Origin of the sequence: Paraburkholderia sp. BCC1885 (assembly GCF_900996235.1) — a bacterium.
Classification (GTDB): domain Bacteria; phylum Pseudomonadota; class Gammaproteobacteria; order Burkholderiales; family Burkholderiaceae; genus Paraburkholderia.
The window spans coordinates 110432-166386 of sequence record NZ_CAAJGM010000066.1 but is presented as its reverse complement, the minus strand read 5'-3'; the positions used below and the strand labels follow the sequence as shown (position 1 = coordinate 166386).

Below are 55955 nucleotides of genomic sequence, written 5' to 3'. Positions count from 1 at the left end.
GTCGCGCCTAGTTGTCGAAGAGACGGGTTTCCGCGCGCACGGGCTGGCGGTCGACTGCTTGCAGACGCCAATAACCGGTGGCTGGTGCACGCGCCTTGACGGCGGTCCACGCCGCCGATCCCTCGGCCGAGCTCACGCGTTGCTTGCGGTCGACGTGCAGCCCACGCAAGGTGCATAGCGGCGCGTCGTTACTGGGCGCGCACAAGGTCGTGACGCCGTCGGTGTCGCGCAATTCGCCCCATGGGGGCAGATCGATCCCTTGATGTGCTTCTCTCGACCAGCGGCGCTCCTCCGTATCGAGCCAGAGCACAGCGTAATCGTGATTGACGGTGGGATCGGAACCGTTGATGAGAATCGTCAAACGCATGGCCGTTCCGTTACACAGAGTGCGAACTGTTGCACTATCAGTCTAGACGCAGGCTGTCGTTATGCAAGGTCGGCCGCTATCGGCGGCGTTGAAGAAATTCAATGGAGAACGGCGTCGCGCAGAGTGCCCACTTACCAAGTTTGTGCGCATAAACCGGGGTCCCGCCAGGCAGGCGGGACCTCCGTAATCTGTCGTCGGCCGATCTCAGGCGAGATTGAGCGTCGCCGTCAAATCACCCAGCGGGGTGAGGCCATTCTGCGCGAACGCCCGGTCCCGCGCCGCCACCCCTTCGAGCGGCGCCAAACCGTGCACGCGGCTGATAAAGCGCAGAATCGAGTTGGTGTCGTAGGCCGTATGGTCCACGTAGCCCTTTTTTGCCAACGGCGAAACGACCAGCGCCGGAATGCGCGAGCCCGGACCCCAGCGGTCGCCTTGCGGCGGCGATACCGGATCCCACCAGCCGCCGTTTTCGTCGACGGTGACGATCACCACTGTATTGGCCCAATGCGGACTGCGCTGCAAATGCTCGATCACCGTGGCGATATGACGGTCGCCCGATTCGACGTCCGCGTAGCCCGCGTGCATGTTCAGATTGCCTTGCGGCTTGTAAAACGTGACCGGGGGCAGTCGGCCGGCATCGATATCCGCGATCAGGCGATTGGTCGAGGCGTCGTCGCCGGTGCCCGCATCACGCAGATACTGGCGGCGCGCGTCCGTACCCGGTGCGAAGCTGACGAAGTAGTTGAATGGCTGATGGTGATACTGGAAGTCGGGCACGTTGCCGGTGTCCTGGTGATCGATGGCGTATTGCCACGCGCCGGCATACCAGGCCCAGTCCACGCCCTTGTCGGACAGGCGATCGCCGATCGTCGCGTAGTTTTGCGGCGGCAACACCCGCGGATTCGACGGATCGGCAAATGCCGGATTGCCGCCGACCGCCGGGCGCACGAAGCTCGGCTGATAGGGCGGCGCCATCGTGTTGACGGCGTAACCGTCGGGCGTGAACAGGCCGTCGTTGACGAACTTCGGCGGCCCTTCGAGCGCGGATGCCGGTGAATGCGCCGCCAGCTTGAGCCGCGTGCCGGTGGGGTCGTCGCCTTCGATCACGGACACGAACGGCTTGGCCGCGCCGCTGTTGACGTCCGGCACCAGCGGCGCCTGCGCGGAGATCAGGAAGATGTGATTCAGCCATGAGCCGCCGAAAGCCGCCATGAAGAAGTTGTCGCACAGGGTGTATTGCTGCGCGAGATTCCAGATCCGCAGGGTATCAGCGGAATTGCGGTAGTGGCCCATTACGAGGCCGCCGGAGTCGGCCCACGCGACAAACTGGTTGTTGCGGCCGGCATTGATCTGCATCTGGTTCTGATAGAAACGATGCACGAGATCGCGCGTGATCACGCCGGTCGGCAGGGGCGCGCCTTGCGCATCGGCGATCCGGAACGGCTTGTTGTGCAGATCGACAATCGCGTTCTCGCCGATCATGTAGCGCTTGCCGTCGACGTCCTGCTGCTGCGGCACGAGGCCGCCCCAGATTTTTGGCAACTGCGGCAGCGGTGTTTTGCCGTCGCGATCGAGCTGCACGTAACGCTCGGCCGGCACCGCATCGAGAGGATGCTGCACGCCGGGGAAATTGCCATAGAGATTCGCAAAGCTGCGGTTCTCGGCGTAAATCACCACGATGTTGCGCACCTGGTCGTGCAATGCGGCGTCGAGCCTGAGGTCGGCTGCACTCTTCGGCGTACCGGCGGCCTGTTCTTCCGTATTGCAGCCGGCGAGCGCAAGTCCGAAGCCGACCGCCGCGAAACCGGTAAGAAGCCGGCGGCGTTCGGGATTGTCGGGACTGTCGTCGCTGTCCGACTCGGGGTTAGCGTGCGGTACAGGTAAATCGTCGTCCTTCTGATTCATTGGGCTAGATCCTCAGGTCGGGGCCGCCTGACGCGCCGGTAGATCCGACGGCATGGCGGCGGGTATTCGGCGCTTCGCTGCCTGGCAGCGGGGCTACGGCGGTGGAATGTCTTCGATGACGGACGGCGCGGCGCGACCCGGACAACACACGCCGACGACCCGCCAATGATCGCGCGCCATATGTTCTTTTTGTGTGTCAGACGAAATTTGCCGGTTCGTCGTGCACGAGTCCGCGACGGTTGCGAAGGAATCGCATTTCAATCGCCTTGCGATTGTCGGCGAGCACGACTCAAACGGTCAAGGCGTCGCGTTCCGCGACCATCGGGTGCATCGGCTCGTAGCCGTCGAAAAAGCGCGCCCACGTCAGCAGCGTGATGTCGTGCGCCAGCGCGGTCTCGCCGGAGCGTCCCTAGAAGGCGTTATACGCATCCCAGAGCGGCAGCCAGGCGGGGAAATCGGAGGGGTTACGAGGCGGATCTGCGACGGATGCGCCACGGGCGGGCTCCAGGTTTGCGTGGCGCTGAGCGGCTGCGAGGTCGAGGGGCTGAGAGGTTAAGCGAGTCGCGCGCGAGGCCGGCACGGCCATGCCGTCAGCGTAGGAACTTGTGGCGGCAATGCCAGCCCACGATCCGACAGTGTTTGAAGCCGCGCGTTAGGGACCGTGACCCGCCCCGCTAGTTTTTGCGGTGCGGCGAATGCCTCAACGTGTCGCGCACCTTTTTTGCAACCAGCAACGGCATGTAATCGAACACGCGCGCGCCGGTTTTGTAGTCGGCCAAAGTGTCAGCGTAGATCTTCGAGACCGTTTCCGTGGGCGTATTCGTTTCCGCGGCAATGGCCTGTACAACTTCGTCAACGTTGGGCTGTGGCTGAGCCATGGGTTTCTCCGGGTTAAGAAGGCAAGCGGCGAAGGCAAGCGGCGGGCGACAACAATTTCATTACATGATGCAATCGCCCAGCTTGCCAATTGAATCGGCCTATGAGGTATCTGCTTCACACACTCTTTAGCTTGCAGTAGCGAAAGGGACCCATCGCAAGCCGCGATGCCTTGGTTCGTGCGAGTGGAGACGATGAATATCTGGGAAATACGCGTGTGAATGCGTGGCTGAAAATAACGCGCAAAAGGCCAGCAGGAGCGGTGTCAGTTGGTCACGAGCGCATCCACCCAGCCCCTCGCAACGTAATACCTCTATCGCCAACCACGTCCGAGGCCACCATGCGCCGTTTTGTCCATGCCGCCGCCGTGTTCCTGCTGTGTATGCTGAGTGGCTGTTCCGGCGATCCGCCCAATCCGAACCCGCGCGCCAGTGTGCCGCTGCAGAGCGTGCCGGTGGATCTGCCGCGTTATATGGGGCGCTGGTACATCATCGCCAATATTCCTTACTTTGCCGAGCGTGACTTCGTGGGCTCCTATGCGCAATGGGAATTGCGGCCGGATGGCAAGATCGACGACTCGTATTACGCCCATAAGGGCAGCTTCGACGCGCCGCTCAAGCACTATCAGTTTCTCGATACGCCGGTGCCGGGCAGCGGCGGCGGGCAGTGGAGCGTCCAGGTGTTCTGGCCGGTGCATTTCGCGCAACTGACGCTGTACGTCGATCCGGACTACCGCTACACGATCCTCGGTTATCCGGGCAAGAACCTCGGCTGGATCTTTTCGCGCGAGCCCGCGATGAGCGACGAGACCTATCACGCCATGCTCGCGAAGCTCGACCAGATGGGTTACGACACCTCTCGTTTCAAACGCGTGCCGCAACGGGTCGAGCAGATTGGCATGCCGGGTTTCGCATCGCCGGGGGACAAGGACTAGCCGCCGGCGCGCCGCATCCGTTGCCCATTTGCCTGCGTATAAGCAGCATCGCCATTGGATGAAGATGCCATGCCGCCTGTCGTCGCCGCCTTGATTGCCCTGGCCGGACTCGTGCTCGTGTTCACGGCCGTCTGGGCGTGGCAACTGAAATCGGAAAACGCCGGCATGGTCGACCCGGTCTGGGCGTATTCGCTGGGCGCCGTCGCGGTGCTGTATGCGGTGCTCGGCACCGGCGACCCCACCTCCCGCGCACTCGCCGCGCTCGGCGGCCTGGTTTGGGGCGCGCGCCTCGGCACGCATCTGTGGCGGCGCAATGTCGGCCAACCCGAAGACGCGCGCTATCACCGCTTCCGCGAAGAGTGGGGCGAGGCCGCGCCGCGCAAGATGTTCTGGTTTTTCCAGTTACAGGTCGTGATTTCGATGCTGCTCTCCGTCGCGTTTCTCATACCCGCGTATCGGACCGGCGAGCCGGCCACCGGATGGCTCCTGCTGGCGGTGGCGGTCTGGATCGTCTCGGTGGCCGGCGAAGGGCTGGCGGATCGCCAGTTGCGCCGTTTCAAGGACGATTCAGCGAACCACGGCAAGGTGTGTCGTGTGGGCCTATGGCGTTATTCGCGGCATCCGAATTATTTCTTCGAATGCGTGCACTGGTTGGCGTATCTCGTGCTGTCGATCGGCTCGCCGTGGATCTGGCTAACCGTGTTGCCGCCCGTTTTGATGGCCTGGCTCCTGCTGAAGCTCTCGGGCATCCCGTTGCTCGAAGCGAGTCTTGCGAAGACGCGAGCCGGTTACGCCGAGTACATGCGGACCACGAATGCCCTGATTCCCTGGCCGCCGCGTCGTGACACCAAAGGACCCCACTCATGAGCCTCTCGACCCTCGATCGCACCCTGCCGCCGCCCGCTCCCGCCACGCCCGGCGACGGCTGGCTGATCCGCTGCTGCGAACGCGGCTGGCTGCCCGATGCGCTAATCCGCCTTGGCATGCGTCAGCTGATGGGCCAACGTCTACGCGACGAGGCCATCCACGACGGCGAATTGCGCGCGCGACGGCTTGCTCGTCTGCTCGACGATCTGCGTTCGAGTCCGATCGCCATTGAAACCCAGGCGGCCAATACACAGCACTACGAAGTACCGGCGTCGTTCTTTCATGCGCATCTCGGGCCGCATCTGAAGTACTCGTGCTGTCTATACCCGGAAGGCAACGAGACGCTCGCGCAGGCCGAATCCGCGATGCTGGCACTTTATGCGGCCCGCGCCGAGCTGGCGAATGGACAGCGGGTGCTCGATCTCGGCTGCGGCTGGGGTTCGTTGTCGCTGTGGCTCGCGGCGCATTATCCGGATTCGCAGATCGTCGCGCTGTCGAACTCGCAGGGTCAGCGTGCATTTATCGAAGGGCAAGCCGCCGCGCGTGGCCTGACGAACCTCACGGTGGTGACCGGCAATATCGTCGATTTCGAATTCTCCGAAGCGCAGCTTGCGGGTGGCTTCGACCGTGTGGTGTCGATCGAAATGTTCGAGCATATGAAGAACTACGGTCTTCTGCTCGCGAAAATTGCACGCTGGATGCGCGATGACGCGAAGCTGTTCGTGCATATTTTCGCGCATCGCACGCTGGCGTATCACTTCCAGGTGGAAGACGGCAGCGACTGGATGTCGAAGTATTTTTTCACCGGCGGCACGATGCCGTCGGAGAATCTGCTGCTCAATTTCCAGGACGATTTACGCGTGGAGCGGCAGTGGTGGGTCAGTGGCACGCATTACGAACGCACCGCGAACCAGTGGCTCGCCGCGCTCGACGCCGCCAAAAGCCGCGTCATGCCAATGCTCGCGGACACCTACGGCACGCGCGATGCGGCGCTCTGGCTGCAGCGCTGGCGCATGTTCTACATGGCCGTGGCCGAACTGTTCGGCTATGCGCACGGCAACGAATGGGGCGTCGCGCACTATCGCTTCGAAAAGCGTTAATCCTGTTGCGCCCGCGCGAATTCGATCATGGTCTGCGCGAAACGCACAGCGGCCGGATTGCCGGCGTCGCGCCGCGTGACGAGATGCAGCGGGGCCGTGATGGCCTCGTCGCTATCGATCGGGCAATACATCACGCTTTCCTGCTGATAACGCTGCATCGAAGCGGGCACGATGGTCACGCCCGTTCCCGCCGCCACGAGGTTGATGGCGCTTAGCATGCGCGGCACTTCGGTGGCGACGCGCGGCGTGAAGCCTGCCGCTTCGCAGGCGTCGATGAAATCCGAGTACATGCCGCGCGCGCCCGGCCGGCGCACGAAGATGAAGGCTTCGTCCGCCAGCGCGTCGAGCGCGACCGGACGCAGGCGGCCGGATTTGCCGCGCCCGTGCAACAGACGGTGCCCCAACGGCAGCACCAGCACCATGCTTTCTTCCAGCAACAGATCGAAACGCAGTTCCTCGGGCGTGTCGCTCGGCTTGCGCAGAATCGCCGCGTCGACACGGCCGCTCACCATCCGTTCGATAATCTCGGCGGCGTTGATTTCGTTGAGGTCGATGGCGATGTCAGGACAGGCTTCGCGGAACGCGCGAATCGCGGCGGGCGCCAGCGGGTGAAAGGCCGACGAACTGGTCAGCGCGATCCGCACCGAGCCAATCTGGCCATCTGCGATACCCTTGCCCTTGGTGACCGCCTGGTCGAGCGCCTGCAGCACAGAGCGGGCATCGTCGGCGAACGAGGCGCCCGCCGAAGTCAGTTCGACGCCGCGCGCGACCCGCGTGAACAGCGTGAAGCCGATCTCGCTCTCCAGCGCCTGGATCTGCTGCGACAGCGGCGGTTGCTGGATATGTAGCCGCGCGGCGGCGCGCGTAAATTGCCGTTCGTCGGCGACCGCTAGGAAGTAACGCAGATGCCGCAGTTCCATCGCAATTCCTCATATATGCCAAACGTATGGCAAAGCCATTTGATCGGTATTTTACATTTACCGCGATCCTCCGTAGGCTTGCGGGATAAACAGTAAATGTTTGGAGACTTATGGACTCGATGCTATCCGCCGCGGCATCCGCTGCGCACCCCGCTCCCGCACCGGCGGCTTCGCAGGTGCGGCGTGCCGTGTTTGCCTCGGTGATCGGCAACGGCCTTGAGTGGTTCGATTTTCTGATCTACGGCTACTTCGCCAAGACGATCTCGCACGTGTTCTTTCCGGTCGGCAATGCATCCTTCTCGACGATGCTGACGCTCGCGACCTTCGCGATCGGCTTCATCGTCAGGCCGCTGGGCGGCATCGTGCTGGGCGCATACGCGGACCGCGTGGGGCGGCGCCGCACCTTATCCCTGCTGATCCTGCTGATGGCCGCCAGCACGCTTCTCATGGGTCTGACGCCGGGCTACAGCAGTATCGGCATGGCCGCGCCTTTGCTCGTGCTGCTCTCGCGCGTGTTGCAGGGATTGTCGGTGGGCGGTGAGTTCGCCACGGCTGCGGCGATGTTGTCGGAATACGCGCCGCGCGGCAAAAAAATGTTTTACGGCAGCTTTCAGATGACGTCGCAAGCCTTCGCGCTGCTGCTGTCGTCGGCGTGCGGCTATCTGCTGACCACGCATCTGGATCGCGCCGCGCTCGAAGCATGGGGATGGCGCGTGCCGTTCCTGCTCGGCGCGCTGATTGGGCCGATTGGTTTCTACATTCGGCACAAGGTCGCCGAATCGCCGGAATTCGTCGAAATGCGCGAGCGTCTCGGGCATGCGCCGAAGCAATCGATCCGGCAATTCCTGCGCGAACGCAGCGACGCGGTGTTGTGCGCGATGGGCGTGATCATCGTCGGCGCGGCCACGAATTATCTGTGGCATTCGTTTTTGCCCTTGTACGTCGAGCGCCAGTTGCATCTGCCGCTGAAGAATGCGCTGTTCGGCACGGCCGTGTCGGGGCTGATCAGCATTGTTGCGTATCCGCTCGCGGGCAAGCTCGCGGATCGGGTCGGCGCGTGGCGGGTGTTCTTTCCGGTGGTGGTGGTCTGGGCAATCGTCGCGTATCCGCTGTTCGCCTGGGTGGTCGCGCAACCGAGCGCTGAGCGGCTGTTCATCGCGCAACTCGTCGCCACGCTGGTGCTGAGCATCATGTCCGGCCCGCATCCGGGGATGCTGACGCAGTTGTTTCCCACCGCGACGCGTTCGACCGGCGTCGCGCTGTCGTACAACATCGCCGTCACGCTGTTCGGCGGACTGGCGCCGTTGACGGTGACGACGTTGATCGGCTTCACCGGTTCGAATCTGGTGCCGGCGTATTACCTGATTTTTGCGGCGATCGTCTCGCTGCTGCTGGTTGGCCTGAGCCGCTCGGGACGGCGCCTGTTGCGCGATCCTGATGCCGTGCCGCACGACTCACCCTAATCGACGTTGATTCGAATATGACCGATTTCAGTCCCCGCGAGCGGGCCCGTCCGCGCAACGAATATCCCGTGCGCGAGGTCGGCGGCGAGCGGTTACGCGTCAGCACGCAGCGCGGCTCCGGCTGGGTGCCGGTGTATCGCTCGGCAGACGCGGCGCGGGATCATCGCGTGAGCCGCGTCGTGATCGTGCTGCACGGCCGTTTGCGCGATGCGGATGCGTATCTGCTGTCCGCGCAACGAGCCCTGGCCGCGGCGGATGTCGACCCTGACGACACCTTGCTGCTGGTGCCGCAGTTTCTCGCCAGCGCGGATATCGACCGGCACGGCCTCGACAAAGACGCGCTGCATTGGGACTGGACCAGCTGGATGGGCGGCGACGACGCGCTGGGACCGGCGCCCGTCAGTTCGTTCGATGTCCTTGATAATCTCGTCGAAGCCGTCGCGGACCGCGCGCGCTTTGCTTCGTTGCGCGAAGTGGTGATCGCCGGTCATTCGGGCGGCGCCCAGGTGGCGCAACGTTATGCGGTGGTGGGTCGCGCGGCGGCGTTGCTCGAAGCGCAGGGCGTGCCTTGCCGCTATGTGATCGCGAATCCGTCTTCGTATGTGTATTTCGACAAGCTGCGGCCCGATGGCCAAGGCGGCTTCACGCCAGCGGACGAACAGGCCTGCAGCGGGGTCGACACGTGGAAATACGGCATTCACGAGCCGCCGCGTTACGCGAGTAGCGCCGCGTTCGAAGTGCTCGAACAGCGCTATGCGCGCAGCGATGTGATCTACCTGCTCGGCGAAGCTGACTGCGATCCGCAGCATCAGGCGCTCGATCGTTCGTGCGCCGCGATTGCGCAAGGGCCGCATCGGCTGGCGCGCGGGCTGGCGTATTTCGAGTATTTGCGTGTCCGGCATCCGGGGCTCGCGCATCGTTGTTGGCAGGTGCCTGGCGTCGGCCATAACGGTGAGGGCATGTTCAACTCGGTCGAAGGTCTGCTGGCGCTGTTCGGCGCGAAAGCGCGCGCGGACTGGGACGTGGATAGGCCGGTGTCGTCAGGACAGCGCGGTTCGCACGATAGCGGCGCGACGGAATGACCTGCGGCGCGAACTTGCGCCGTGCCGCCGCGTTGCCCGCGTCTCGGCAGCAAACGCGGCGCCGCGTCATACTCCGTTAGCCGCGCCATGCTTGACGTCCCGTTTTCGCGCGGCTTCGACGGAACCGCCTATGACGACGCCCATCCCTTTTATTCCCGATCGCTTCAGGAACAATGCCGCTCATTACCTCGCCGGCCGCCCGGCTTATGCGCCGCGTCTGATCAGGCGCGTGGCCGAAGCCTGCCGGCTCGACGGCACGCAACGGCTACTCGATCTCGGTTGCGGGCCGGGGCAATTGTCGGTGGCGTTTTCATCGTGGGTGGATACCGGCGTCGCGCTGGATCCCGAACCGGCCATGCTGAGCATCGCCGCCGATCTTGGGCTCGGTATCGCGCCGAATATCGAATACCGGCTCGGCAGTTCGTACGATCTGTCGCCGGAATGGGGACGCTTCCAGCTCGCGGTGATTGGCCGTGCGTTTCACTGGATGGACCGCCCCGATACCCTCGCGCGGCTCGATCAACTGATCGATCCTCAGGGCGCGGTGGTGCTGTTTGGCACCACCCATCCGGCCGATGCGTCGACGCCCTGGCTGGCCGATTACCGGGCGCTGCTCGAAGAGTACGCGCAAACCGATCCCGCGCGCGAGCAGCGCAAGTCCGAGAGTTGGGAGAGTCACGATAGCGTGCTGCTGAAGTCGCCGTTTGCCGCGCTGGAACGTGTCTCGATTATCGAGAAGCGGCGTGTGGCGGTGGACTCGCTGACGGCGCGGGCGCAGTCGATGTCGAGCCTGTCGCGCGAGCGGCTGGGGGCGCGGCTGGACGAACTGCTGGACCGCGCGCGGCGCTTGCTTGAAACGCATGCTGTCGATGGCTGGCTTGACGAGCGGGTGGAGTCGGTGGCGTTGATTGCACGGCGTTGAAATACCGGGGACTTGGTTGATGTACGTCACCGAAGTACATGACGGCTCGGTGACCGTCAGCGTACACGCCGCGCCATCACGCGTGCGTCGGAGGGATGCGCCCGCGCGTTGACGCCAGCGCATCCGCCACGTGTCTACCCGGCGGAAGGCGACGTATGACCCAGCACGCCGGCCGCTATCAGTATCGCCGCCATCGCAACGGCTTCGACGGCGAGCAGCCGGTCGAAGCTGTGCTGCGCGTTGCGATACGGCGCGCCGCCGTCGGCCGCAGTGTGTTGCAGGCGCGGCAGATGGACCATCCGGTTGTAGCCTCCGAGCAGTACCGCCAGCGTGACCAGCACGAGCTTGAGCGCCAGCACGCGCCCATACAACACGTCGAGCAAAGGTGCGGTCAGATGGGCCGTGTCCTGCGTGGCGTTATAAATGCCGGTCACGATCACCACAGCCAGCGCGATAGTGGCCAGATGCGATAAGCGCGTGCAAAACGCCACGCGGTTTGCCGCTTCGACGGACCCGTCCGCGCGCTCCGCTGCATTCCAGCGCCACCATAGCGGCGCCGCGACGAGCACGCTGCCTGCCCATGCGGCGGTCGCTCCCAGATGCACGACATGCACTGCTTCGCGAAAGGTGAAATCGCCTGCGTCGGCGGCGTGACTGGCGGCGGCTTTACCCGCCACGTACACGACCATGCCCGCCGCCGCCAGCCACCACGTCGCGCGACTGTGACGGGCGCCGCCGAAGCAGGCCAGCACCGCCCCGGCAAAGCCCACCGACCACGCCACGCCGAAGTGCGATTGCGTCAACACGGTGCCGACGACAGGCCCCGCGTCGCTAAACGACGCACCACCCATCACGGCGGCCTGCAGCCACAGATAAAGACCGCAAGCCAGCACGAGCAGAGCCAGCGCGACGAAGCGCAAGCGGCCAAGCGCTGGCGGGGCTGACATCGAAGCCGAAGCCGCCGCCGCGAGCCCTCGCCGTTGCCACCCGAGCATCGCACCGTTTGCAAGCGCCCCAACCGCGACCGCGAGCAACACATCCTGTGCAGCCTGAACCGCGATCTGCGCGACGACAAGCGGGTCTGACAGCGGATCTAACAGCGGATCCACCGTCACTTCACCGTGAAGGTGTAATGCCCCTGCGTGCGATGCCCGTCCTCCGCCACCGCGACCCACGCGACCGTGTAGTCGCCCGGGGTCAGCGCATTCAGGCCCACGGACATGTGCTTCCTGTTCGACGCATCCACCACGGCCTTGCCGCTTGTCACCGGCTTGCCCTGCGCGTCGGTCACGGTAATCGAGCTAAAGGCCGGCTCGAGGCCGTCGTCGAAATCGATCGCCACATCTTTCTGCGAAGCGGCCACGGTGGACCCGGCGGACGGCGTCTGGTGAGTCGGATAGGCATGAGCGTGCGCGAGTTGCGCGACCGTCAGCGTCAGCGCGGCGACAAGGCCACGTGCCAGAGATGAATTCATGAGAGCGTTTTTCATGTTAGTTGAAGAGCGGTTTGCCAAGAGAGTTGGGGAAGATGTCGTCGAAATACAGATGTGCGTCGAACAGCACGCCAACGTGATTGCCGCTCAGACGATTGACCGGAATCTGCGCTTCGATGCCGAACTGGCCGTAGCGGTTGAGCCAGAGAAAGCCCGGGTTGATGGTGCCGGTGGTTTGGCCGGCGCAGGCCCCGGAGGTACAGGTGCTCATGGGCGCTTCGACGACGAGGAACAGGTTGTTGAAGGGCTGCGGAATGCCGAGATCCTTCACCTGGTTCTGCAGATACGGAATGCTGTATTGGAGCGTGAAGCCCCAGCCGAACGAATTCGGGCCGTTATCGGACGATGCCGTGGTGAGATTCGGGCCCAGTTCGCCGGTGACCGCGAACGGCCGCAGGTAATTGAGCGACGCGGGCAGATCGCCGAAGCCCTTGCCGAAGAACACTTCCGGCGTGAAGGTCGAAAACGAATTGCCGATCGAGCGCGCGCCCGTGCCGCCGATTTCCGTCTCCAGGCCGATCGACGTCATGAATTCATGCCGCGCGTTGGCGTAGAGCAGGTATTTGACGCCCACGGTGACGTTGTCCCAGCCCTTTACCGAGCCGCCGTTCGGGTCGTTCTGGCTCACGTAGTCGCTCGATACGCTGAAGGCGAGGTTCTTCGTGATCAGCTTGTCCCATTCGTATGAGACGGTGTTGACGTTCATGTCGTTACCGTTGTCGTCCGGGGTTTTGATATGGCCGAACTGGGTGTCGAATTCGTCGCCCACGCCGGGGTCGTCGACGGTTAGCGTGGCGGGAAAGACGCGGTCGCCAACCACCGCGTGGGCCGAAGCGCCAGACGAACTGGCGAGACACGCGGCGCCGGCGGCCGCCATGAAGGCGGCGCGCGCGGGTGCGGCGCGTCGTTTGAGAAACGTGCGCATAATCTGGTTGTTCTCCGATCGTCTTGATCAGTCGCGGCGCATAGGTGCGGCGACATTCCGCGACTGCTCGCGCAGCGCGGATACGGTTCGTGTGCGGATCGAATCAGGAGAAAACGGGCGGCGCACGCGGCTGGGCCGCGCTGTAAAAGAGGGGGACGTAGGCCGCGTGACGCGCGGCGGCAATCGGTGCGCGCGCAACCGACGCTTCGGCCGCGAACACACTGGATGTACCCGGCAGCACCGGCACGTGGGCGAGCAGGCCGCAATACGCGCAAGCCTGCCAATGGTAGGCAGGGGAGGACGGCAAGGATTTGCTGTCTTGCGCGACCGGGCTGTTGGCCGGAGCGGCGGAACAGTAGGTTGCAAGTGCGTCGCCCAGCCGGTCATGTGCTGCGAGCGCCTGCGAAACGGTCGGCGCGAGCGTGCTCATCAGGATTGCAAGCAATCCCAACCAACTGCCGATTTTCTGAAGGCGTAGACGAAGCATGGCGTGCGTCGAGCGCGAAAGGGGGCGACGATTGGCGCAGATTATGCCATGCAGGCCGCGATGAACCTACGCGGGAATCGCATGCCCGGCATCCGCAAACGATAACGACGCGAGGTGCGGCGACGCGTAGCGTGCGTGCGCCGTGGGGTCGTCCGCATACGCGCCGTGCCGTTTCGTAGGAAGATTGCGATTTCGGTTCTTTCGTTATGGCAGCATTTTGGTCGCGAGCGACGGTCAAACTGTTGCTGAAAGGGGCGTTGCCCGGGTCGCGGCTGCCCGGCGCTGAAATAGTCGAAAATCATTTCTGGCGGCGGCAGGGAATAAATCGCCGTTGCTTAGCGTTTGCATGATTGGCCGCTGCCGCGCTCGATACCGGCGCCGACGTTTTGCTGCTTTTCGCTGCTTCCTTGCGGATTTCATTTCAAACGGCTTTCGCATTCACGCATTATTTCGGACGGAATTACCGATGAGCACTCAGGCCAACTCGCCCCTCGCCGACACCGCCAGCCCGCTGCCAGCCGCGCGCTATACGCGCACGGCCATGGTGCTGCACTGGATCATCGCGATCCTGATCATCTGCAATGTGGTGCTGGGCTTGAGCGCCGATTCGCTGCCTGACGACTGGGTGCGTCCGGTGATCGACACGCATAAGTCCATCGGCATCACCGTGCTCGGTCTGGTGCTGCTGCGGATCTTGTGGCGCGTGTCGCATCGGCCGCCGCCGTTGCCGGCCGCGTTCCCCACGTGGGAGCGCGTCGCCGCCCACCTCGCGCACTTTGTGCTGTATCTGCTGATGATCGGCCTGCCGTTGTCCGGTTGGCTGCACGATTCGGCCTGGAAAGATGCGGCGACGCATCCCATGCATCTGTTCAACGTGATCCCCTGGCCGCGCATTGGCCTCGTGATGAACCTCGACCCGGCGCTCAAGGAAACCTTGCATGACCGCTTCGGCACCTTGCATACGTGGCTCGGTTACGCGCTGTACGCGCTGCTCGCCATGCACGTGGGCGGCGCGCTGAAACACGAGTGGATCGATCGCAAGTCGGTGTTGAAGCGCATGATGCCTGGAAAGCGCTGACTTTCCGCAGCACGCCCGATCCGCAAGTTTGACCCGCAAGTGCTTGACCCATAGAACCCATAATCAACCCCGCAGTATCGACGGATTCAGTTGCTATTTTGAAGAGAACTCTGGAACAAGCATTGGCGCTGGCCTCGCCGCGTATCGTGCCGCGCCCCGCCACGTTGTTGAGCACGCTGATCCATTTGAGCGTCGTGGTGCTGTGGTTGCTGCTCTTTGCGCGGGCGTTTTTCCTGCAAGGCGTGGTGGCGTGGTCGACCGGGATTGTCTACGTCCTCTACGACACGTTGCTGCTGGTGTTCGTCACCGTGAAGACGCTGCCGCTGATGCGGCCCCCCGTGCCGCTCGATCCCGCATCGGACCGGCGCAACTTGCCGAGCATGGGCGTGATCGTCGCCTCGCACAATGAAGCAGCCGTGTTGCCCATCACGCTCGCCGCGCTGCTGCGGCAAACGCACGGCCCCGCGCAGATCGTGATTGCCGACGACGGTTCGACCGATGGCACCGCCGCGCTCCTGACCGGCCGCTTCGGCCTGACGGCAGCGCCGGACGGCCGTCTGAGCGCGCCGAGCACGCTGCACCCGAACCTGTACTGGCTGCGCGTGCCGCACGGCGGCAAGGCGCGCGCGCTCAACGCGGCCATCACGGAGATGACCACGGACACCGTGATGACCGTCGATGCCGATACGCTGCTCGATGACGACGCCACCTACGCGATGCGGGTCGCCTTCGCTGATCAGCCGAAGCTGGTGGCCGCGGCGGGCATCCTCGTGCCGGTGTGCGCCAAAACGGTTTCGGGGCGGGTGTTCCAGTGGTTTCAGACCTATGAGTACATGCGCAACTTCATCGCCCGCTTTGCGTGGATGCGCGCCGACAGCCTGCTGCTGATCTCCGGCGCGTTTGCCTCGTTCAAGCGTGAGGCGCTCGTCGAAGTGGGCGGCTTCGACCCGCAATGCCTGGTGGAAGACTATGAGCTGATCCACCGGTTGCGCCGCTATTCGGTCGACCACGGCCTCGGCTGGGACGTGCGCGTGGTGGGCAATGCGCAAGGCCGCACCGACGCGCCCGGCACGCTCGGCAGCTTCCTGCGCCAACGGCGCCGCTGGTTTGCGGGATTTTTGCAGACGCAATACTGGAATCGCGACATGACCGGCAATCCGCGCTACGGCACGCTCGGCATGCTGATGCTGCCGGTCAAGGCGATCGACACCATGCAGCCCATCTACGGCCTGACGGCGTTCGCGCTGCTGCTCGGCTTCCTGTTCGGCGGCCATGGGACGCTGGTGCTGTCGATTTTTGGCGTGATCGGCGCCAAGATCGTCATCGACCTGGCCTTTTACGTGTGGTCTATTCATCTATACCGCCGCTGGACCGGTCAGACGGTCGGCTCGAACCTGGTGCTGGCGGTGGTGGCGGCGATCGTCGAGCCGTTCACGTTTCAGTTGCTGCGCCATACCGGCGCGCTGATGGGCTGGCTGCACTTTTTCCGCGGCGGCCGCGTGTGGGGCACCCAGCACCGTTCGGGGCTGGTGGCGCCTGACGAGGGTTAGCGCGTCAGGCCGTGACACTGGGCGTCCTGAGTGACTTGGGCGGTGGCCGGCGCGGGGTCTAAGCCTCGCCCGTCGAGCCCCGCAGATGGCCCGTTTCACGCTCCTGCCAGTTTCTCGCCACCCTCCCGGCGGGAAATCCCATGTAATGTGAAAAACATTGATCGCGCACCTTCTAGTAGACTGACTTCCTATGTCGGTTCCCGTGCAAGTTACGGGCCTACCCAGATTTCAGACTATAAGGAGGCGTCGCCCATGCATGTAGTTCCTTCGCTGGACAGCAGCACCATCGATGCGCCTGCCGAAACACCGGTCGAAGAAGCAGCCGGTGAGACATTTGCCGAGGCGCAAAGCGGTGCGCCTGTGCGCGATCTGCGCCGCGTCCCCATCCACCCGGATTACTGGTATCCGCTTGCGTGGTCACGCGAGCTGAAGCGCGGCAAGGCGCACGGCGTCACCTTTGCGGGTGAGCCGATCGTGCTGGTGCGCACCGAATCCGGCGCGGTGTTCGCGCTGGAAGACCGCTGCGCCCACCGCCAGGTGCCGTTGCACGGCGGCGTGGTGGACGGTGAGAACATCCGCTGCTGTTATCACGGCTGGACTTACGATTGCTCGGGCCGTTGCGTCGACATTCCCTATCTGGGCAAGGACCGTTTGCCCAACGGCGTGCGCTCGTACCCGTGCCGCGAGGAACAGGGGCTGATCTTCGTATTTCCCGGCAATCCCGCGCTGGCTGAGGAACGCGCATTGCCGCCGCTCGCCTCGGTGGGCGACAAGGCCTACAAGACGCGCCGTTTCGGCCGCGAAGTGAAGTGCCACTACTCGTTCATGCACGAGAACCTGATGGACATGAACCATCAGTTCCTGCACCGCAAGCAGATGGGGCAGATGCGCGCGCGTTCGCTGGGACGCCGGCGCGGCGACGACTGGGTCGAAGTCGACTACACCTTTGCGCGTATGGCCGGCGAACAGCCGATCGGCGAGGCGCTGGTGTTTGGCCAGAGCCGTAAGGGTACGCAAGGCGCGGACAAGGACGTGATGACCATCCGCACCCAGTATCCGTATCAGACGTTGCAGATCCGCACTTCGGATTCAACTCTGGTGATGAACCTGTGGATCGTCTACGTGCCGGTGGATGCCGAGCAACGTACCAATCGCACTTTCGGTCTGTTGTCGATTCGCAAACCGGGCATTCCGGTTCTGCTGGATATGGCGTGGCCGCTGCTGGTCTGGTTCACCGAGCGGATTTTCAAGGAAGACCGCTGGATTGTCGAGCGTGAACAGGAAGCGCACGACCGCCAGGGGGCGGACTGGAATCACGAGGTGTTCCCGGTGATCAACGAACTGCGCGCCTTGCTGCGCGAATGTGGTGCGCCGCCTTCGGCCGGTCACTTCAAGGGCGTGCGGATCGGGCCTGCCGAGGCGACGACCTGACGCCGTTGGCCGACGCGCGTTCGGCGGCGGTCTCCGTTTCATTGTTTGTTCACGCGGATGCCGGTCTTTGACAGACCGGCATCCGCGTTTGTTTTGGGTTGCGCATTTCTGCCTTTGGCCGCCTGCTGTTTGCGCACCAATCTGCAATTCATCCGAAAAGCACTCCCTAATGTCCGTTGTCGGCGACTGAAATTGACTTAACTAAGGGCCGGGGCTTTAGCAATTCACGTTCCCGAGTCTTACATTCCGCATTCCATTTCAGGGCTTGCCTAAAAGGCCGGTTACCCGCAGTTCTTTGAACAATCAACGGCAGGGTTGCGCAAATGAAACGCCTACTCTCGATGCTCGTTCCTATGGCGGGGGCAATGTGTAGTACTGCTAACGCTCAAAGCAGCCTGACGATCAACGGAACGACCTACACCTATTGTGCGGCGGAGAACCAGCGATGCTCGTTCACGGGCAGTGCGCTGGTAGTGTTCGGCACGACGAGTCCTTCGCTGATGTACGACATTAATGGACCCTTTACGAACGGCGTGCAATGTCAGAACGGTGTGGTCTCAGCGAATGATCCTGCGTATGGCTATGCGAAGAGTTGCTGGTATGGGCCGAGCGCGACGCCAACTCCCACGCCGACCCCCACGCCAACTCCCACCCCGACGCCGCCAGGTATGTTCACGAAATGTGCGACGGAGAACGGGCTATGTGCGTTTGTTGGAACAAAGCCGGTGACGTATGGAGGTAGCACGACCGCTAACAATGTGACGGAAACGTTTGCTAACGGGGTGACCTGTTCCAACACTGCCTTTGGAATCGATCCTGATCCGGGTGCTTTGAAGAGTTGCTGGATTCCTACGACGGTGACACCGACACCGACACCGACACCGACACCGACACCGACACCGACACCGACACCGACACCGACACCGACACCGACACCGACACCGACACCGACACCGACACCGACACCGACACCGACACCAACGCCGACACCGACACCGACACCAACGCCGACACCAATGCCAACGCCAACGCCAACGCCAACGCCAACGCCAACGCCAACGCCAACGCCCGCAGGCTCCATCACCTGCGCAAAGCCCACGATTGCCGCAACCGGCACACCCAACGGCCTGATCGCAGCCGACACACCATCCACGGATGGCACCCGCCTATTTGCCGAAGCCAGCGCCTTCCCGGTGTCGTTCATCACGGCAGCGCCTTCGTCGGACACCGTCGTATGGTCCATGCAGGACCAACTGGGCAATATCAAAGGCAGCGGCTCGTTCGCGGTCCCAGGCGGCACGCAGACCAGCACGATGTCGTGCAACGCGGCCGTCTCCGGCTATTTCGCTCTCACCGCGACGCTTTCCAAAGCAGGGGGCGCCTTGCCTCAAGCCGGCACGCGGCCCGCTGGAATCATAACGTTCGGAATCCTGCCTAATTTGTCCGGCACGATTCCGGCTGTGGCGTATGCGTATCAGGAGCAGCATCGCTTCGGCATGCAGGGTTTCAACGACAACGGTCCCATGCTGACGGACCTCGGCATCTCGCAGACCATCGACAACCGCCAGCTCGCCGTGATGGAACCTGACGCCGCCAACACCTGGACGCCGTCGCTATCCGACCTCGATCCGTTCTACACGAGCGGGCGCATCATGCGGCTGATCCGTCTGGACGGCATCCCGGCATGGGCGAGCCCAACCGGCGCCTTTGAGGACGACACTAATGCGCCGATCAGCGAGACCTACTATCAGAACTTCATGGCGCGGGTGGGAACCGATTCGGCAGCGATTCGCGAAGCCTACTTTCCGAACCAGCAATACGACTACTACCAGGTGACGTGGGAACCGCAATGGGCCGATTCCGCCGCCAACTTCGTGGCTATGTATGCCGCGGTCTACAAAGGCCTGCACTCCACGGATTCCAATGCAGTCGTGATGGGCACGACCAACGCCTTTCCGGGCAATTGCGCGTCGCAATGCACGCAAGGCTACTTGCAGACTTATGTTCCGCTCGGCCTTGGCAGTTATATCGACGGCGTGACCACGCATAGCTACTACAACGCCGGGACGTATCCGGCCCATCCGCCCGAACAGTACGACACGGACCCGAATCCCGCCAACGTCGCGAATGCGTTGGATCAGCAGTTGCGCGCGCTACGCGCCGAAATGCAGTCGTTCAAGCCGAACATGCGCCTGTGGTCCACGGAGCTTGGCATCAGTTACGATGCGGGCGCCGCTTACGGTCCAAGCTATCCGCCGGCTAATCAGTTGTACGGGCAGGCGGCGGTCGCGATACGCGCGCACCTCATCATCCTCGGCGAAGGGGCGCAGGTGACGTACTTCTTCTACGGTGCGGACTATCCATCCGAAATCGGCGAGGGTACGTTCTTCGATATTGTCGATCCGCAGGGGCAATACGGCGCCACCAATCTGAGCCCCAAACCCGAAGCGCTGGCGATGGCTGCGTTAACTCGCGTGATCGACGGCACGCAAACGCTGGGTCACCTCAACGGCTTGCCGTCGATGGTGTATGGCTATGCGTTCCAGCAACTTAACGGCGGCTCCGTGATCACCGCACTGTGGACGCACAACAATGCCGCGTGGCCAACCTCGGCAGGCACGTACAGCGCCACTTACAGCACGACGTATGCGCTTACCGTGGATTCGGCGGGGACGAGCGGACATGTGACGGTGATCGACATGATGGGCAATCCGTCCTCGGTGGCATACAGCAACGGCGTGGTGAACCTGACGCTGACGGAATCGCCGATCTACGTGGTGTCGTCCAATGTGGCGGCGATGCAGAGCAATGTGACTGCGCCAGTGGGATATGTGGGGCAGTAGCGGTACGAGTGACGAACGCAGACGTGAGTTATCATGGAAGCCTACGTGACTGGCGAGGCAAGATGGGTCACCATCGGGAAGCGTAGAAATTCGACCGCCGTTCGCCTGGGCATCCTGATCGTTCTCTCTGGAGACTTCCGATGACTGCCCCGATATCTATTCTGAATTTTTCAGCCCGCTTCTTTTCATCTTCGTCACCCGCGCATCCGCGTGACGCCGCATTTCCCTTTCATTGCATTCGTGTGTCGCGCGTAAGCGGCAATATCACTGCAATCGTCGGGAGATAAGATATGGACAACCAATCAAAATGTCTGCTCCTGGACGGCAAGGCGGTCGCGGCGCTGGATGAACATGAACTGACCGCGCGCGTGGCCGCGCTCAAGGCGCGAAATGGCAGCCGCACGCCGATTCTTGCCACCATTCTGGTCGGCGACGATCCGGCTTCCGCCACCTACGTGCGTATGAAGGGCAACGCATGCCGACGCGTCGGCATGGATTCGCGCCTCGTTGCACTGCCTGCCAGCAGCAGCACGGATGAAGTCCTCGCTGAGATCGACCGTCTCAATGCGGATGCGGACGTACACGGGATTTTGCTGCAACATCCGGTGCCTGCTCAGGTCGACGAGCGCCGCTGTTTCGACCGCATCTCCATGCTCAAGGACGTCGACGGCGTAACGAGTCACGGTTTCGGGCGCATGGCGCTCGGCGAGGCGGCGTTCGGTCCTGCTACGCCTACCGGCATCATGCGGTTGCTCGCTCACTACGGCATCGAACTGGCGGGAAAGCGCGCGGTCGTGGTCGGACGCAGCGCGATTCTGGGCAAACCGATGGCGCTGATGCTGTCGAACGCAAACGCGACGGTCACCTTGTGCCACTCGCGGACCATGAATCTCGAAGCGGAAGTGCGGCGCGCGGAAATCGTCGTGGGTGCGGTGGGCAAGCCGAGGTTCATTGCCGGTCACTGGATCAGCGACGGCGCGGTCGTGGTCGACGCCGGCTACCATCCTGGCGGCGTCGGCGATATCGAACTCGACGGCCTTGCCAGCCGCTGTGCGGCCGTCACGCCGGTGCCGGGCGGCGTCGGTCCGATGACCATTGCGACGCTGATCGCACAGACGGTGGACGCGGCCGAGCAAGCCATGGCTTAAACGGCTCGGCGTGATTCGCGCGCAGTCCGCAGATACGCAAACCATTTGACCAAAAATTTAACGCACGTTAGCATCGCCTCATGATCTCCGCTAACCGCTCCCTCGTCCGTTTTACGCGCGCATGCTGTCAAAGCCTGCCAGAGGGAGCTTGCGTCTAGCGCGTCGTTTGACGTCACGTCCGAGCAAGTCCTGATGGCCACCCGTTGAAAACCGGTGGCCTTTTTGTTTTTGTGCTTCCCGATACTGCCGATATTCACCACACGGAAATTCCGATGGCTCTTGTTCTGTACGACACCTGGTCACGCACTGTGCGCCCATTCATTGCCTTGCAGCCCGGTCACGCGGGTCTGTACTGCTGCGGACCGACCGTGTACGACCACGCGCATATCGGTAATCTGCGGACGTATGTGTTCGAGGACGTGCTGCGGCGCGTCCTTGTGCTAAACGGCCACGAGGTGCGGCACGTCGTCAATATCACCGACGTCGGTCATCTGGTCTCCGACGCCGACGAAGGCGAAGACAAGATGGAAAAGGGCAGCCGGCGCGCAGGCGCATCGGCCTGGGAGATTGCCGAGCGCTACACGCGCGCCTTCATGAGCGACTGGCACGCGCTCAATTTATTGGAGCCCACTCTCTGGTGCCGCGCAACGGACCACATTGCGGAGCAGATCGACTTCATCGCGGAATTAGAGCAAAACGGCTACACGTACCGCACGAACGACGGCGTGTACTTCGACACCAGCCGGCAAGACGACTACGGTTATCTGGCGCGTCTCGACCATGCGGGTTTGCAGGCCGGCAAACGCGTGGCATTGGGCGAGAAACGGCACGTCACCGACTTTGCGTTGTGGAAATTCAGTCCACCTGACACGACACGTCAAATGGAATGGGACAGTCCGTGGGGACGTGGATTTCCAGGCTGGCATATCGAGTGTTCGGCGATGTCCGCGAGGTATCTGGGCTCGTGGTTCGACATCCACTGCGGCGGCGAAGATCACATTGCCGTGCATCACAGCAATGAGATTGCGCAGACGCAGGCTCGCTACGGTACACGGCTTGCCAACTTCTGGATGCACGGCCACTTCCTGACGCTCGACGCTGCGAAGATGTCCAAGTCGAGTGGCGACTTCCTGCGTCTGCAGAGTTTGACGGAACGCGGCGTCGATCCGCTGGCGTACCGTTATCTATGCCTGAGCGCGCATTATCGAAGCAAGCTGCGCTTCAACCATGAGGCGCTCGATGCCGCGCAAGCCGCGCTAGACAGATTGCGCAAGGCGTATGCGAGCTGGCCCGCAGGCGGTACGGCGGATGCGGACTACGTCGCACGCTTTAATGCGGAGGTCAATCAGGATCTCAACGTACCGCGCGCACTGGCTGTCCTGTGGGAGGTCGTGCGAAGCGATTTGCCGGTGGCCACGCGACGCGCCACGGTCGACGCATTTGAGCCCGTGCTGGGCTTGCGATTGGCGCAGTGGCGGTTAGATGCGTTCGAGATTCCGGCTGATGTCACGACGCTGGCGCAAGAACGCGAGAAGGCTCGCGCTGCTAAAGACTGGGCCGAGGCTGATCGTCTGCGAGAGATCTTAAGGACCCAAGGGTGGCAGATTAAAGACGGCGCTGACGGACAGCAGTTAAGTCCGCTCGATTAGATCGACTAGCAAGTCAACTGTATGGGGAGTGCGCTACGATCGTTGCCTGCACGCTGCGTGTCTATGCCGGATGATTTTGGGCAGCCAAAACGACGTCTTGAACGATGCTCCATACATGAAAAACGCCCGCACCTTCTTCGACCAGCTCAACCAGGACTACCTGACGCTCCATCGAAAGGAGGGCGAGCTTTTCTGGCTGACGCACACCGGCCAAAGCGATGATCACGACGCGCACGGCGCAGCTGGACTCGCGCGTAAAACTTTCCTCGCCGATCCGCAGCATCTGGCGCAAAGCCGCGAACATCTCGCGAGGCTCGAAGCCGCCGCGCCGTCGGCCGAGCGCGATGCGCTGGTGACGGGGCTGCGTGGCTGGATCGCGACCTTCGAGGGCAACGCGATGGACGGCGAACGCGCCGCGTCGTTGCTGGCGGAATTGATGGCGATGGATGCCGACCTCTTTGCACGTCGCCAGGCGTACAAGATGCATCACGTAGGTGCATCGGGGAAAAGCGAAGAAGCCTCGCCCTCCGCACTGCGTGCAAATCTGGCGTCCAACCCGGACGACGCCGCGCGCCAAAGCTCGCACGACGCATTGCAAGGACTCGAACGCTGGGTGCTGGAAAACGGTTTCCTCAAGATCGTCGCGACGCGTAACGCATTGGCGCGTGAGCTCGGCTACCGCGACTTCTTCGAGTACCGCTTACGCACGCGCAGCGGCATGAGTCCCGAGCAACTCTTCACCATCTTCGACGAATTCGAGCAGAAGACCCGCGACGTGCATTTCGCATCGTTGAATCGCCTCGTCGCGCAACATGGCGACGCAGCCTTGCAACCGCACAATCTGCCGTACCGGATGCGTGGCGCAGTCATGCAGCGGGCGGACGACTACTTCCCCTTCGGCAAGGCGCTGGAACGTTGGGCGGAGTCGTTCCGACGGCTGGGTGTGACCTATCGCGGCGCGCGGCTGGAAATCGATCTGCTGGACCGGCCAGGCAAGTTTCCGACGGGGTTTTGCGTGGCGCCCACGGCTTGCTATCGCGACGACAACACCGGCTGGCTGCCCGCCGACGTCCGTCTTACGTCGACAGCACGTCCGCGACAAGCCGGCGCGGGACTGCAAGGTATCAACGTGCTGTTCCATGAAGCGGGGCACGCCGCGCATCTTTCGAATGTGACGCTCAATTCGCCCTGTTTTTCGCAGGAATTCACGCCGACCGCGCCCGCGTACCTCGAAGCACAGGCGAAATTCTTCGAAGCGCTGCCGGGCGACCCGTGCTGGATCAAACGATACGCCCGCAACGCGGCAGGCGAGCCGATGCCCGATGAGATGATCCGCGAACGTGTCGAATCGATCCAGGTGTTTCGCGCTTATGGCGAGCGACGCGATCTGATACCCACGTACTTCGAACAGGCGCTGTACGCCATGGACGATGCAAAGCGCACGACGGAGTCGGTGCTCGAACTGGCGCGCTCGTTGACATTGCGCATTCTCGGCGTGCCGGATTTCACGGCCTATGTGCTGACCACGCCGCATCCCATCTATCACGACATCGCCGTGTATTACCACGGTTATCTGCTGGCGAAGATGGCGGCATCGCAAACGCGCGAGTATCTGACGCGCAAGCTGGGTTATATCGTCGACAACCCCGCAGTAGGACCGTTGCTCGCGCAACATTGCTGGGCGACGGGCAACAGTTTGACGCTCGATCAAACGGTGCGAAACATGACGGGCGAGCGGTTGACCTCGTCTTACCTGGCGCAGGAATGCAATCGTTCGCCGCATGAAGCGTGGGCGCTCGCGCAGGAGGCTGTCGAGCGGGCCGATCGCATGGCGAACGCGAGTGCCGGGAGCGACGGTGACCTCGACGCATCGATTTCGATCGTGCACGGCGCGCAATGCATTGCGACCAATGACGAATCTTTGGAGGCGATGTACGCCGCGTTTGAGGCCTGGATCGAGTGCACATAAAACTTGTGTCAATCGGCGTGATCGATTATAAAAACATATCCCGGTCACGAGCCGGGACAACGACTGTCTAACGTTCACTCGCGGAGGATGCTATGTCACCGTTAAACGTAATGCCGCACTAATTTCCCCATCTTCTACGCAGCACGCGTGGTCTTTTATTGGCCGCCCCTCGCCGTGTTGCGCAGTGTGCCTTGCCTTTTTCCCGCTTTACTCTGCTTGCACGCGTCGTCGTTGCGCCGTCCCACGGCCGCCGCCGCGCTTTATGCTATTGAGCGCTTCTGAGCCTGCTTCGCCCGGCGTTTTGCCGCCTGGATAGAGAGGGCCCCAGACATTCCCTCGTCTGATGCAACGGCTGATCAGAGCCGCGGATGACGCACGCCTGCTGGATTTGCGCAGGCCTGTGCGTCGCGCGACAAGCGTGAATTTTCCATGGATTGCAAAGCAGAGATGAAACCTCAATCTACCTTGGCCGCTAAACGGCAGCGCGATGCAACGCGGCGCCGAGCGACCGCAAGTGTTCCCGAACGCCCGAGCCTGGACGCGCTGGAAGCGCGTTGGAGCGAATCCTGGCAAACGCAGCAGATCTACCGCTTCGATCGCCAGGCGCCGCGCGACGACGTTTTTTCAATCGATACGCCGCCGCCCACCGTCTCGGGTTCGTTGCACGTGGGCCACGTGTTTAGCTACACGCATGCGGATATCATTGCCCGCTATCGGCGCATGACCGGCAAGAGCGTTTTCTATCCAATGGGATGGGACGACAACGGTTTGCCGACCGAGCGGCGTGTCGAGAATTTCTACGGCGTGACATGCGATCCAGACGCGGCGTATGAGCCGCACTATCGGGAGCCCACCGAACCGGCCGCACGTCGTGCGGAATTTGCGCGGATCAGCCGGCGCAACTTTATCGAACTGTGTCATAAGCTGACTGCCATCGACGAACGCTCTTTCAGAGATCTGTTCGTGCGTCTTGGCATCTCGGTGGACTGGAGTCTTAACTACGCTACGATCGACAACCGGTCGCAGCGTTCAAGTCAGTTGGCATTCCTGCGTAATTTGCAGCGAGGCGAATTGTATAGCCAGGATGCGCCGTGTCTATGGGACGTCACGTTCCAGACCGCGGTTGCCCAGGCAGAACTCGAAGATCGAGAAATCGCCGGCGCGTACCATGATCTTTGTTTCAGCGGCCCGAACGGCAGGTCTGTCGTGATTGCCACGACACGCCCTGAGCTGCTGCCGGCTTGCGTCGCGCTGGTGGCTCATCCCGACGATGCGCGCTATCGTTATCTGGTGGGAAGCACGGTGCGCTCGCCGCTATTCGAGGCCGACGTGCCGGTTCTGGCGCATCCGCTTGCGGAGCCCGCGAAGGGTACAGGTCTGGCGATGGTCTGCACCTTCGGCGATCTCACCGACGTGATCTGGTGGCGCGAACTCAAGCTGCCGACGCGCTGTGTGATCAGCAAAGACGGGCGTCTGCAGGACGAAATGCCGGCATGGCTCGAGTCACCGCGAGCCCGACAGGCATATGCGCGCCTCGCCGGCGAATCCATTGCACGCGCCCGCAACCGGATTGTCGAACTGTTGACGGAAAACGGTGCTTTGGCCGCGCCCCCACGGCCGATCATGCATAGCGTCAAATACTTCGAGAAGGGCGATCGTCCACTGGAGATCGTGGCCACGCGGCAATGGTATTTGCGCAGCGGCGGGCGGGACGATGCCTTGCGCGCGCAATTGCGTGAGCGAGGCATGCAACTGAACTGGCATCCAGAATATATGGCTGCACGCTATGACAACTGGGTGGCGGGGCTGAATAGCGATTGGCTGATCAGTCGGCAGCGCATATTCGGCGTGCCGATTCCGCTGTGGTATCCGCTCGATGCGAGAGGCGAGCCTGACTACAGCAAGCCGCTACTGCCGCATGAATCCGCGTTGCCGGTCGATCCGCGCTCGCATGTTCCCGTGGGCTATGACGAGGCGCAGCGTGGTCAAGCGCATGGTTTCGTGGGCGAGGCCGACATCATGGACACGTGGGCCACCAGTTCGCTGACGCCGCAGATAGCAGGTGGCTGGCAGGAGCCGGACGGATGCTTCGCGAACATCTTCCCGATGGATCTGCGTCCGCAAGGCCACGAAATTATTCGCACCTGGCTGTTCTACACGATGGTGCGCGCGGAGTTAGAGACGCACACCGCGCCGTGGCAGCACGCCATGCTGTCCGGCTGGATTCTCGATCCGGCCCGCAAGAAGATGTCCAAATCGAAGGGCAACGTGATCACGCCGATGGCGTTGCTCGACACCTACGGCTCGGACGGCGTGCGTTATTGGGCGGCGCAGGGCGGCCCGGGCACGGATACGGTCTTCGAAGAAAAGCAGATGAAGGTGGGCCGCAGGCTTGCACTCAAACTGCTGAATGTGTCGAAGTTCGCGCTGGGTTTCGGCGGCGACCCGCACGGATGCATTACCGAAGCCCTCGATCACGCCATGATGCATCGTTTGACGGCCGTGGTTGCGGACACAACGAATGCGCTGGAGGCGTTCGAGTACCACCGCGCCATCGAACACACGGAAAGTTTTTTCTGGTGGTATTGCGATGACTATGTCGAACTCGTAAAGGGTCGGGCCTATGGTGAAGGGGCGAAGGCCGAGTCGGCCTGTCATGCCCTGGCGGCATCGCTCTCGGTGCTGCAGCGGTTGTTTGCGCCGTTTCTGCCGTTCGCCGCAGAAGAATGCTGGTCCTGGTGGATGGAGGGATCGGTGCATACGGCGCCGTGGCCCATCGTTGAAACGTTCGATACGTCAAGCGCAGATGACGCGATTTCGTTCGCCCCATTGATCGGGATGGTGTCGGAAACGTTAGGCGAGATTCGTAAAGCCAAATCGGAGGCCAAGCTGTCGATGAAGGCTGAGGTGCGGCGAATCGTGATCGAAGGCTTGCCAGGCCAGCTAGCGCTGCTTAAGCTCGCACAGGGCGACTTATGCGAAGCAGGGCAGGTCAGCCAGTGCGAAATGCGAACGGCAGATTTGTTTCGTGTGCAAGTGGAGCTATCCTGAGCGGCCCGGCACTCAACCTCGGAATCACTTATGTATCCATCAATCGAACCCTATAAGCACGGCTTTCTCGATACTGGCGACGGACACCAGGTCTACTGGGAGTTATGCGGCAACCCCAACGGCAAGCCCGCCGTGTTTCTGCACGGCGGCCCTGGCGGCGGCTGCAGCCCGGATCATCGCCGCCTGTTCGACCCGGCTCGCTACAACGTGCTGCTGTTCGATCAGCGTGGGTGCGGCCGTTCCAGGCCGCATGCGAGTCTCGACAACAACACGACGTGGGATCTGGTGGCGGATATCGAACGGTTGCGCGAGATGCTGGGGGTCGAGCAATGGCTCGTGTTCGGCGGGTCGTGGGGCAGCTCGCTTGGTCTTGCTTATTCGGAGACGCATCCGCAGCGGGTCAGCGCGTTGATTGTGCGCGGCATCTTCACGATGCGTCGCGCCGAACTGCTGTGGTACTACCAGGAAGGTGCGTCGTGGCTGTTTCCCGATCTCTGGGAGGGTTTCCTCGCGCCGATTCCTGTCGAGGAACGCGGCGATCTGATGGCCGCGTATCGCCGCCGCCTGACCGGCACGGACGAAGCGGTGAAACGCCAGGCCGCGCGCGCATGGAGCTTGTGGGAAGGCCGCACCATCACCTTGTTGCCCAGCCCCGAACTGGAACAGCACTTCAGCGAGGACGATTACGCGCTCGCTTTCGCGCGGATCGAAAACCACTACTTCGTCAATGATGGCTTCGTCGAGGAAGGGCAACTGTTGCGCGACGCGCATCGTCTCGCGGATATTCCCGGCGTGATCGTGCAGGGCCGTTACGACGTAGCCACGCCGGCACGCACCGCGTGGGATCTGTCCAAGGCCTGGCCGAAAGCCAGTTTGCAGATCGTGCCTGACGCCGGGCATGCTTATAACGAGCCCGGCATTTTGCAGGCCTTGATTGCGGCGACGGATCGGTTTGCGAGCTAAAGCGGGCGGGTGCGCGTTGCAGCCTTAGAGCTGCGATATCCGTGCAAAAGTCCGCGGATATCGCAGTGCCACGCGTTCGCGGTGACGACTTCAGGACTTCGCTTGAGCGCGGATCAACCGCACGCCCCAGCCCGTGCGGATCGTGCCGTCGCTTTGCTGAATGTCGGCGAGCGCCTCGATGAAGCGCTTTTTCAGACGCGCTTTGGCTGATGCCGAGAGCCGGTCGACATCGTAGGTCTCGGCCAGCGAGCCCCACAATTCGTCGGGAAGCGGTTCCCAGGCGATATCCAGATCTTCGAACTGTGGATTGTCGAAATCGCGCTCGAGCAGTCCGGTCCAGCCTTGCGCGCTACGGGTGCGCGCATCGCCGAAGTGGAGTGACGTAGCGTCTTCCCGCAGAATAGGCAGGAGAACGCTGAGCAAAACCTCTTTCGCTTCACCTAGCAAAAAGCTGCGTCCGACGATCGTAGCGAATTGCCCGCGCGGACGAAGCACGCGGCGGATTTCCCCGATCACGCGCTCGATATCGTCCATCAACATCAAGGCCATGTGCGACAGCACACAATCGACGCTGCCCGTTTCGATGGACAGTTCCTGCGCACGCTCTTTAAGCAGCACGACATCGGCCGGCAGCGCGGCTCGCGCTACATCCAGTTCGCCCTGGCTCATGTCGACACCGATCAGCTTTAGCGCGGGCCCCTGGCCATTGCGCAGCAGCTTGAGCAGATGTCCGTCGCCGCAAGCAAGATCGAGGACCGTAAGCGGCCCTGTCGATTCAGGCACGCACGCTGCGAGCGCCGCATAGGACGACGCATATTCGGCCACGGGGGAACGCGCACGATGAGGCGCAAACGCGGTGGTCGTCGCACCAGGCTGACGCCGATGAAAGTCCTGCAGATACGTTTCGACGGGGGACAACGCTGTCATGCGTAATGGCTCCAGGCAAACAGAGGACTCAATCCGGGTCGAGATTCCGCGGCAACTCGCCAAGCTGGCGGAACACGGCAAGCCAGTCTTCGAGATGCCATGTTTTTGCCACCCGGTCGTCACGCATCTGGTGAAAAGAATGAATCGCGAACGTGATGTGCTTCGAGCTGGCGGCAATGCCCAGCAGTTGCCCGGATTGCGTGCCGCCGACCTCCGCGCGCACGCCCACGCGATCGCCGTGAATCAGCAGATCGAGAATCTCGATGTGCATATCGGGAAGCGCGGTGGCCAGATTGTGGAAGATGGGAATCATCTGGTCGGGCCCAGATGTCGCGCCGCGCGGCTCGGGAAGGTATTCCCAATCGGGCGTGACGACGCTTCGCAACAAGGCGATATCTTTGTTTTGGATGGCCTGGTAGAACGTCTTGATCGCTGTCTGCGCGACCTGTTCGCTTGGGCTGACGGTCATGATCGACGACTCCTGAAGAATGCTGGCTGAACGCATCGTAAGAATGCACTGCGCGCGCGTGATCAGGCAAGCAGTTTGCGAACAGAGCGTCCGCAGCGATCAATTGAGCATCGACTGACGTCAGCCGCCGACCAGCGACATGCGAACCATGGGATAGACCTTACCCGATGCCGACAGCCGGCGCGGCGTCGCGCGAAGTTCCGAGTAACGGTCGTCGCGGTCGATCCAGCGTCCGCGCACGGCCGACGCCAGTTGCTCGACGGAAGCGCTCTGCGTCAACCAGGGCCGGAGGTCCGTGCCGTGCGTGGCAAAAAGGCAGGTATAGAGTTGACCGTCCGCCGAGACGCGGGCGCGCGAACAGGATCCGCAAAACGGCTGCGACACGCTGGCGATGAAGCCGACTTCGCCTCCGCCATCCGCGTGGCGATAGTTGACGGCGGTGCCCGTCGGTTCGCCGTCGAGCACGGGCGTCAAAGGAAATTCCGTTTCGACGATGCCACGTGCTTCGCGCGCCGTGACCACCTTGGTCTTCGACCAGTCGTCCGCGCCGCCGACATCCATGTATTCGATGAAGCGCACGGCGACGCCGCTGCCCTTGAACAGCCGGACGAGCGGCAGGATCTGATGGTCGTTGACGCCGCGTTCGATGACCGCATTGACCTTAAGCGGCGCGAGTCCAACCGCTCGGGCCGCTTCGATGCCATCCAGAATCCGCGACACCGGCATGTCGACGTCGCTCATGCGGCGGAATACGGCGTCATCCACTGCGTCGAGGCTGACGGTCACGCGATTGAGGCCGGCGTCGCGCAACGAGCGCGCCTTGGCGGCCAGCAGGGAGCCGTTGGTGGTCAGGGCGAGCTCCATCGGCTTGCCGCTCGCAGTGGTCAGTTTCGCGAGCTGTTCGATCAGGGATTCGAGCCCACGGCGCAGCAGCGGTTCACCGCCGGTAATGCGGATTTTTTCTACGCCGAGCAGCGCGAATGCTTTTGCGAGCTTGACCATCTGTTCGAACGACAGACGTTGCGCGGAAGGCAGGAACGGGTAATCGGCGCCGAAGACGTCGCGCGGCATGCAGTATGTGCAGCGGAAGTTGCATTGATCGATGACGGACAGACGCAAATCCCGCAGCGGACGATTGAGCTTGTCGAAGGCGGGCGTATTCTCGCCGAGGGCTCCGCGATGGCGGAGTTCGGTATCTGCGGCGATGGGCGCGTCGATGAGGTTCACGATCTATCCGAAAGTGGCCCGCGCGCCCGGAATGGAGCGGCGCCAAGCCCGTGACTATCCGGTTAGCAGGATACTGTGTCCCTTCTGTGCACGGGACGCACAGTCTGAATCAAATTCAGGGAGTACAGTTTTTGGCGCGGCGCGCTGCAGCAGTTCGAGCAGCAGCGAATCGAGCGGGTTGACTATGCCCTGGCGGCACATCAACTGACGATAGTCGCAGATCGACAGGCACTTGCGTTGGCCGTCCTGTACAGCGCGATCAGGAAGACGTGTCGCGCCTGCTTTGCTCCTCGACGGTGTAGATTGCCTCGGGCGCGACTTCCAGCCGGGCTTTGGGGATCGGGTCGCCGCTCGCATCGGAGAAGCCATACGTGCCGTCCGCAATCTTCTGCAGCGCCCGCTGGATGTCCTGAATGCGGCGATCGTTCACGTCATGTAGTGCCTGGTTGATTTCGTTCTGCGTCATGCCTTGCGCGGTGTCTTCGAATTCGGCGGCTTCTTCGCCATGCTCCTGTTCGTCGGCGCGCGCGTTTGCGATGGTGTTTTCCTCGCCGCCCAGCAATTGCCGGCGCATGGCCTCGAGGCGTGTGCGTTGTTGCGCGATGAACTCCGCGCTTAAGGCAGCGGGACCGGACATGGTGTGTCTCCTGGGAGCGTGGCGCTTGCGGCCCTTGCGCGAGCGATACAGCAACGCATATTCAACGGGCCTCAGATCAGCATAGGAGAAGTTGGCGGAAGTCCCAATGACATCGCAGTCAATATGAAGGCTTACTAAAGACGCGCAACCGCATAGTGGGGCGTCATCCGCAAAATTACCGTGTGGCAAGTATTGCTGAATGAATCGCAAGCGGCGCTTGATCGTCTTGTGGATTGATGGATTGGCACTACACTGGTGAACTGGGCGTGCCGGCTGACGGACTCTGCAAATTACGCACCCGGCGCCTGGAATGCGTGACCGTTGGTCTCGGGTTGACTCGAGCCTTTCTCATTCGACAGGAGCAGACCATGCAGACCCACAGCGTTGTGTACGGCGACTTTTCGATTGTCGTGCGCCCGTTGCAGAACGCACTCGGCGCATGGATTGCAGATGTGAGTGTGACACGCGGCGATCAGACCGTGGTCGATACCCGGCCCTTGACGGTGCAGCCTGAATGGTTGACCGAAGAAGAGGCGGTGCGGGACGGTGAAGAATGGGGCCGCCGCTTCATCGATCGTGAGTTCAACACGCATCCATCGGACTCGTGGGTGGCAGACCGCGCGCGTGCGGAAGTGTGGTTCCGCGATACCGGCAAATCGTAGCTCAACGTCGTTTCAGATGGGCCTGAAGCGCGTGTGTGTCGAGCGTCGATAGGCCTTCGCTAATCTGCTCGAAGATCATGCGTCGCGCGTCCGAAACACGCGCGCGCAAGCCAAACGTGTGGCCAGCTCTTTAGCTACTCACAGGAAACAGTGCATCTCCGCGGCGTAGCTAATGCACGATTCATGCGAGGGGATAATGGTGGTCCGCTACCTGGCTGCGAAATCATTGCGGTGACCTCGTGAGCAGACGCCTTGGCGATGCGACACGTCAGGCGCGTGCGATGCCGCGCAGCCTTCATTCAAATTTAACTGTACATAGGCGGGTGATGTACACGAGCCTCCGGGATATGGTTTGTCATGTATAAAAAGGGCGTGGCTTTAGAGATTCAGTTCGCCCCCGAGCGACTCAACGATGCTGCGGGGGATCCTTACTGGATCGATTTAACGCTAAGTGAAGCGCAATCGCTTCTCCAGACCCTGCAAACGCAGTTAGCCGCGAACAGCGCAGGCACGGCTGCGCCGCTGGTCGTGGGTCTCGATGATGCACACGGCGCGGGTGAAACGCGGCGTGCAGATTCATCTGCGCCTATCGCCGTGCAAGATATGCCGCCTGGCGACTTCAAACAGTGGGTGTGTGTAATCTGCGGCTGGATCTACGACGAAGCCGCCGGCGTGCCGGAAGAGGGCATTGCCCCCGGCACTCGCTGGGTGGACGTGCCGGAGGACTGGCGCTGTCCGCTGTGCGATGTTGGCAAAGAGGATTTCGCGCTGGTCGAGTTCTAGGCGAGGTGGGGATGCAGGCGGGAGCGGCCCTGCAAAAATCCGTACAGCGCGCTGACCCACAGGATCGCTCCGGTTGCAAACTCCGTGAGCCACCGCGCCGCGTTGATCCCATCGGGATTGCATGACGCCCACGCATCAAGTCCCGTCGAGAATGCCGCGCAGATAATCGACATAGCGCTCGAAAGCACGCCGTCCCGCCGCGGTCATGGCTACGCGCGTGCGCGGTTTTTTGCCGACAAAATCCTTGGTGATCTCGATGTAGCCGCATTTCTCCAAGGTGGCGAGATGGGCGCCGAGATTGCCCTCAGTGGCGTCGACAATCGTGCGCAGCCGCACGAACTCGATGAGCTCGCGATTCGGCAACGCCTTGAGCGCCGCCATGATCTTGAGGCGGACCGGCTGGTGGATGGTTTCGTCTAGCTGGTCCATTCAGGCAGTCCTCAGCCAGAGACCGGCCAGCATCAGCGAGCCGCCGCCGAGCGCCGCCATCCAGAGAAAAAAGTAAGCGGGAAACAGGTAATAACCGACGAGTGTAAGCGCCGCCATGGCGGCACCGGTGATGGTCAAACGAGCGCCGACCCATACGCCGCTTAGCACGTAGAACAACGCCACGATCAAGGCAATCAGGGCAGCGGATTGCTGACCTGTGACAGGCTGAAATATATTCAGTACGACGATATAAAACGCCAGAATGACAACGATGGAGGCAAGCCAGCGCCATGCACTGCCGTTCGTCGCTGCGTGTTTGCCCCGGCAACCAAGGAAAATACAGCCGCCTACGCCGATCACATCCAGCGTCATCCAGATCCACGAGACGCGCGCGGGAAAGAAATTCGTCAAGCCGAAGCCGATTAGCCAGACCACGCCCCACAGCACCAGCATCGGAGCGAACCGCTGATACCGGTAGAGCTGGCCGCTGCGGTGGCTGACCGCCTCGACTTCACGCAAGGCCTGCGACGCTTGTTCAGAGGAAAGTGTCATGACGACTCCTTCAAAGGTGATTTCAGAGAACTCTATGCGACAGAGTAGAAAATCGCAAGTCGTTTCATTACGTGGTTTCAGACTCAGTCCATCACGGCGACGCAGGGAAATATCGCTGAAAAAACTGCTTCTATTCATCAAGCATAATTGCAAATGAGAATCGTTTGCAATTATGCTTGTTTTGTCTCATCATTAGACGTGCCTCAACGCTTCGACTGATCTGTGCATGCTTCCACTCGTCCTGCCCGTCCTTGCTGAATGCGCCGCCCTCGCCGCGTGGCGAGAGCGCGCGCGTCTCGCGCTGCTTGCTGTAGGGCCTGTGATTCAGATGCACGCGTGCCGCGTCATCTATATGCACCCATCGCACTAAAGAGCCTTTGCATGTCGGTCAATTCCTCAAGCGCAATCGCGGACGAAACGCCGGTGCCGTCCCGTACATCCGTTCTGGAGCATGCGGTGCCTCTCGCGCCCGCCTTCGAGTTCATCCCTCGCAGCCTCACGTATCGGTGCGCGGGTGACGTCGCTTATCCGCAGGACGGGGAGTTGCTGCTGTGGCGCTTTCGCCCGGAATGGCATCTGGTATCGAAGGACGAGGCATACGCGCGCCTTTCCAAAGCCGAACTGGCGCGCGTCAAAAGTCATCCCAATCCGGCGCTTGGCAAGCGTTTCGCCGTGGGCCGCGCGGTGATGCGCGAAATTCTGGCGGAAATGCTCGGCTGTGCGCCGGGTGAGGTCGAACTGAGCGAGGATGAGCGCGGTCAACTACGGCTTGCTCAGGACGATGCGCGGCAACCTGTCGAAATCGCCATCGCTTATGCAGGAATCTGGATCGTGATTGGCGTCAGCACGACCTCAGTCGGACTCGCGACGCGCGTCCCCACACTGCCGGATAACGCGGCGGACGGCCACGCCGATGCATCCAATGCGCCGCGTCGAATGAGGCTCAATGGATCATCGGTCGAGATGCGCAGCCGTGTGCGTCACGACAGTCTCACCAGCGGTGCCGGCAGGCCCTTGCTAAACGCCGATGCATGCGTATTGCAGCAGGATTCGGCCAGCTTTGTGATTGATACGGTTGGCGCGATGCGCTGGCATATCCTCGATCTGCCGATGCCCGGCACCATTTGCGCGGCCGCCGCGGTCGCGCAACCGTTGACGCGGGTTCTCGCGTTCGGTTGGGCGGGCCGCGACGGCCGGGCTATCGCAGGTCGCGCATCGACGGCGGATTTTTGACGCGCAACCGCTAGCCGCGGATCGCTGCTCAATCTATCTAATGTGACGTCCCGTTCGACGAAGCGGGCACTTCCAGCACCTGGGTCACGTGTGCTGGATCGCCCGCAATCGCATCCTCGGTAAAGGGCACGCGGCGCCAGTGTTTGCTGGCGTACTCGCGCGTCGCATCGGCGTAATGCGGTGAAGCGGGGTCGTCCGATTCCGACGAGGCGAGCATCGTGTCCGCTTCGACATCGCCGTGCTCGAACCGCACGACTTGCAGATAACTGTTGCCGTTCGGATTCACGTTCATCGAATCCGCGCCTTTATCGAAAGGATGCAGCGCGCAGGCAGCCGTAAAGTATCCACCCACGCTGCAGCCGCCATAAAGCGGAATGCGTTCGTTATTGCGCTGCACGTAGAGCGCCTCGCTGCGCGGTGCATCGATGGGAATGCCGGCGTTGTGCAAGGCGGCGAGCGCCGCCCGCATCAGCGTCGCGAGTCTGGCGCGGTCGACGGCGATGCCGGCGGGTGTCGTCAATGGGCGTTGCGGATCGAACGGCACGGCATACAACTGTGCGGCGGGGATGTCCTTGAGGCGTTGCCAGAATTCGTCCCACAGGGTGGCGCCGCGTGCATCGGCGTCGGCCGTGTCGTTCCAGGCAGCGAGCACGGTGCAGGCCTTGCGTAGATCGTCGCCGCTATCAGAATCCCCCACGCACAGACGATCGAGCACCGCCTGTTTGAACAGGACCGCCGACATCGAGCGGCTGTCCAGCGCCGCGCGTTGCAGCGCGCTGGAGGAAACGCCTGCGGGATCGGCCTGCAATTCGGCGGCAATCGTGTGACCGAGGCGCGTGCGCAGCGACTGCGCGGTGTCGGTGGTGCCGATCAGATGGGCATAACCCGTGAGCGGTTCGGCGGGATTGGCGAGCCAGAAACTGCCGTTGAAGTTGCCGACATAATCGCGTCGCAAGAGAGCTGGCATTTGCGCGACGGGCAGTGTCTGCGGTTGCACCGAAGCAGACTCGGTGCGCCAGTCGCAATCGCTGCGCGCGCCGTCGAGAACGGGCACGCCGGGAATGAATTGGGCAAAGGCCTTGCCAAGCGCCGTCGTGCAGTTTTGCGCAAGGCTGTCGGGGACATCGGGCACCGCGCCGATATCCGCGTACCACACGCGCGGATCGCCGCGGCCGATGGCGAGCGTATTGACCCACGGTACCGCCGCATTGCGTTTCTGGATGCGAATGAAATCGTCGAGTGAGCGCGCCTGATTCCATTCGAGGAAATTTTCGAAGACGCGGAAATTGTCGGCGTTGACATCGCGCAGTGCGAACGCCTGCTTGTCATTCCACGCCAGTGCGGGCGACTTCGAGCCCAGATTGAGCAACGGACCGAAGCGCGATCGGTACAACGTGCGCGTGACGGCACTCAGCGAACCATCCGCCGCACGCACCTGGACGGTGACGTGCGTCGGCGTCATGGCTTCCACGTGGCCATCGTATTGATACGAAGTGGGCGAGCCTGCCGCCAGGGTCAACTGAAACAGGCCGAAACGCGCAGCAGTGGAGACCGTATGCGTCCATGCCACATCGTGATTGAAGCCGATCATGATGGCCGGAACGCCGAGCAACGACACACCGCTGACGTCCAGCTTGCCGGGAATCGTCAGTTGTGCCTGGTAGAAGCGATCCGGTCCGCTCCAGAACCAATGCGGATTGCCAAGCAGCAGCGCACTGCTGTTGTGAGTCGCGTCCGCACCGAACGCGAGGGCGTTGCTGCCCACGCCTTCGTTGCCGCCGAAATGCGCGAGCGGCGCGACGGACGCCATTGCCACGCCGGACGAAAGCCGCTGCGTGGCCGAAACGACCGAAGCGCCCGAAGCGCCCGAAGCGCCCGAAGCGCCCGAAGCGCCCGAAGCGCCCGAAGCGCCCGAAACCGGTTTCGTGACCGCGCCTGGCGGCTGGGCTGTCGCAATCGCAGCAGCAAACCGCGCCGCGCCGCCTGCGAGATTGGCCGCGTAGAGCCGCCGATAGATATCCGCCGAAGTAATCTTGCCGACCCACGGCGCCGAGCGGCAGGCCGCATGCGCGCCGGCGAATTCGCCGTGAGCGAGTTCGTCCTCGTAGCGGTTGTAGCCGTCCGCGAAACCGTCGATCAGCGCGCGCATCGGCTCGGTCTGGGCGTTGCGGTAGCGCGTGACGGCCGCATCGTCGTCGACGAAGCGAAAGAAGAAATCGGCGTCCAGGTTGGACGGCTGGCCGAAGGTGGCTTCGCCGGCAGGCTTCGCATCCGCGCCGAAAAAGCGCGAGCGCTCGCCCCGGTAGGTCACAAAAGCATCGGCCATCGTGCACAGGTTGTCCTGTGCCTGCACGTAGCCGTATCCGTAGCCGAGACTGCCCCAGTCGTTCGCTTTCAGATGCGGGATGCCCAGGGCGGTGCGGCGGATTTCGACCCGATACGCGGGCGTCGTGGCATCGGCGCGCGGCGGGTTGTCCGCGGAAGGCGCCGTGCAACTGAGCAAGCTGAGAACCAGAGGGAGCCCGAGCAGCAGACGGGCATGGCGGACAAGCAAAGGCAGCAGACGCATGGAGTGGTGTGCCGTGCAGGGAGTGGGGAGGCGTTAGCCGCGAGGAAAGCCGCGTCGATGCCGCAGCTACCGGATGTCTTCAACCGTCCGCGAAAGATGCGCGTCGGTCTTCCGACATAGGTCTCATGATAATGAGAATGATTCTCGATTACAAGTGACCAGTGTATTTCTGTCTCTTCCGGCACTCGCCGCGCCTGTCGGCCCGAGCGCGCCTGCGTCGCTTTAACTCCCCAACGCCGCCAATTGCCTCAAGCGCCGCGCGAGCGCCCTGGAGACGACCTGCGATGCCGCGCCGCTGCCGATGCCGCGCGCGGCTTCACTTTCGCGCAGGAACGCGGCGGTCTCCGCTGCCACGATTTCGCGCTCGTTGTCCGAGGTGATCATGTGGTACGAGTCGTCCAGATAAATCGTGCGCAGGAACGGCGAAGCAATCTTCGACGCCACGTAATGGGCGTTGCGAGGACTGGCCGTTTCGTCGTCGATGGCGTGAATCACCAGGCAGTCCGTAGCGATATGGGCTAGCCTCGTGCGCACGTGTGCCGCCAGCCGGCTCGCCTCGCGCAGCGCGGGCAGCGAAATGGTCGACGGCCCCACCTCGCTGATGCCGTTGCGCTGCATGGCGCGGGCGATCTTGGCGCGCAATGCCTCATTACGGAGTCCGAACGGCGACGCCTCACGATACCGCCAGCGGTTGCGCAGCGGCGTGTAATAGGCCCAGCCGAGCAGAAAGCGGTACTACGGTATCGCCCAGCCGTCGTAGGCAAGCGTAACGGACAAGAGGGTGACCGCATGCGCCGTCGGCCGCCGGTCGACCACCGCGAGCGCCAGCGCCGCGCCCACCGATAGTCCGCAGACCGACACGCGCGCATACCGCTCGGCGAGCGCATCGAATTCGCGCACGGCAGCGTCGATCCATGTGTGCATGTCGCGTTCGCTCGTCCCCGCGCTATAGCCATCCAGTTCGGGCGCAAACGCGGTGAATCCTTCGTTGTTCAAGTGACGCGCAAGAAAGCGCATTTCCAGCGGTGAACTCGACAGGCCGTGCAGCATGAGCACGGCGTGCTCGCCGCCTTCCTGGAGGATGTGTCTGGGTCGGTCCAATGCTTAATCCTCGATTCGCAGGACCAGAAAGTCGCCGGCATGCGTGGTAAAACGCTCGCCGACGCAATCGACGGACTTATAGGAATGCTCACCATTCTTGACCCGCAAACGATGGCTGCCCGGTGAAAGCGTGTTTTGCAGACGTTCGATATCGGCAGGATGCACCGAAGAAAAACGGCTGCCGGGCGCGCTGGTATGCGGCAACGTGTGAGCGCTGTCGGCGGCGTGCTGCGCGTCGGATCGCAACGATGCCTTGCGGTCGAGCGCCTGAATCAGAATGATGGTGTCGTGGTAATGCGGCAAATGGCGCAGCAGCCGGTGCGTTTCATCGATCGTGCGAAGTCGCAGTGCGCGGTTATTGTCCGCACGCAGCAGCATCTCATAGCGCGATTTCGCCACCGATGCGAACAGCTCGGCACGGAATTGCGAACGGCGCAGCCGCTCGATCAGCGAAATGACGAAGATCGTCAGGGACGGGTACGAGATCAGCAGCATGACGTCACTGTGATCGAAGACCGAGAAATTGGCGTAAGGCGGCACGAACAGATAATCGGCGATCACGAGACCGATCAGCATCACGGCTAAAGCCGGCGCCAGGCCAAAAAAATATTCGATGAGCGCGGCGGCAACGCAGAACAATGCTCCAGGCATGGCGGGCCCGACGAATGGGCTGAGTAATATGCGTATCCCGCACGCCAGCGCCAAAGCGAGGCACGCGGCAAGCCAGGCTTGGGGACCGCGCGGCGCCCATCGTGTGGCGTTTTGAATTTTCACAGCAAGGCGCGCTTCTTGGCACGCTCGTTTACAGAACGGGCGCCAATGGTAACGCATTCGATGCCCGGCGGCGGCGATTCTCTAGCACCGCCGTGAAAAAAAAGCTACAGGATAGAGATTTTGTAATGTTTCGTTGTCTTACGGGATCGACAGGTTTGGTTGTACTCAACAATCGACCCGTCGCGCGCCCTTAAAACGTGTACGTCAGCGCGAGCGTGTCGGTGTTTTGCTGAATCCGCCGGGTGATCGGGCTCTGCGCCGCGTTGCCATACAGGCGGGCGAATTTCATCTCGGCGGTGACGATCAACGATTTAGTGAGCAGATAATCCGCTTCGACCGTGACGTAGCCGGTCGCCGCGCCGCCATGTGCGTCATAGACCGGCAAGCCCGAAGCCGTGCTTTGCGCTTGCGTCACGCCGAAAAACGTTTGTTGATAGGTCCCGTTTGTCCACGTGACGCCCGGCCCGGCGGTTAGATACAACTTTTTGCCGACCGGCAGCGTGACGGAGGCATTGCTATCCACTACCAGCCCTTCGCGATTTCCGGCGATGTCCTGAGCCGCGGAAGTCGAGAGCGTCAGTGCCGATAAGGTGTAGTTGAGAAACGCCTTGGCGCGCGCAGTGGCTGGTACGTTTTGCAGCCCGCGCAGATGCGTGTCGTCACTGGTCTCGCGTTCGGTGAAGTCGTATTGAAGCGCGAGGCCCGCGCTCCAGTTGGCGTTATTGACGAAATACACGCCGAACAGCATGTCTTCTTTGGCGAAGAAGCGATTCTTGTATTCGATGTCGAACGCCGGAAACGGTCGGAGCCGCATGAAGTTCGCGCCCGGATAGGCCGGTTCCCACTGTGCTTCGGCGCCGGCAGTGACGGTCCAGTCCGGCGCCGGCGCGGCCGTGGTCGCGGCCTGCTGCGCGAACGACGAAACAGGCGCCAGCAAGCCGGCCAGCGCGATCAGGCCGGCGCCGAGTGGGGGAGACGAAAACATATTGCCAGTTCGGAGGAGGAAGATGTTCGAGGCGGGACGGTGCGGTTTGAACGCGCGGGTCCTCTGTTTCAAGCCTCGTTTAGTAGCCCGGACGACGCCTGGAAGACCGGGCGGGCGTGATTATGAGGGATATGCAACGAACCTGCACGCGTTGCCGAAAGCAAACGGGCCGCGTGTTGCGCGGCCCGCGTTTTCCAGGCGCAGCGGCCTGGACCCACAAGCTGGCTTAGAACTGGTGACGCAGGCCCACCGTCACGGCCACCTGGGTTCCCGTCGAGGACGGCGACAAGGTATTGATCGTCGCATCGCCGAGGACCGAATCCGCGCCCGCGCCATGCACGTGCTGATACACGCCTTCAATGTAGACGTCGGTCCGCTTGCTTAGCGTGTAATCGGTTTGCAGGGTGAACTCGTTCCATTCCGGCGATGCGCTGGCGCCGCCATTGCCATACGAACCGTCCGTGAACGTGTAGGCGCCGGCGAGGCTCAGGCTCGGCGTCAGCGAGTAGCGCGCGTTCACTTCGTAGTTGTCGAGCCGCAGGCCGCCGCCCACGGGCACATAACCGTCGCCGCCGGCAAATACGTTAGACATGTTGTCGATTTGCGAGTGGGTCCACAGCAGGCCCACCGTTGCCGGGCCGAACGCGTAATTGCCGCCGGCGCCCCAGATGCGCTGACGTTGCGCGACGAAGTCGGCGCTGCCGTCGTCGAGCGCCACTGCCCCGTTCGGATTCGTGCCGCTCACACCGCCGCCGGCATTGTTAAGTTGCAGATAGCCCGCAGCCAGGTTCAGCGGGCCGCGCGCGTAGGTTGCGCCGAAGCCGTAGGCGCGGTTGTTCGAGAAGCCGCCCGCCTTGTTGCTGAACGCGTACATGCCCTCCACGGTGAAGCCGCCATAGGTGTTGCTGGTGTACTTCACCGCGTTGTTGATGCTCATCGAGTCCGCGGCGAGATTATCGTTATTGAACGGATGCGCGGACAGGTTGCCGCCGTAGCTGCTGCCGGCCGAGGAGATTGGGCCGAGCACGTCGTTGACGGTATCGAACTGGCGGCCGAACAGCGCGGTGCCGAACTGGTCCGTCTGCAGCCCGACATAGGCCTGCTCGCCGAACGCATCGCCCGCATTGAAGAGGCTGCCGTTATTCAGGTTGAAACCGTTTTCGAGCTTGAAGATGGCATGCAGGCCACCACCCAGGTCTTCCGAACCCTTCAAACCGTATACGGTATTCTCGGTGGCCGCGCTGGTTTCTTGCCAGCTGTTATGACCGCCCTGGTTATTTGCAAACACGAGACCCGTATCGATCACGCCATACAGGGTGACGCTGCTTTGCGCGTGCGCCGACAATGCAAATGCGCCTGACAGCGCGAATGCCAGCAAAGACTTGTTCATGCTTTTGAACTCCATGTGACGGGAGACGCGATGCTACGGGTTCGGAAATAAAAACGTTGTATAAAGTGAAGTCCCCGCTTAATCCGCATTGAAGCCTGGCTTGACGCCCGCATTGATGCTGCGCATTGCGGCCACCGTTCGCGCTAAAAGCAGCGGGCAAACTGGCCATTAACGTCGTTGGTACAACAATCTGTTCACTTTCGATGCGCTATTCAGCGCACGGGTCCCCTCCTAGAATCGGTTTCTCGGTCCTGTTCGTCTCCGTGTGGACGAACTGCCCTCAAGACGCCAGCACAATCGACGATGACGACAGTTCTTCCGCTTAAGCAGCGCTACAGCGCGACCGCCATGAGCCTTCACTGGCTGATCGCATTGCTGATCGTGTCCGGCTTTTATCTGGGCTGGATCATGACCGACATCCCCGGCTTCACGCCCACCAAGCTCAAGTACTTTTCGTGGCACAAGTGGATTGGCGTGACCGTGTTCGCGCTCGCGGTGATTCGTCTCGCCTGGCGTCTGACACATCGCGCGCCGGCATTGCCGCCGGGCATGGCGCCGCTGCAGAAGCTCGCGGCGGAAGTAGTGCACGTGATCCTGTACGTGCTGATGTTCGCGATTCCGGCCTCCGGCTATCTGTACAGTTCGGCTGCCGGCATCCAGGTGGTCTATCTGGGCCTCGTGCCGCTGCCGACGCTCATCGGGCCGGACACTGCGTTGAAGGTCGTGCTGAAGACCATCCACATCTGGCTGAACTACACTTTGCTGGCGCTGGTCACCGCGCATGTGCTGGCGGCGGTGAAGCATCAGCTGATCGATCGCGACGGCTTATTGGCACGCATGATCCCTTTTCTCAAGTAGCCCCAGGCTCAAGACAGTCGAGACCGATATGAAAACTCCTTTCCTCCGCTGGATGCTGGCCGTGACGGCGGCAAGCTCGCTCTTCATCGGCGCGGCGCATGCGCAGGTCGATACGTCGAAGAGCACCGTGATTGCGACTTCGAAGCAGATGAACGTGCCTGTCGACGGGACGTTCAGGAAGTTCACGGCGCAACTCAACTTCGATCCGGCCAAGCCGGCGGCAGGCAGCGCCAAACTGTCGATCGACACCGCGAGCTACGACCTTGGCGACGCGAGCTACAACGATCAGGTGCGCGGCAAGGAATGGTTCGACGCCGCGCAGTTTCCGAACGCGACCTTCGTTTCGAGCGCGATTGCGCCGGCGGGCGGCAATCAGTTCAAGGTGAGCGGCACGCTGACCATCAAGGGCAAGTCGCAGAACGTTACGGTGCCGGTCACCGTCACCCAGCAAGGTACGACCCAGAGCTTCGACGGCACCTTGCCGATCAAACGCAGCCAGTTCGATATCGGCACGGGCGAATGGAAGGACACGTCGGTGGTTGCCGACGAGGTGGTCATCAAGTTTCATATCGTAGTAGCCAGGAAATAAGCAGTACAACTGACAACCCATCTGGAGAATTACTTTGAAAAAGCAACTTTTGGCTGTGGCAGTCGCGGCTCTCGCAGCCGGCGCATCGTTTGGCGCAATGGCCGCTGAAACGACTTACACGCTCGACCCGACCCACACCTCGCCGAGCTTCGAGGCCGACCACTTCGGCGGAGTTTCGATCTGGCGCGGCAAGTTCACCAAAGCCACCGGCACGGTGACGATCGATCGTGAAGCGAAGACGGGCTCGCTGGAAGCAACCATCGACATGACTTCGGTCGATATCGGCAACGACACGCTCGACACGGAATTGAAGAGCCCGAAGTTCTTCGACGCCGCGCAGTTCCCGACGGCGGTCTACAAGGGTACGTCGATGAAGTTCAAGGGTGACGTGCCGGTCGAAGTGATCGGCGAATTGACGCTGCATGGCGTGACGAAGCCGCTGAACCTGAAGATCGAGTCGTTCAAGTGCTTCCAGAACCCGATGCTCAAGCGCGAAGTGTGCGGCACGGAATCGACGGCGACGTTCGACCGTTCGGACTTCGGCGTCGACTTCGGCAAGACGTATGGCTTCAAGATGGCAACCGTTCTGCACATCCAGGCAGAAGGTGTAAAGCAGTAAGCGAGAATGAGCCGCTGCGTTGCGCGGGCGGCTTTACCTTGCTGGTTTGAAGGATCGTTCGAACCGTCGATTGACGCCCCGGCCTTTCATCAAGGCCGGGGCGTTTTCATTGGCAGTGCCGCAACGACGAATCCGGCGTGCACCAACCTAAGCCTTGCCGCCCGACGGCTTGCCGTCATGCGGACCCATCGGACGCGCCGGCCAGTCCAGCCAGCGATCCGGACGGGTGGCTTCGTGCGCCTCGTTCATCGGATAGCGAATGCGGTTCTCCTGCTTGTCGGTTTCGCCGACGACCAGGAGCCGCACGTCCCGGTCCGTATTATTGATGAAGGTATGGCAAATGCCGGTGCCTGCCGGAAACGCAACGGAATCGCCCGGTTTCAGCGGATGCAGATGGCCGTCGATCCACACATCCGGCGTGCCTTCGATCACGAACACGAATTCCTCCTCCGCGCTTTCCGCGTGCGGATACGACGTGCGGCGGCCCGGCGGCAGACGGCTATGGTGAATGCCGATGCGCTGCAGGCCGAGCTTCCTTGCAAGCGGCGCGCCGATTCCCATGAGTTCCGTGCTGCCCTTGTAATGGGCGTCGTCGGGATTTTCCAGTTCGCTCCAGTGGCGGATGAACTCGGGTCGTTCCATCGAAGTCTCCTTGTATGGGCATGCCTTGTGAGCCTGCCGGCGGTGAAACTCCGATGTTAGCGCGTGAGTGCGCGCAGGCGGTCAAGCAGCGTGTCGATTTCCGCTTCGGTGGTCAGATAGCTCACGGAGGCGCGCGCCACCGCGTCGAGACCGCGCGCTTTCATATCGAGCGGCGTGTAGGCCGTGCCGTTGCTGCCGATCGACACGCCTTGGGCGGCGAGTGCGCGCTGCACCGCGCCCGCTTCGTAGCCCGCCACGTTGAACGCCACCAGCCCCGAACGTTCGCGGCCCTGATCGAGCACGCTCACGCCGTCGATCCGTGCAAGTTCGGCACGCAGGGTCTGCGCCACGGCGTCGATACGGGCACGAATGTTTTCAAGGCCGATGTCCAATGCTTCCTGCAACGCGTTGGCCAGGCCGCAGCGCAGCGCCGGCGCCAGTTCCGAGGGTTCGAGGCGCGTCGCGTCGTCGCGCAGCACGGCTTCGCCGTCGGCGTCGAGCGGGGCCGAATGGGTGTCGACGAACGCGGGCGTGAGCCGTGGCAGAAAGTCTTGCCGCACATATAGCAGCCCGGTTCCGCGCGGCCCGCGCAACGCCTTGCGGCCTACGCTGGTCAGCACGTCGCAGCCGATTTGCGTCACGTCGATGGGCAATTGCCCGACGCTTTGCGCCCCGTCGATGAAGTACGCAATGCCGTGGCGGCGCGCGATCTGTCCGATGGCCGCAGCCGGATTGATGAGGCCGCCGTTGGCCGGCATCCACGTCAGCGCGATCAGGCGCACGCGCTCGTCGAGCATCGCTTCGAGCGCCTGCGGATCGACGGCGCCGCTCTCATCGGAGGGAATCGTTTCGATCGACGCCCCCGCGCGCTCAGCCGTCAGGTACATGGTGGCGAGATTGCCGCCCCATTCGTGGCGGCCCACGAGGATCCGCTCGCCGGGTCGCCAGGCGCCGAGAGCGGCGAACGCGCCGCCCCACGCCGACGAGTTGCCCGTCGTCACCGCGATCTCCGACGGCTGCGCGCCGAGCAGGCGCGCGGCGAGCGTGCGCGCCTGGCCCGTTTGCTCGCGTGCGGCGACGCCCGCTTCCATCGGGCCCATGGTGGCTTCGAGCCAGAGATGAGCGCGCATCGCTTCGAGCGTAGTCGTGGACGGCAGGGACGAACCGGCGTGGTTGAAGTGCGTGGTGTGCTGCACGCCCGGCGTCTGGGCGCGCAGCGCATCCACGGCGGCAGGGGTAAGAGGGGCGGGCATGGCTTAAGTGCTCCAAGGAGGCAGACAGGGTTATGGGGCTGCGGCTTTTGAGTTGCTTTCGCAGGCGGCGCGTCAGGCCTGCGGTCCTCATGTGGGCTATTGTCGCCGAGACGGTCAATCCGCGCAGGCCGCGCCATGTTTTGCGGCGACAGGTAATCTGATTATCATGTGGGTCTTCGCCCGGCATTCCCGCCAGGCGCATGATCACGGCGGCCTCGCAGACGCTGCCGGCAGCCAAGTCACTTATGAACACGACCCCCGATGCTGTGACCCGCCCACCCATGCGCTCCCTGACGCCCGTCGAGGCGCGCGTGGTGGGTGTGCTGGTCGAAAAACAGCACACCGTGCCGGACACTTATCCGCTTTCGCTTAACTCGCTTACGTCCGGCTGCAACCAGAAGACGGCACGCGCGCCGGTGATGAATGTCACCGAGGCCGAAGTGCTTGCCGCGATCGATGGCCTGAAGCGCCTGAGCCTGGTGCTCGAAGGCAGCAGCAGCCGGGTGCCGCGTTTCGAGCACAACCTGAATCGCGTGTTGCGCATTCCGAGCCAGTCGGCTGCACTGCTGACCGTGCTGATTCTGCGCGGCCCGCAGACCGCCGCGGAATTGCGGCTCAATGCGTCGCGTCTGCATGACTTCGCGGATATCTCGTCGGTCGAGGTATTTCTCGACGAACTCGCCGCGCACGAGCCGCCGCGTGTGGTGAAGTTGCCGCGCACCCCCGGCGAGCGCGAAAGTCGCTGGATGCATCTGCTATGCGGCGAGGTTAGCCTGAGCGATCTGCCTGCGCGTGGCGCCACAGCGGACGACATCATTCCCTCGGCGGACGTCGAGGCGCTGACCGCGCAGGTGAAGCGCCAGGGTGAGGAACTGGCGCGCCTGCAAACGCTCGTCGAACATATGGCGGCTGAACTGGGCATCGACCTCGGCAAGTTCACGCGCGAGCCATAACGCATGTCAATGCGAGCACGGTTCAGTCGCCCGGAAAATCCCCGAACGGGTTGCCTGTCTCTTTCGATTCGGTGCTCAGGTTGTATTCGGCGCGCACGGCCTTGAGCACCGCCGCGATGTCGCGCTCGAAACCGGCCGCGTTGCCGAAGTGCTTCATGTCCCAGTTGCAGCCGCTTGCATCGGGCTCCTGAATATGCGGCCGGGGTACGCGAATCTTCACGCCGTCCTCGACGATTTCATGCACACGATGCAGCCGGCGGTTAACCTCCTGCTGTAGCTGCGATGCGTTAAGTGTTTTGCGTGTCATCGAACCGTCTCCTTCGTAGTGCTGCTTGCAAGTCTAACTTGCCTCAGTGTGTGGGACGCCGCGCTTGCGGGTTTTGGAAGAACCCACGCACCAGGCCATGTGCTCATTATCTTCTCGCTGTTCTTGCGGGTAATCACGAAGCACTGAACTGTCATCGAGCCAAATTCGCCTGGTTAAGCGCCGCCGCTCAATGAGCCTGCGGCAACAGTTGAAGCTGATGCACGGTTTTCCCCGGCAAGAACGGCGTTGCGTCGCCGTGTACCCACGCCTCATGTCCCGCGAGGAAGTACGGCGACAACGGATGGCCTGATTGTCCACCCGGCATTTCGAGGAAGCCATTCTGCTCACGCCCCGGCGACACGACGATCCGTTCGGATGCGCCAAACGATGGACCCTGCACGCGCGGCATGTTGAAGTCACCCGGCAGCGGATCGGCCGGTGCGCTAAGCCAGCCGCGTACCGATGCCAGCCAGGCCGGTACGATGCGCGCGAACGGATGCTCGATTGCCGCGCGATTGCGCTCGCCCCAATGCGCGTCCGCGAGTTTCACGCCCGGCGGTAGTTGTGCGATGGCGTGGTCGATCCGCTCGAGCATGAATGCGCGCCAGTCGGCGACGCCATCCGGCACCCAGGCGTGATGGGCCGCCAGCGCTTCCATCACCACCTCATAGCGCGAACTGGCGCTGCGGAAATCGGGCGGCGGGATGTCCGGGTTTTTGCCTAGGGTCCTGGCGAGGTCCGTGTCGAGCTTGCCGAACCAGCCGTCGTAAAGCGAGAAATAAAACGCGCGCACCAGCCGGTAACCGACCGCGTCCGTATCGGCCCGGCCATTCCAGGCAAGCACGAGGCGCTGGAATTCGGCGCGCTGGGGATGATCGCGCAGCGCGTCGGCGTCGAGCGCGGAGAGGGCGAGACGACGCCAGGTGTCGATCCAGAGTGCGCGGTCGTCGGTCTGGATGGCGAGCATGTCGTGCTCGCTGGCATGCGGTAAAGCGAGCAGGTCGTCGCGGATCTGCGAGGCGCGCGCGCCGACGTCGGCCCCTGCGTCGCCGAGCAAGGCTGCTTCGGACGCGGGCAACGTGTGGTTGTTCGCCGTCCATAGGCGGCCAAGCGGCGGATCGATGCGCGACGGATACGCGTCCGGCGCGAGATAACCTTGCCAGTTTCGATAGGTATCCGAATCAAATGGCAAATCGTCGACGGCATTGCCCGAGGCAATTGCAGCGTCGCTTCTACGTGGCAACGGCCCGGCCAGCGTCCAGCCGATCTTGCCGTGCGCGTCCGCCACCATGAAGTTTTGGGTTGGAATGCCGCTGGTTTGCGCGACGTGCAGTGCGTCCGCGACGCTCGTGCTGTCTTCGAGATGCTGCAGGTTGACGTTGACCGCCTGCGGATCGTGCGCGACCCAGCGCAGCGCGTAGGCATGCGAGCCCGCCACGATCTCGGGACCCCATTGTGTATCCATGACGGGCAGATCCACCGGCGCGCCACCCTTGACGTCGATGCGTTCGTGATGAACGGTGGCGCGTTGCCAACCACCGCCGGCTACGCGGTATTGCAGCGGATCGGCGGGATTGCGCTGCAATTCGATCAGGTCGATGAAGCGGCCGTAGCTGTTGGTGAAGCCCCAGGCGACCTGGCCATTGCTGCCCGCGATCACGATGGGTCCGCCAGGCAGACTCACGCCCGTCACATGCCGTGGCTTGCCGTCCGCGCCTGGCCATGTCAGCGAAAGCCGATACCAGATATTCGGCAATGACAGGCCCAGATGCATGTCGCTGGCAAGGAGCGCGCCGCCATGCGCGCTGTGTGCAGCGTCGACGGCCCAGCCGTTGCTGCCGATCATTGCGTGGTCAGCCATGAGGCTGTTGTCTGCGAGTGGCGTGCCGGACAGGTTGATGCTTGCGGATTGCGAGGCGCTCAACCAGTCGGGACGCGTGGCAGGTGGCGTGGCGAGTGCCACGGCGGGTGAGGCCGCGAGATCGAACGGTGCGTCCCAGTGGCTGGAGGTGGGCAGCAGGAATGCGAACAGGTCGGCGGGAACGCGTTCGCGCAGCGCCGCGCGCGAGAGAATCCGGCTGACCTCTTGAGACTGCAGGTCGAGATACATCGCGTAGATGACAAGCAGCGTGTCCTCCGGTCGCCACGCCGCCGGGTGCGTGCCTAACACCCAGTATTCGAATGGACGCGATTTCAGCGAGTCGAGTCCGTCATTGACGCCGGCCGTATAGCGTTCGATCAGCAAGCGCTGGTCGGCGGTCAGGCCGTTGAACGCCAGCGCGGCGCGGTCGCGAAAGCGATGGGGGCGATTGCGGCGGTCGAGAGGAAGGGCGGCTGGCCCGATCAGCGCCGACATTTCGCCTGCGGCGACGCGGCGCAGCAGGTCCATCTGAAAGAAGCGGTCCTGCGCGTGCACGAAGCCGGTGGCGTAGGCCACGTCCGCGCGCGTGCTGCCGCGTAGCGTAGGGACGCCGAGCGCGTCGCGTTCTATCGTGACCGGAGCGGAAAGTGAAGGGACGCCGTGCGTGCCGTCCAGTTGCGGCAGGCTCGCGCGTAAGGTGAGCCTGCCTGCAACCGCGACCGCCGCGATCAGGATGACGGGAACGGCGAATGCGGCGAGTGCGTATAGCCGGCGTCGCGAGCGGATCGGGCGCGGACGTTCAACGGACAGGTTAGGGCGATTCATCGTGATGGATGAAAGGTCGTGGGGATGGTTTGGCAAGCAGCGCCAAATCGGAGAGATGGCGAGAGACCATATCACGAGCCCATGACCAAAGGCAGCGGGCGCGCGCTTTGGTATATCCCCCGACGCTGAATGTCACGCGCCGTACCTCACGATGCCGTCCCAGCGGCGCAGGCTGGCTGCTGGGACGGTGCCGGCTTAGCCTTCGAAATAAGGCGGCCGGTCGAGATCGGCGATCAGCCCGATCTGTTTCGGCTCCCAGCCCAGCAGTTCCCGGGTGCGTTGACTGGAAGCCAGGTTGTCCATGCCCGCGAAATGCGCGAACCAGCCGAAATGCCCGGCCACGTCCGCACCGTTTTTGCTGACCACCGGCACATTCAGACGCTGGCCAATCACGCTTGCGATATCGCGGAACGCCACGCCTTCTTCAGCCACGGCGTGATAACGCGCGCCTGCTACGCCCTTCTCCAATGCCAGGCGGAAGGCCTGCGCCGCGTCGAAGCGATGCACGGCAGGCCAGCGATTCAGCCCTTCGCCCACATATGCCGAGACACCTTTTTCGCGCGCAAGGGCGATCAGCATGGGCACGAAGCCGTGGTCACCGTCGCCGTGGACAGTAGGCGGCAGGCGCATGATCGACGCGTTCACGCCGCGCGCCACCAACGCCGCGGCGGCTTCTTCCGACGCGATCCGGGGGACGGCGTTCGGGCCGGACTGCGGCATGTCTTCTTCGGTCACGATACGAGTGGACGAAAGCAGACCGGTCCCGGACGTCACGACGAGAGGCCGGTCGGAACCCGCGAGCGCGCCGCCAAGCGCCGCGATGACGCCGCGATCGATCTCGCAGTTCTCCTTGAATCTGGAGAAGTCGTGGATGAAGGCCAGATGGATCACGCCGTCGCAGGCCTTGGCACCCTCGGCGAGGCCGGCTGTGTCCAGCAGATCGCCCCGGTGGACCGCGGCCCCGAGCCGTGTCAAAGTGTCGGCGCCGGCGTCGCTGCGCGCAAGGCCGAGGACCGAATGTCCGGCTGCGAGCAGTTCGCGGACGACCGCCTCGCCGACAAATCCCGTGGCTCCCGTTACGAATATACGCATACTGTTTTCCTCATGGGTTTAGGAACGGATAACCCATTCTCGTGCGCATCGAGACGCAGTAAAAGCCGGGAGCGTATACCGTTATGAGAGTTAACACCCTCGCGGCTTCCGTGCCGCCACACGATAAATTCATTGCCTATGCTGGATCTCCCCTCGCTTGCCGCGCTATCGATTGTCGCGGTGCTGTGTCTGTCGCTGCTGGTGTTTCAGATCGTGACGGGCGTGCCGCCAATGCCTTCGAGCGAATCGGAAGCGGCCGATGTGGTCGCGCTACTGAAGCAGGCGAGCCTGCCGCAACAAGCCGTCGTGTACGAGCTGGGCAGCGGCTGGGGCTCGCTCGTCATCGCGCTGGCGAAGGCGTTTCCGGATGCGCAGATACGCGGCATCGAAATGTCGCCGTTGCCTTATTGGGTCGCACGCTTGCGAACCCGCAACATCGCCAATGTGTCTTTGCGGCGCGCCAATTTCTACGTGTGCGATTTGCAGGACGCGCACGCCGTCACCTGTTATCTGATGATCAAACCCATGCCGAAGCTGGCCGCGCTGCTCGACGGCATGCTCAAGCCTGGCACGGCTGTGGTGTCGCTCACTTTCTGGTTTCGCGGACGAGAGGTCGCGGCAAGCCGCCAGGGCCCCGGCTTGCGCGGCGCCGCAGCATTGTATTTTTGGCCCGCGCACAAGGCCGGTGAGGGGACGTGACAAGCAGCGGCGGCGGCCCCGCCTGGCCGTTCATGTAAGGGCTAGCCCGGGGTAGAGAAGTGTCCAAAAGCGGGATAGATTGCTGACTAGAATAAACGCGTTGTAATGATCGACGGGAGACGCGCGGGACAAAGCAGACCACGCCCGCGCTGGACTGGAGGGGAGCCTGACATGGTGCGCACCGATTTGACGGTACTCGCGGGCGTCGGGATTCTGGCGCTAGCCTGTTTGGTGGTGTGTGGGTTATACGTCTACTGGTCTAGCGATAGCTACCGCAGGCGCAAGCAGCGCTACCGCGCGCCCATGCAGGCCGGATGGGCCATGCAGCGCGCCGGGGAAATGCCTCAGGCCATTGAGACCACACCCGGCACGCAATTAAGCCAACGCTGCAAAACCTCTTTATACAGGCTGATTTTCGGCGAGGCGCACGCCGAAAACGTCGTATTCCTCATGGCCGCCAGCCGAGAGGCCGCGCGCAAGGAAGCGGCGGACGCGCTGGCCGCAATCCACAGCATCACGCCCGATCACGTATCGCTTCACCATGTCGCGTCATTCCGCGAGCTGGTGGAAAGCGGTGTCAGCGAGGATGAAGACCTGCGGCTATTCGAGCTGGCCTGGGAAGGCGCGCACGTCAGCGCATGGGCCGATCACCCGCTGTTTCTGACCGACGACCATTCCCTGCTCGGCAAATGGGCCGAGTTATACGCGGACCTCGCGCGGGAACTGGCGACGAGTGCGATTAACCGGGCGCGCGGATAACGATGCGGCCCGGCGGCGCCCACTCTGGCTTTACGCCACACCCAGCACGTTAAGATGCATCTCGCGGCGGTCGACAAAGCCTAGCGCCCTGTAAATGCGAATCGCATTCTCGTTCGACGAGAAAACGTGCAGGAAGGGCGTTTCACCCCGCGCGGTGATGGTCGAGATCAGCAGCTTCATCAGGCTGGCCGCAAAACCTTTGCCGCGAAATGCCGGATCCGTGCAGACCGCGCTGATTTCGGTGAAGCCGTCGAAGCTCAGACGTTCGCCCGCCATCGCGGCCAGTTTGCCTTCCCGACGCACACCCAGGTAAGTGCCGAGTTCGACCGTACGCGGGCCAAACGGACCCGGCTGCGTCGCCGTGGTGAGCGCAAGCATCTCCGGCGTGTCGGCCTCGGTGAGGATGACATGCTCGAAGTCATTCTGCGGCTCCAGTTCACCTTGCCAGATCATTTGCAGCAGCGCGCCGCTCCTGACCACGGCGAATCCCGCTGGCAGCGCAAACGCGCTGGTCGTGACCAACGCCGCGGGACCTTGCGCTTCGATGAGCAAACGCAAGTCGGCGAACGCTTCCTGGCTGAGATCGGCCAGCGCGCCGAAAGGCGCAATGTCTCCCGTAAAACGCACGGCTTTGCTCTCCACGGCGGCGAAGCGGCGCTGCCGGGTGGTGAGCGCATTCCAGATCACTGCGTCGAGAGGATGCGTTCCAACCGCATTTGCCTGTACATCTGCTTCAGACATCCTGATCTCCTGCTTACCGGTTGCGAGGCGCCGCGAGTCGCCCCAATCCAAGACCCTCGATGAGTTGCTCTTGAACGGCTGCGGCCTGGGTGTTGATAACGTCGGTGCCGAACGATTGACCGACAACCGTGCGCGGGGCGCGCGAGCCATGCGGCTGCGCGACGATCTGGGCGATGGCTTCGGCGACGTCGTGCGGGTTCGGGGCATTTTCGCCCTGAAACAGATCCAGCAGCGTTTTTACCATCTTTGCGGGAATTGTGCCGATTTCCCCATAACTGCCGGCGCGTGCGGTGTCCTCAGGCAGTTGCGCGCTCGCGAAAATATTCGTCGGGTAATTGCTCGGCTGGACGAGCACCACGTCGATGCCTAATTGCGACACTCTTCATAGCGATAACTCTCCGTCAACGCTTCGAGGGCAAACTTCGACGCACCATAGAGACCGAAGAAAGGGAAGGTCACCCGGCCGAGGATCGAGCCCACATTCACGACCAATCCTTCACCCTGACGCCGAAACGACGGCAATACGGCCCGCAACATCCGCTGGACGCCGAACACGTTCACCTCGAAGAGCGCGCGGACCTGATCCGCCGTGAATGCTTCGGAGACGCCCGCCGAACCCATGCCCGCATTGTTGACGAGAACGTCGAGGCGGCCCGCCTGCTCGAGCACCGCAGACACACCCTGCTCGACGGAGACGTCAGGGCTCACACATGGCGGCTTTTACAAGCACTTCGAGTCGAAAGATCAGGTAATCGAAGAGTCGGTCGAGTTGGCTATCGGCTGAATGGTGGAGTCGATGCGACACACGTTGTTAGCGTCGCCCGGAGTACGTGGACTGCAATGGTCAATGACCCGGATCTTTCGGCGTCCATCCTGCGGCAGGCGCGCAAGCACTTGACCGCCCAGACCAGCCGCCATACTGCCGCGACCTGATTACGCAATCAGATCTTCGCGGTACGCTCCGCCACTGCCGGGCGGTTATTGATCTGGGTCGGTTCGCGCCAGTTCGGTTCGAGCCCCATGAACTTGTCGAAGAAGGCGATCGCGAGTCCCGGTTCCTCAATCATGTTTTCGCGGAACGATTGCCATACCGCCGGCTGCGTGATTGATTCGGATGGCTGAATATCGATAGCGCATTGTTCATGCAACGTCGCCTTGAGCGTGCCGATGCAAAAGTACGTCAGCACGTAGCCGGTCGGCCACCAGTCGGCGATATTCCCCGGTGATGGACGCAGTTGCGTCGACGCGTCTTTCTTCACGTGAATGGCTTTTTCGCGCAGCAGATCGCGCAACAGCACGCCGAATACAAACTGAAAATAGTCGGGTGCATTCTGCTGGCGGTAATCCGCGTTGCGCTCCACTACTTCGATCCACGCGAAAAACGCCGTGGTGAATTGACGATCGTCGATCTGGATCTGTAGCGAGTGCCGTTCGCCGTATTCGTCGCAGCAGCGTTGCAGCAACTGGCGGCATAGCGTGAGCTTGCGCACGCGCTTCCACGTCAGTAGTTCCTGAACATCGAGACTACAGATCGGTTGGCTCATCGCTCAACTCCTCGTGAAGCACGCGGTGACGGCATCAGCAAAGATGCGTGATGACGTATTCGATTTCCTGGGCCAACGCATCATGCGGATCCGGACCCTTGAGCGCCTGCCGGAACGCCGCCTCGCGGGCGCCCACCACGTCGGAGAAAAACCGCACGGCGGCATCCGGCTCGCTGGGGATGCCCGAGGTGCAGGTATCTTTTGCCAGAGAGATCAGCGTCAGCATCAGGAACACATAGGTGTTCGGTTCGGTGACGAGCCACCACGGCGCGTTGGCGTCCGGCAGCGTTTCGAAGCGCGTGCTGCGGATCGGCTGCATTTCGATTAACGACAACGCGAGTTGTGCGCAGGCACGGCAAAGCGCGCTGCGCGAGGCCATCACGTTCGCCACCTGTTGCGACGATGACGCGGCGCCCATCTGTTCGAGCGTCGCGCAAATACGATGCTCGAAAA

At 62.5% G+C, this 55955-nt stretch carries 53 protein-coding genes, 2 pseudogenes and 1 riboswitch (1 of these 56 cut by a window edge); of the genes and pseudogenes, 24 read left to right on the top strand and 31 right to left on the bottom strand.

Annotated elements, in window-relative coordinates; translation table 11 throughout:
* Window positions 1–7: 7 nt before the first annotated feature.
* From FQ755_RS05920 to FQ755_RS05905, 4 genes and pseudogenes are all read right to left on the bottom strand, one after another.
* Window positions 8–367 (bottom strand): DUF3564 domain-containing protein, encoded by a 360-nt coding sequence (locus FQ755_RS05920; RefSeq protein WP_144152037.1) that lies wholly within the window; start codon window positions 365–367, stop codon window positions 8–10.
* A 204-nt stretch (window positions 368–571) separates the two neighbouring features.
* Complete coding sequence (locus tag FQ755_RS05915; protein WP_144152034.1) at window positions 572–2272, bottom strand: acid phosphatase; 1701 nt, start codon at window positions 2270–2272, stop codon at window positions 572–574.
* Between the two features lie 304 nt (window positions 2273–2576).
* Window positions 2577–2780: pseudogene (locus FQ755_RS38005) on the bottom strand (GNAT family N-acetyltransferase); the annotation flags it as partial.
* A gap of 166 nt (window positions 2781–2946) precedes the next feature.
* The gene (locus tag FQ755_RS05905; protein WP_144152031.1) at window positions 2947–3150 is read right to left on the bottom strand and encodes a DUF3562 domain-containing protein; all 204 of its coding nucleotides are present in this window, start codon (window positions 3148–3150) and stop codon (window positions 2947–2949) included.
* A gap of 338 nt (window positions 3151–3488) precedes the next feature.
* Here FQ755_RS05905 and FQ755_RS05900 point away from each other — a divergent pair, with 338 nt between their 5' ends.
* The 3 genes from FQ755_RS05900 (at window position 3489) to FQ755_RS05890 (ending at window position 6049) form a co-directional block, all read left to right on the top strand.
* Window positions 3489–4082: a lipocalin family protein gene (locus tag FQ755_RS05900; RefSeq protein ID WP_144152028.1), complete on the top strand. Its 594-nt coding sequence runs from the start codon at window positions 3489–3491 to the stop codon at window positions 4080–4082.
* Between the two features lie 69 nt (window positions 4083–4151).
* A complete protein-coding gene (locus tag FQ755_RS05895; RefSeq protein ID WP_144152025.1) occupies window positions 4152–4949 on the top strand; it encodes a DUF1295 domain-containing protein in 798 nt (265 codons plus the stop codon).
* Window positions 4946–6049: an SAM-dependent methyltransferase gene (locus FQ755_RS05890; protein ID WP_144152022.1), complete on the top strand. Its 1104-nt coding sequence runs from the start codon at window positions 4946–4948 to the stop codon at window positions 6047–6049. The genes FQ755_RS05895 and FQ755_RS05890 overlap by 4 nt, the downstream gene beginning before the upstream one ends.
* On the opposite strand, the gene FQ755_RS05885 is transcribed toward FQ755_RS05890, so the two are convergent.
* On the bottom strand, window positions 6046–6969 hold the full coding sequence (locus tag FQ755_RS05885; RefSeq protein ID WP_144152019.1) for a LysR family transcriptional regulator: 924 nt from the start codon (window positions 6967–6969) through the stop codon (window positions 6046–6048). The two genes, FQ755_RS05890 and FQ755_RS05885, sit on opposite strands and share 4 nt — an antisense overlap.
* A gap of 119 nt (window positions 6970–7088) precedes the next feature.
* Here FQ755_RS05885 and FQ755_RS05880 point away from each other — a divergent pair, with 119 nt between their 5' ends.
* The 3 genes from FQ755_RS05880 (at window position 7089) to FQ755_RS05870 (ending at window position 10436) form a co-directional block, all read left to right on the top strand.
* On the top strand, window positions 7089–8432 hold the full coding sequence (locus FQ755_RS05880; RefSeq protein WP_409937165.1) for an MFS transporter: 1344 nt from the start codon (window positions 7089–7091) through the stop codon (window positions 8430–8432).
* A 17-nt stretch (window positions 8433–8449) separates the two neighbouring features.
* On the top strand, window positions 8450–9514 hold the full coding sequence (locus tag FQ755_RS05875; protein ID WP_260858343.1) for a hypothetical protein: 1065 nt from the start codon (window positions 8450–8452) through the stop codon (window positions 9512–9514).
* A gap of 130 nt (window positions 9515–9644) precedes the next feature.
* On the top strand, window positions 9645–10436 hold the full coding sequence (locus FQ755_RS05870) for a class I SAM-dependent methyltransferase (protein ID WP_144152013.1): 792 nt from the start codon (window positions 9645–9647) through the stop codon (window positions 10434–10436).
* Between the two features lie 134 nt (window positions 10437–10570).
* Here FQ755_RS05870 and FQ755_RS05865 read toward each other — a convergent pair whose 3' ends face one another.
* From FQ755_RS05865 to FQ755_RS05850, 4 genes are all read right to left on the bottom strand, one after another.
* Window positions 10571–11545 (bottom strand): CopD family protein, encoded by a 975-nt coding sequence (locus FQ755_RS05865; protein ID WP_144152010.1) that lies wholly within the window; start codon window positions 11543–11545, stop codon window positions 10571–10573.
* Between the two features lie 2 nt (window positions 11546–11547).
* Window positions 11548–11910 (bottom strand): copper resistance protein CopC, encoded by a 363-nt coding sequence (locus FQ755_RS05860; RefSeq protein WP_144152007.1) that lies wholly within the window; start codon window positions 11908–11910, stop codon window positions 11548–11550.
* A 16-nt stretch (window positions 11911–11926) separates the two neighbouring features.
* Window positions 11927–12853, bottom strand: a complete 927-nt coding sequence (locus tag FQ755_RS05855) for a hypothetical protein (RefSeq protein WP_144152004.1) — start codon at window positions 12851–12853, stop codon at window positions 11927–11929.
* A 103-nt stretch (window positions 12854–12956) separates the two neighbouring features.
* The gene (locus tag FQ755_RS05850; RefSeq protein WP_144152001.1) at window positions 12957–13340 is read right to left on the bottom strand and encodes a DUF2946 domain-containing protein; all 384 of its coding nucleotides are present in this window, start codon (window positions 13338–13340) and stop codon (window positions 12957–12959) included.
* A gap of 466 nt (window positions 13341–13806) precedes the next feature.
* On the opposite strand from FQ755_RS05850, the gene FQ755_RS05845 reads away from it, so the two are divergent.
* The 3 genes from FQ755_RS05845 to FQ755_RS05835 all read left to right on the top strand — a co-directional run bounded on the left by FQ755_RS05845 (window position 13807) and on the right by FQ755_RS05835 (window position 17399).
* Window positions 13807–14418: a cytochrome b gene (locus FQ755_RS05845; RefSeq protein WP_144151998.1), complete on the top strand. Its 612-nt coding sequence runs from the start codon at window positions 13807–13809 to the stop codon at window positions 14416–14418.
* A gap of 98 nt (window positions 14419–14516) precedes the next feature.
* Entirely contained in the window at window positions 14517–15968 is a 1452-nt protein-coding gene (locus FQ755_RS05840) for a glycosyltransferase family 2 protein (RefSeq protein WP_144151995.1), read from the top strand.
* A 252-nt stretch (window positions 15969–16220) separates the two neighbouring features.
* On the top strand, window positions 16221–17399 hold the full coding sequence (locus FQ755_RS05835) for an aromatic ring-hydroxylating oxygenase subunit alpha (protein ID WP_144151992.1): 1179 nt from the start codon (window positions 16221–16223) through the stop codon (window positions 17397–17399).
* Window positions 17400–18248: 849 nt separating this feature from the next.
* On the opposite strand, the gene FQ755_RS38620 is transcribed toward FQ755_RS05835, so the two are convergent.
* Entirely contained in the window at window positions 18249–18464 is a 216-nt protein-coding gene (locus FQ755_RS38620; RefSeq protein WP_186308426.1) for a hypothetical protein, read from the bottom strand.
* Window positions 18465–18601: 137 nt separating this feature from the next.
* Here FQ755_RS38620 and FQ755_RS05825 point away from each other — a divergent pair, with 137 nt between their 5' ends.
* From FQ755_RS05825 to pip, 6 genes are all read left to right on the top strand, one after another.
* Entirely contained in the window at window positions 18602–20242 is a 1641-nt protein-coding gene (locus tag FQ755_RS05825; protein WP_144152097.1) for a hypothetical protein, read from the top strand.
* A gap of 35 nt (window positions 20243–20277) precedes the next feature.
* A riboswitch (ZMP/ZTP riboswitch) is annotated at window positions 20278–20360 on the top strand.
* 172 nt (window positions 20361–20532) lie between these two features.
* Window positions 20533–21390 carry a tetrahydrofolate dehydrogenase/cyclohydrolase catalytic domain-containing protein gene (locus FQ755_RS05820; protein ID WP_144151989.1) on the top strand — a complete coding sequence of 286 codons (858 nt, stop codon included), beginning with the start codon at window positions 20533–20535 and terminating at the stop codon, window positions 21388–21390.
* 272 nt (window positions 21391–21662) lie between these two features.
* Window positions 21663–23039, top strand: a complete 1377-nt coding sequence (gene cysS, locus FQ755_RS05815) for a cysteine--tRNA ligase (protein ID WP_144151986.1) — start codon at window positions 21663–21665, stop codon at window positions 23037–23039.
* A gap of 115 nt (window positions 23040–23154) precedes the next feature.
* Window positions 23155–25008 (top strand): M3 family metallopeptidase, encoded by a 1854-nt coding sequence (locus FQ755_RS05810; protein WP_186308425.1) that lies wholly within the window; start codon window positions 23155–23157, stop codon window positions 25006–25008.
* 447 nt (window positions 25009–25455) lie between these two features.
* The gene (gene valS, locus FQ755_RS05805) at window positions 25456–28059 is read left to right on the top strand and encodes a valine--tRNA ligase (RefSeq protein ID WP_144151980.1); all 2604 of its coding nucleotides are present in this window, start codon (window positions 25456–25458) and stop codon (window positions 28057–28059) included.
* A gap of 30 nt (window positions 28060–28089) precedes the next feature.
* Window positions 28090–29022, top strand: a complete 933-nt coding sequence (gene pip / locus FQ755_RS05800) for a prolyl aminopeptidase (protein ID WP_144151977.1) — start codon at window positions 28090–28092, stop codon at window positions 29020–29022.
* A gap of 90 nt (window positions 29023–29112) precedes the next feature.
* On the opposite strand, the gene FQ755_RS05795 is transcribed toward pip, so the two are convergent.
* From FQ755_RS05795 to FQ755_RS05780, 4 genes are all read right to left on the bottom strand, one after another.
* The gene (locus tag FQ755_RS05795; protein ID WP_144151973.1) at window positions 29113–29949 is read right to left on the bottom strand and encodes a class I SAM-dependent methyltransferase; all 837 of its coding nucleotides are present in this window, start codon (window positions 29947–29949) and stop codon (window positions 29113–29115) included.
* A 28-nt stretch (window positions 29950–29977) separates the two neighbouring features.
* Window positions 29978–30418 carry an ester cyclase gene (locus tag FQ755_RS05790; protein ID WP_144151970.1) on the bottom strand — a complete coding sequence of 147 codons (441 nt, stop codon included), beginning with the start codon at window positions 30416–30418 and terminating at the stop codon, window positions 29978–29980.
* A gap of 120 nt (window positions 30419–30538) precedes the next feature.
* Complete coding sequence (moaA, locus tag FQ755_RS05785) at window positions 30539–31624, bottom strand: GTP 3',8-cyclase MoaA (protein ID WP_260858348.1); 1086 nt, start codon at window positions 31622–31624, stop codon at window positions 30539–30541.
* A gap of 280 nt (window positions 31625–31904) precedes the next feature.
* The gene (locus FQ755_RS05780; RefSeq protein WP_144151964.1) at window positions 31905–32282 is read right to left on the bottom strand and encodes a TraR/DksA family transcriptional regulator; all 378 of its coding nucleotides are present in this window, start codon (window positions 32280–32282) and stop codon (window positions 31905–31907) included.
* Between the two features lie 368 nt (window positions 32283–32650).
* Between FQ755_RS05780 and FQ755_RS05775 the strand changes: the two genes are divergently transcribed.
* Together FQ755_RS05775 and FQ755_RS38530 are read left to right on the top strand one after the other, a co-directional pair.
* Window positions 32651–32944 (top strand): DUF6566 family protein, encoded by a 294-nt coding sequence (locus FQ755_RS05775; RefSeq protein WP_144151961.1) that lies wholly within the window; start codon window positions 32651–32653, stop codon window positions 32942–32944.
* A 357-nt stretch (window positions 32945–33301) separates the two neighbouring features.
* Window positions 33302–33727: a rubredoxin gene (locus tag FQ755_RS38530; protein WP_144151958.1), complete on the top strand. Its 426-nt coding sequence runs from the start codon at window positions 33302–33304 to the stop codon at window positions 33725–33727.
* Between the two features lie 135 nt (window positions 33728–33862).
* Here the strand turns inward: FQ755_RS38530 and FQ755_RS05765 are convergent, their stop codons facing one another.
* Together FQ755_RS05765 and FQ755_RS05760 are read right to left on the bottom strand one after the other, a co-directional pair.
* On the bottom strand, window positions 33863–34156 hold the full coding sequence (locus tag FQ755_RS05765; RefSeq protein WP_144151953.1) for a winged helix-turn-helix domain-containing protein: 294 nt from the start codon (window positions 34154–34156) through the stop codon (window positions 33863–33865).
* Window positions 34157–34846 (bottom strand): hypothetical protein, encoded by a 690-nt coding sequence (locus FQ755_RS05760; RefSeq protein WP_144151950.1) that lies wholly within the window; start codon window positions 34844–34846, stop codon window positions 34157–34159.
* A 243-nt stretch (window positions 34847–35089) separates the two neighbouring features.
* Here FQ755_RS05760 and FQ755_RS05755 point away from each other — a divergent pair, with 243 nt between their 5' ends.
* Window positions 35090–35941: a hypothetical protein gene (locus FQ755_RS05755; protein WP_144151947.1), complete on the top strand. Its 852-nt coding sequence runs from the start codon at window positions 35090–35092 to the stop codon at window positions 35939–35941.
* Window positions 35942–35978: 37 nt separating this feature from the next.
* Here the strand turns inward: FQ755_RS05755 and FQ755_RS05750 are convergent, their stop codons facing one another.
* The 5 genes and pseudogenes from FQ755_RS05750 to FQ755_RS05730 all read right to left on the bottom strand — a co-directional run bounded on the left by FQ755_RS05750 (window position 35979) and on the right by FQ755_RS05730 (window position 42760).
* Window positions 35979–38510 carry a penicillin acylase family protein gene (locus FQ755_RS05750; RefSeq protein WP_144151929.1) on the bottom strand — a complete coding sequence of 844 codons (2532 nt, stop codon included), beginning with the start codon at window positions 38508–38510 and terminating at the stop codon, window positions 35979–35981.
* 222 nt (window positions 38511–38732) lie between these two features.
* Window positions 38733–39560, bottom strand: a pseudogene (locus FQ755_RS05745) (alpha/beta hydrolase).
* Between the two features lie 54 nt (window positions 39561–39614).
* A complete protein-coding gene (locus tag FQ755_RS05740; protein WP_144151926.1) occupies window positions 39615–40385 on the bottom strand; it encodes a DUF4118 domain-containing protein in 771 nt (256 codons plus the stop codon).
* Between the two features lie 190 nt (window positions 40386–40575).
* Entirely contained in the window at window positions 40576–41370 is a 795-nt protein-coding gene (locus FQ755_RS05735) for a MipA/OmpV family protein (protein WP_144151923.1), read from the bottom strand.
* Window positions 41371–41596: 226 nt separating this feature from the next.
* Window positions 41597–42760 (bottom strand): porin, encoded by a 1164-nt coding sequence (locus FQ755_RS05730; protein WP_144151920.1) that lies wholly within the window; start codon window positions 42758–42760, stop codon window positions 41597–41599.
* A 303-nt stretch (window positions 42761–43063) separates the two neighbouring features.
* On the opposite strand from FQ755_RS05730, the gene FQ755_RS05725 reads away from it, so the two are divergent.
* The 3 genes from FQ755_RS05725 to FQ755_RS05715 are packed head-to-tail and all read left to right on the top strand — an operon-like array spanning window position 43064 to window position 44826.
* The gene (locus FQ755_RS05725; RefSeq protein WP_144151917.1) at window positions 43064–43618 is read left to right on the top strand and encodes a cytochrome b; all 555 of its coding nucleotides are present in this window, start codon (window positions 43064–43066) and stop codon (window positions 43616–43618) included.
* Window positions 43619–43646: 28 nt separating this feature from the next.
* Entirely contained in the window at window positions 43647–44207 is a 561-nt protein-coding gene (locus tag FQ755_RS05720) for a YceI family protein (protein ID WP_144151914.1), read from the top strand.
* Between the two features lie 34 nt (window positions 44208–44241).
* Window positions 44242–44826: a YceI family protein gene (locus FQ755_RS05715; RefSeq protein WP_144151911.1), complete on the top strand. Its 585-nt coding sequence runs from the start codon at window positions 44242–44244 to the stop codon at window positions 44824–44826.
* A 147-nt stretch (window positions 44827–44973) separates the two neighbouring features.
* Here FQ755_RS05715 and FQ755_RS05710 read toward each other — a convergent pair whose 3' ends face one another.
* Together FQ755_RS05710 and FQ755_RS05705 are read right to left on the bottom strand one after the other, a co-directional pair.
* Window positions 44974–45468, bottom strand: coding sequence for a cupin domain-containing protein (locus tag FQ755_RS05710; RefSeq protein ID WP_144151908.1), 495 nt, complete (start codon window positions 45466–45468; stop codon window positions 44974–44976).
* Window positions 45469–45524: 56 nt separating this feature from the next.
* On the bottom strand, window positions 45525–46721 hold the full coding sequence (locus tag FQ755_RS05705) for an aminotransferase class V-fold PLP-dependent enzyme (RefSeq protein WP_144151905.1): 1197 nt from the start codon (window positions 46719–46721) through the stop codon (window positions 45525–45527).
* Window positions 46722–46966: 245 nt separating this feature from the next.
* On the opposite strand from FQ755_RS05705, the gene FQ755_RS05700 reads away from it, so the two are divergent.
* Entirely contained in the window at window positions 46967–47674 is a 708-nt protein-coding gene (locus FQ755_RS05700) for a YceH family protein (RefSeq protein ID WP_144151902.1), read from the top strand.
* Window positions 47675–47696: 22 nt separating this feature from the next.
* On the opposite strand, the gene FQ755_RS05695 is transcribed toward FQ755_RS05700, so the two are convergent.
* From FQ755_RS05695 to FQ755_RS05685, 3 genes are all read right to left on the bottom strand, one after another.
* Entirely contained in the window at window positions 47697–47981 is a 285-nt protein-coding gene (locus FQ755_RS05695; protein ID WP_144151899.1) for a hypothetical protein, read from the bottom strand.
* Window positions 47982–48168: 187 nt separating this feature from the next.
* Window positions 48169–50667, bottom strand: coding sequence for a penicillin acylase family protein (locus FQ755_RS05690; protein WP_144151896.1), 2499 nt, complete (start codon window positions 50665–50667; stop codon window positions 48169–48171).
* A gap of 195 nt (window positions 50668–50862) precedes the next feature.
* On the bottom strand, window positions 50863–51759 hold the full coding sequence (locus tag FQ755_RS05685; RefSeq protein WP_144151893.1) for an SDR family oxidoreductase: 897 nt from the start codon (window positions 51757–51759) through the stop codon (window positions 50863–50865).
* A gap of 138 nt (window positions 51760–51897) precedes the next feature.
* Here FQ755_RS05685 and FQ755_RS05680 point away from each other — a divergent pair, with 138 nt between their 5' ends.
* Entirely contained in the window at window positions 51898–52458 is a 561-nt protein-coding gene (locus tag FQ755_RS05680) for an SAM-dependent methyltransferase (RefSeq protein ID WP_144151890.1), read from the top strand.
* Between the two features lie 171 nt (window positions 52459–52629).
* Window positions 52630–53217, top strand: a complete 588-nt coding sequence (locus FQ755_RS05675; protein ID WP_144151887.1) for a hypothetical protein — start codon at window positions 52630–52632, stop codon at window positions 53215–53217.
* 30 nt (window positions 53218–53247) lie between these two features.
* Here the strand turns inward: FQ755_RS05675 and FQ755_RS05670 are convergent, their stop codons facing one another.
* From FQ755_RS05670 to FQ755_RS05655, 5 genes are all read right to left on the bottom strand, one after another.
* Window positions 53248–53958 (bottom strand): GNAT family N-acetyltransferase, encoded by a 711-nt coding sequence (locus FQ755_RS05670; protein WP_144151884.1) that lies wholly within the window; start codon window positions 53956–53958, stop codon window positions 53248–53250.
* Window positions 53959–53971: 13 nt separating this feature from the next.
* Window positions 53972–54337, bottom strand: a complete 366-nt coding sequence (locus FQ755_RS37995; RefSeq protein ID WP_260858342.1) for a hypothetical protein — start codon at window positions 54335–54337, stop codon at window positions 53972–53974.
* A complete protein-coding gene (locus FQ755_RS37990; protein WP_260858340.1) occupies window positions 54325–54666 on the bottom strand; it encodes an SDR family NAD(P)-dependent oxidoreductase in 342 nt (113 codons plus the stop codon). The genes FQ755_RS37995 and FQ755_RS37990 overlap by 13 nt, the downstream gene beginning before the upstream one ends.
* 233 nt (window positions 54667–54899) lie before the next feature.
* Window positions 54900–55502: a hypothetical protein gene (locus tag FQ755_RS05660; protein ID WP_144151882.1), complete on the bottom strand. Its 603-nt coding sequence runs from the start codon at window positions 55500–55502 to the stop codon at window positions 54900–54902.
* Between the two features lie 34 nt (window positions 55503–55536).
* Window positions 55537–55955: the end of a hypothetical protein gene (locus FQ755_RS05655; protein ID WP_144151879.1), read on the bottom strand. Its footprint extends 421 nt past the window's final position; only the last 419 of its 840 coding nucleotides appear in the window; the start codon falls outside the window, past its right edge; the stop codon is at window positions 55537–55539.

What these genes read in the sequence shown, in the direction of transcription:
- FQ755_RS05920 (WP_144152037.1), bottom strand. Translation starts at nt 367, where the DNA reads ATGCGTTTGACGATTCTCATCAACGGTTCCGATCCCACCGTCAATCAC.
- FQ755_RS05915 (WP_144152034.1), bottom strand. Translation starts at nt 2,272, where the DNA reads ATGAATCAGAAGGACGACGATTTACCTGTACCGCACGCTAACCCCGAG.
- FQ755_RS05905 (WP_144152031.1), bottom strand. Translation starts at nt 3,150, where the DNA reads ATGGCTCAGCCACAGCCCAACGTTGACGAAGTTGTACAGGCCATTGCC.
- FQ755_RS05900 (WP_144152028.1), top strand. Translation starts at nt 3,489, where the DNA reads ATGCGCCGTTTTGTCCATGCCGCCGCCGTGTTCCTGCTGTGTATGCTG.
- FQ755_RS05895 (WP_144152025.1), top strand. Translation starts at nt 4,152, where the DNA reads ATGCCGCCTGTCGTCGCCGCCTTGATTGCCCTGGCCGGACTCGTGCTC.
- FQ755_RS05890 (WP_144152022.1), top strand. Translation starts at nt 4,946, where the DNA reads ATGAGCCTCTCGACCCTCGATCGCACCCTGCCGCCGCCCGCTCCCGCC.
- FQ755_RS05885 (WP_144152019.1), bottom strand. Translation starts at nt 6,969, where the DNA reads ATGGAACTGCGGCATCTGCGTTACTTCCTAGCGGTCGCCGACGAACGG.
- FQ755_RS05880 (WP_409937165.1), top strand. Translation starts at nt 7,089, where the DNA reads ATGCTATCCGCCGCGGCATCCGCTGCGCACCCCGCTCCCGCACCGGCG.
- FQ755_RS05875 (WP_260858343.1), top strand. Translation starts at nt 8,450, where the DNA reads ATGACCGATTTCAGTCCCCGCGAGCGGGCCCGTCCGCGCAACGAATAT.
- FQ755_RS05870 (WP_144152013.1), top strand. Translation starts at nt 9,645, where the DNA reads ATGACGACGCCCATCCCTTTTATTCCCGATCGCTTCAGGAACAATGCC.
- FQ755_RS05860 (WP_144152007.1), bottom strand. Translation starts at nt 11,910, where the DNA reads ATGAATTCATCTCTGGCACGTGGCCTTGTCGCCGCGCTGACGCTGACG.
- FQ755_RS05855 (WP_144152004.1), bottom strand. Translation starts at nt 12,853, where the DNA reads ATGCGCACGTTTCTCAAACGACGCGCCGCACCCGCGCGCGCCGCCTTC.
- FQ755_RS05850 (WP_144152001.1), bottom strand. Translation starts at nt 13,340, where the DNA reads ATGCTTCGTCTACGCCTTCAGAAAATCGGCAGTTGGTTGGGATTGCTT.
- FQ755_RS05845 (WP_144151998.1), top strand. Translation starts at nt 13,807, where the DNA reads ATGAGCACTCAGGCCAACTCGCCCCTCGCCGACACCGCCAGCCCGCTG.
- FQ755_RS05835 (WP_144151992.1), top strand. Translation starts at nt 16,221, where the DNA reads ATGCATGTAGTTCCTTCGCTGGACAGCAGCACCATCGATGCGCCTGCC.
- FQ755_RS05820 (WP_144151989.1), top strand. Translation starts at nt 20,533, where the DNA reads ATGGACAACCAATCAAAATGTCTGCTCCTGGACGGCAAGGCGGTCGCG.
- cysS (WP_144151986.1), top strand. Translation starts at nt 21,663, where the DNA reads ATGGCTCTTGTTCTGTACGACACCTGGTCACGCACTGTGCGCCCATTC.
- FQ755_RS05810 (WP_186308425.1), top strand. Translation starts at nt 23,155, where the DNA reads ATGAAAAACGCCCGCACCTTCTTCGACCAGCTCAACCAGGACTACCTG.
- valS (WP_144151980.1), top strand. Translation starts at nt 25,456, where the DNA reads ATGAAACCTCAATCTACCTTGGCCGCTAAACGGCAGCGCGATGCAACG.
- pip (WP_144151977.1), top strand. Translation starts at nt 28,090, where the DNA reads ATGTATCCATCAATCGAACCCTATAAGCACGGCTTTCTCGATACTGGC.
- FQ755_RS05795 (WP_144151973.1), bottom strand. Translation starts at nt 29,949, where the DNA reads ATGACAGCGTTGTCCCCCGTCGAAACGTATCTGCAGGACTTTCATCGG.
- FQ755_RS05790 (WP_144151970.1), bottom strand. Translation starts at nt 30,418, where the DNA reads ATGACCGTCAGCCCAAGCGAACAGGTCGCGCAGACAGCGATCAAGACG.
- FQ755_RS05780 (WP_144151964.1), bottom strand. Translation starts at nt 32,282, where the DNA reads ATGTCCGGTCCCGCTGCCTTAAGCGCGGAGTTCATCGCGCAACAACGC.
- FQ755_RS05775 (WP_144151961.1), top strand. Translation starts at nt 32,651, where the DNA reads ATGCAGACCCACAGCGTTGTGTACGGCGACTTTTCGATTGTCGTGCGC.
- FQ755_RS38530 (WP_144151958.1), top strand. Translation starts at nt 33,302, where the DNA reads ATGTATAAAAAGGGCGTGGCTTTAGAGATTCAGTTCGCCCCCGAGCGA.
- FQ755_RS05765 (WP_144151953.1), bottom strand. Translation starts at nt 34,156, where the DNA reads ATGGACCAGCTAGACGAAACCATCCACCAGCCGGTCCGCCTCAAGATC.
- FQ755_RS05760 (WP_144151950.1), bottom strand. Translation starts at nt 34,846, where the DNA reads ATGAATAGAAGCAGTTTTTTCAGCGATATTTCCCTGCGTCGCCGTGAT.
- FQ755_RS05755 (WP_144151947.1), top strand. Translation starts at nt 35,090, where the DNA reads ATGTCGGTCAATTCCTCAAGCGCAATCGCGGACGAAACGCCGGTGCCG.
- FQ755_RS05750 (WP_144151929.1), bottom strand. Translation starts at nt 38,510, where the DNA reads ATGCGTCTGCTGCCTTTGCTTGTCCGCCATGCCCGTCTGCTGCTCGGG.
- FQ755_RS05735 (WP_144151923.1), bottom strand. Translation starts at nt 41,370, where the DNA reads ATGTTTTCGTCTCCCCCACTCGGCGCCGGCCTGATCGCGCTGGCCGGC.
- FQ755_RS05730 (WP_144151920.1), bottom strand. Translation starts at nt 42,760, where the DNA reads ATGAACAAGTCTTTGCTGGCATTCGCGCTGTCAGGCGCATTTGCATTG.
- FQ755_RS05725 (WP_144151917.1), top strand. Translation starts at nt 43,064, where the DNA reads ATGACGACAGTTCTTCCGCTTAAGCAGCGCTACAGCGCGACCGCCATG.
- FQ755_RS05720 (WP_144151914.1), top strand. Translation starts at nt 43,647, where the DNA reads ATGAAAACTCCTTTCCTCCGCTGGATGCTGGCCGTGACGGCGGCAAGC.
- FQ755_RS05710 (WP_144151908.1), bottom strand. Translation starts at nt 45,468, where the DNA reads ATGGAACGACCCGAGTTCATCCGCCACTGGAGCGAACTGGAAAATCCC.
- FQ755_RS05705 (WP_144151905.1), bottom strand. Translation starts at nt 46,721, where the DNA reads ATGCCCGCCCCTCTTACCCCTGCCGCCGTGGATGCGCTGCGCGCCCAG.
- FQ755_RS05700 (WP_144151902.1), top strand. Translation starts at nt 46,967, where the DNA reads ATGAACACGACCCCCGATGCTGTGACCCGCCCACCCATGCGCTCCCTG.
- FQ755_RS05695 (WP_144151899.1), bottom strand. Translation starts at nt 47,981, where the DNA reads ATGACACGCAAAACACTTAACGCATCGCAGCTACAGCAGGAGGTTAAC.
- FQ755_RS05690 (WP_144151896.1), bottom strand. Translation starts at nt 50,667, where the DNA reads ATGAATCGCCCTAACCTGTCCGTTGAACGTCCGCGCCCGATCCGCTCG.
- FQ755_RS05685 (WP_144151893.1), bottom strand. Translation starts at nt 51,759, where the DNA reads ATGCGTATATTCGTAACGGGAGCCACGGGATTTGTCGGCGAGGCGGTC.
- FQ755_RS05680 (WP_144151890.1), top strand. Translation starts at nt 51,898, where the DNA reads ATGCTGGATCTCCCCTCGCTTGCCGCGCTATCGATTGTCGCGGTGCTG.
- FQ755_RS05675 (WP_144151887.1), top strand. Translation starts at nt 52,630, where the DNA reads ATGGTGCGCACCGATTTGACGGTACTCGCGGGCGTCGGGATTCTGGCG.
- FQ755_RS05670 (WP_144151884.1), bottom strand. Translation starts at nt 53,958, where the DNA reads ATGTCTGAAGCAGATGTACAGGCAAATGCGGTTGGAACGCATCCTCTC.
- FQ755_RS05660 (WP_144151882.1), bottom strand. Translation starts at nt 55,502, where the DNA reads ATGAGCCAACCGATCTGTAGTCTCGATGTTCAGGAACTACTGACGTGG.